The organism is Enterobacter cloacae complex sp. P24RS (assembly GCF_014982165.1).
In the GTDB taxonomy this organism is placed as follows: Bacteria; Pseudomonadota; Gammaproteobacteria; order Enterobacterales; family Enterobacteriaceae; genus Enterobacter; species Enterobacter quasihormaechei.
In genome coordinates this window covers 1-56,006 of sequence record NZ_JADCKU010000013.1, presented here as the reverse complement: position 1 = coordinate 56,006, position 56,006 = coordinate 1, and the positions used below count along the sequence as shown (strand labels likewise).

The window sequence follows — 56,006 nt, the reverse complement described above, 5'->3', positions numbered from 1 at the left end:
GGAGTGGGTGTGAACAACGCCCCCCAGAGACGGATAACGCTGGTACAGCGCCAGATGGGTTGCCGTATCTGAAGAAGGACGCCATTTGCCCTCAACGACGTGTCCTTCGAGGTCAACCACCACCATATCTTCAGCGCGCATGGCGTCATAGGCTACGCCGCTCGGCTTAATCACCACCAGCCCCTGCTCGCGATCGATGGCACTCACGTTGCCCCAGGTGAACGTCACCAGGCCATAGCGCGGCAGATCCATATTGGCCTCAAAGACCTGCTGTTTTAGCTTAAGCATGTTCCGCCTCCAGCAGGCCTGCCCGCGCCATCCGCTCGCGCACCCAGTCCCTGGCTTTCGCCACTTCTGCCGCCGGGTCGTCCACAGTTTCGCTCCACATCTCAATCAGATAAGGCCCGCAATAGCCGGTCTGTTTGAGCGTCTGGAAGCACCGTTCGAAATCCACCACCCCGGTGCCGAACGGCACGTTTTTAAACACGCCGGGACGGGTATCTTTGACGTGCACCGCCACGATATGCCCGATGCCCGCCTGAAGCTCCATCTGTACGTCGTTATCCCATGCCGACAGGTTGCCGATATCCGGATACAGCTGGAACCACGGGTTGTTCAGGTAGTGTGCGTAGCCCAGCGCCTTGCTGATGGAGTTCATCAAGGGATAATCCATGATCTCCATCGCCAGCGTCACCTGCGCGCGGCTTGCCATCTCAACGCTCTCTTTCAGGCCGTCACGGAAACGACGGCGCGTTTCATCGTTGGCGTCCTGATAGTAAACGTCGTAACCCGCCAGCTGGATCACGCGGATGCCGACATCCTGCGCAAAACGAATGGCTTTGCGCATGATCTCCAGCCCCTCAGCGCGCACGGCATCGTCTTCACTGCCAAGCGGAAAACGACGGTGCGCGCTCAGGCACATGGATGGCACCCGCACGCCGGTTTCGGCAATGGCGCTCACTAGCGCCAGACGCTGCTCGCGGGTCCAGTCCAGGCGAGAAAGGCGCTCGTCCGTCTCATCCACCGACATTTCGACAAAATCAAAACCCAGCTGCTTCGCCAGCTGTAACCGCTCCAGCCAGCACTCCCCCGCAGGGAGTGCCTTTTCATAGATGCCAAGCGGGACCTGTTTTGACAACATACCCGCTCCTTAGCCCCAAAGCTGAGCGATGGAGCGTTTGAACTGACGCGCCGCTTCCACCGGAGATGCCGCGTCGCGAATGCTGCGGCCGGCAATAAAGACGTGGATTGGAATACCCTTGAACAGCGGCAGATCTTCCAGCGCCAGGCCACCGGTAACGGTGACTTTGAAGTCCATATCGGCCAGGCGTTTGATCGCGCTGATATCGGCCTCGCCCCACGCCACGCCTGCGGCCTGCGCATCGCGGCTGCGGTGATACACCACCTGCTGAATACCCGCGTCGCGCCACGCCTGCGCCTGCTCCCAGGTCCAGAAACCGGTCAGCTCTATCTGCACGTCGCCGTTAAACTCTTTTGCCACATCCAGGGCACCTTTCGCGGTGTTGATATCCGCACAGCAAATCACGGTGACCCAGTCAGCGTTGGCTTCGAAGCACATGCGAGAGAGAATTTTGCCCGCATCGGCGATTTTGGCATCTGCGAGCACGATTTTATGCGGGTAGAGCGCTTTCAGGTCACGAACGGCGCGTACGCCTTCGCCTACGCACAGAATGGTGCCCACTTCGATGATGTCGACTTCTTCCGCAATCAGGCGGGTGGTTTCGTAGGCGTGAGACAGCGTCTGGTTATCCAGCGCGACCTGTAACATTGGTAAAGACATATTCAATTCCCTCTTAAACTGCCGCCGCAGTGGCGTGATCAATTAAATCCAGTACTTCCTGCGTGGTACGACAGGCGCGTAAACGGTCGAAATTGGCTTCGTCCTCAAACAGATTGACGATTTGCATGATCCCCACCTCCTGGTGGGTGTTGGCATCGACAGCCGCCATGGTGATGAGGATATCGACCGGGTCGTTATCTTCGTGGTTGAACACCAGCGGCGTTTTCAGCGTCACCAGCGCAAAACCGGTTTTCCTGACGCCCTCTTCCGGACGTCCATGCGGCATGGCCAGCCCCGGGGCAATCACAAAATAGGGGCCGTGCTGCGCCACGCCGTCCAGAATGGCCTGGTAATAACGCGGCTCGACAACATCCGCCTTAACCAGCAGATCCACGCTCAGCTTCACCGCGTCCTGCCAGGTGCTGGCGTCGGCCTGTAAAAGGATGGCGTTATTCTCTGCCAGCGAATCACGTAGTTTCATGTGGCGTCCTTACTTCACGTCCTGTGGGAAGTGTTCTTTGATCACTTCCAGCAGTTTTGGTCCAAAATCCGCAGGCGACAGCATGTTGCGCACGCCTACCACGTATTTGTTACCCGAGACGCTAATCTCATCGGCAATGTGCGTTGAGGCGATGATGATGTCCGCGCCGTTCAGTTCACTTTTGTATTCACCCACTGCGCAGCTGTTCACCGTGTGGTCAATGTTTGACTGGGTTAAAAACTGGTCCACTTTCATTTTCATGATCATGGAGCTTCCTTGCCCATTGCCACACACAGCCAGGATACGTACGGTCATAATCGAAACTCCTTAGTGAGCAGAAACTTCTGCTGTTTGTTTTTCCGCATCTTCTTCAGCCCGCAGCGAACGGCCAGCGAAGAACATATAAGTCAATGCAATCAGGATGATGACGGCCATAAAGACCAGCCCGACGGAGGCAAAGCCCTGCATCATCGGCGGTGCCAGAATTGACCAGTCCGCCATGCCCATCCAGGCGCTCATACCGGTGAGCTTGACCGCCCACACGCAGCCGAAGATTTCAACCATGCCCATCACTAGGCAGATCTTGAGCGCGGCGCGCCATCCGCCGAAGTGATTCGCAAACACGCCGATGGTGGCGTTGGAGAAGAACATCGGGATAAAGCCGGGAATAATCAGGATGGAGGAGCCACAGCCCACCAGGATGCCGACCGCAATCAGCTGGCCGATGGTGCCCCACATAAAGCCCCAGACCACGGCGTTAGGCGCAAAGCTATAGATAGCCGCACAGTCAATCGCCAGTACCGCGCCAGGGATCAGGCGCTGGGAGATACCGTTGAACGCCTCAGAGAGTTCGGCAACGAACATGCGCACGCCCTGGGTGATGATGAAAATGGCCACGGCGAAAGAGAAGCCGGTTTGCAGGATATAGACCGTCCAGTGGGTTTTACCCGCCATGGCCTGCACCACGTCAATGCCGAAGGAGAGCAGAATGGCACCGAAGAAAAGGGTCATCACAATCGCCGTTGAGACGATGTTGTCGTGGAAGATATTCAACCAGCCAGGCAGTTTGAGGTCTTCGACACTCTCCTCTTTTTTGCCCAGATAAGGCGCAACTTTGTAGGCAATCCAGGAGGCGAACTGCTGCTGGTGACCGATGGAAAAGCCGCAGCCGTCCGTGACGTCCTGCGTGGGCTTGTACATCATGTTGGAGGTGATGCCCCAGTAAAGCGAGACCAGCACTGCCGTGCAGATGACCGTGGTCCACATTGGGTAGCCGAAGATATAGAGAGAAACGGCAATCAGCCCCGCCTGCTGGAACATGATGTGTCCGGTAAGCATGATGGTACGAATGCCGGTGATGCGACGCAGGAGCACGTAAATGATGTTCAGCGCCAGCGCGAGCAGTACCGCATATCCAACCCAGCTGTACGCATCACCCATACGATCGATAGTGGCCATCATGGACGCGTAAGTGTCAGAGATGGCGCCGTTAATGCCGTACACCTCGGACATTTTGGCAACGACCGGCTTAAACGTGCTGGTCAGAATGCCAGACCCTGCCTGCAACAGCATAAAACCAATGATGGTTTTGATGGTGCCTTTGATAATCACGCTGACGCTTTTGCGCAGCAGGATGTAACCCAGGCACGTCACGATACCCAGCAACAGCGGGGCGTTGGTCATTACCTGATTAAAGAACACGGTAAAGACGTTGTAGAGGATCTCCATAACTCTCTCCAGAAAGTGAGAACACAAGGGGTAATCCTTGTGTGGTTGGTGCCATCACTCTATTAATCACAAATAATCATCACAAGATTGCATTTGATTATTTGTGACGGATCACGCAATTTATTTCCATAACTTTTGTAATGATTTTCACTACCGATGAAGAACAGCAAATTAATTCTTAAAATTCATCATGTTAATGACATATAGCGGTTATCTTAACAACGAACAGAGGGTTTTTCTGTGATGTGGCGAGGGGAATTTTCCGCACACCAGCCATTGCAAATCGATGCAAACAGTGCCAGCATTAATCACAACAAATCACATAATGATTATTTTTGATTAAAAGCAGGAGTCAAACGATGAGTAAAGTGGAAACCATCACCCGTGAATCATGGATCCTGAGCACCTTTCCAGAGTGGGGTAGCTGGCTGAACGAAGAGATCGAGCAGGAACAGGTTGCTCCTGGCACCTTTGCGATGTGGTGGCTGGGCTGCACCGGCATCTGGCTGAAGTCAGAAGGCGGCGCCAACATTTGCGTCGATTTCTGGTGCGGCACCGGCAAGCAGAGCCACGGCAATCCGCTGATGAAAAAAGGCCACCAGATGCAGCGTATGGCCGGGGTGGAAAAACTTCAGCCGAACCTGCGCACCACGCCTTTTGTGCTTGATCCTTTTGCCATTCGCCAGATCGACGCCGTGCTCTCTACCCACGATCACAACGATCACATTGACGTAAACGTGGCGGCCGCGGTGATGCAAAACTGCGCGGACGACGTACCGTTTATCGGGCCGCAGACCTGCGTGGATTTGTGGATCGGCTGGGGCGTACCACAAGAGCGCTGCATCGTGATGAAGCCGGGCGACGTGGTGAAAATCAAAGACATTGAAATTCACGCCCTGGATGCTTTTGACCGCACCGCGCTGATTACCCTGCCTGCCGACCAGAAAGCCGCAGGCGTACTGCCAGACGGGATGGACGAGCGCGCGGTGAACTACCTGTTCAAAACGCCTGGCGGCTCCCTGTATCACAGCGGAGATTCCCACTACTCTAACTACTACGCGAAGCACGGCAACGAGCATCAGATTGACGTGGCGCTTGGCTCCTACGGGGAAAACCCGCGCGGTATTACGGACAAAATGACCAGCGCGGATATGCTGCGCATGGCGGAAGCGCTGAACACCAAAGTGGTGATCCCGTTCCATCACGATATCTGGTCAAACTTCCAGGCCGATCCGCAAGAGATCCGCGTCCTGTGGGAGATGAAAAAAGACCGCCTCAAGTATGGCTTCAAGCCGTTCATCTGGCAGGTTGGCGGCAAATTCACCTGGCCGCTGGATAAAGACAATCTTGAGTACCACTACCCGCGTGGCTTCGATGATTGCTTTACTATTGAGCCAGACCTGCCGTTTAAATCCTTCCTCTGATTGTGAAGCCCAGTCGCCAGACCCTGCGTCTGGCGATGTCATTTTTATTTTAGTAATTTCACGCTATTTCAAATATTATCTTTTCAAATCAATTCTTATCGGAATAGCTCATGACGGAAGCGCAACGGCATCAAATTTTACTGGAACTCCTGGCGCAAACAGGGTTTATCACCGTCGAGAAAGTGATCGAACGTTTAGGGATCTCCCCCGCTACCGCGCGGCGGGATATCAACAAGCTGGATGAGAGCGGCAAGCTGAAAAAAGTCCGCAACGGCGCAGAGGCCATCAGCCAGCAGCGTCCACGCTGGACGCCAATGAACATCCACCAGGCGCAGAATCACGATGAAAAGGTGCGGATTGCCCGAGCGGCGTCACAGCTGGTGAATCCCGGCGAGAGCGTGGTGATCAACTGCGGCTCGACGGCGTTTCTGCTGGGCCGCGAGATGTGCGGCAAGCCGGTGCAAATCATTACCAACTACCTGCCGCTGGCCAACTATCTCATTGACCAGGAACATGAAAGCGTGGTGATCATGGGCGGCCAGTACAACAAGAGCCAGTCCATTACCCTTAGCCCGCAGGACAGTGAAAATAGCCTTTATGCCGGGCACTGGATGTTTACCAGCGGCAAGGGTCTGACGGCGGATGGCCTGTATAAAACCGATATGCTCACCGCAATGGCGGAACAAAACATGCTTAACGTGGTAGGCAAGCTGGTGGTGCTGGTCGACAGCAGCAAGGTCGGTGAACGCGCCGGCATGCTTTTCAGCCGCGCCGAGCAAATCAGCATGGTGATCACCGGCAAAAACGCCAACCCTGAGATCCTCAGCAAGCTTGAGGATCAGGGGGTTAAGGTGCTCCGCGTTTAAAGATGCTGGCGGAAAAACGCCACCGTCGCCTCCAGTGCTGCCGGGGTAATGCGGTGCCGGACACCGGCTCCCCACTGGCAGGTCAGATTGCTGTCCAGCCCTTCGCGCTGTAGCGCCTGTTGCAGACGGAACGTTTCACCGGGCGGTACAACGTCGTCGGCATCTCCATGCCAGAGCAGCAGCGGACGATCGGCCAGCCGCGAAAGCGCGTGGCTGACGTCCCATTCAAACAACAGAGCCTCAATCTCCTGAGGTGCCTGCGGCGGAAACAGCGTCTTTGCCAGTGACGTAAAGTAGCCCGACCCCATCAGGCAAGCCACGGACGTCACCTCAGGATGCCTGGCCATGATCCCCAGCGCCGTCATTCCGCCCATTGATGCGCCTGCGACCGCCAGCCGTTTACCCTCCACCAGCCCCGCCTGTAAGAGCGCGTCACGCAGCCCGGCGAACTCGGTCAGATTGCCGTGCAGCGTTTGCCAGAACAGCCCCAGCCGCGCCTGCTCATCGCCGTTAAAGCGTGCACCATGGTTCGGGGCATCAGGCATGACGACGCGAAAGCCGGCCTGCGCCAGCGCGACGGCAAAATAGCTGTAGACCAGCTTCGAGGAGAGAAAGCCATGATAGAAAACCACCGCCGGCAGCGGTTGTTCACCTTTACCTGCCGGAAAAGCATGGAGGATTTCATGGTCATTCAGGCGGCGCGTTTCAATTTCAATCATTGTCGATCCTGTGCTGATGAATGATTCATAATGTTGAGAGCTGGATTACGGTTTCACGATATTTTCATTCGAAATCTACGTTCCAGATAACACTTCGGGAACATTCCCCCAAAACTAAATTCGCAGACAACTACACTATGGCTATCAGGAAAAGAGACAGGGCTATGCGCAGGCTTACCGCTTTATTGCTGGTCACACTGCTCGGCGGATGTTCCGTATTGCAGGGTACGCCAGAACCGGCACCGCCGGTTACCGATCGTCCCCAGGAAATTCGTCGTAATCAGACGGAAGGATTACAACGCCTGGGAACCGTATCCGCGATGGTTCGCGGTTCACCGGATGATGCAGAAGACGCAATTGAAGCGCAGGCCGTTGCCGCAAAAGCAGATTATTACGTCATCATTATGATTGATGAAACCATTATTACGGGACAGTGGTACGCGCAGGGAATTTTGTACCGTAAGTAGGCATCATCATTTGAACGACCTTTACACTGCTTTTCGTCCGTAGACATTTTCCTGTCCACAATAAACTGCATGCCAGCAACAATGGAAATGCGTTTATTCGCGAAGGATTGCCCGGCGGATACCGGAGACACGTGAAAAGGAGCTGACGATGAAACGAACCCTTGCTTTAACGACGCTATTACTTTCAGCAGGCCTGCTGAGCACCACGGCACAGTCAGCCGAATTTGCCAGCGCGGATTGCGTCACGGGCCTGAACGAGATTGGTCAGATCTCCGTTAACAATATAACGGGGAGTCCGCAAGACGTGGAACGTGTCGTCGCCCTGAAGGCCGATGAACAGGGTGCCTCCTGGTATCGCATCGTCCAGATGCAGGAAGATCACCATGTTAATCTCTGGCGCGTACAGGCCATTCTTTATGCATAATCCCTTCCGATAAAAGCCACTTAATTTTAGTGGCTTTTCACTTTTGCAAATTTTTTATCTCTCCAGAAACGCAATAAAAACAATCTAGTAACATTCAGTTACAGTAAAAAGATAAACGTTCTCTCCGCTCTGCCGTTGAACAGCCATACCTTTTCAATGATGAGCAATTTATGATCACTTTTTTCCGTCGGGCAGGTCTGGGCACGAAGCTATCGCTGCTTACAGGTGCAAGTGTCGCCACGCTTTTTTTGCTGTTCACTTTCCTGTTGAGCCACAACGCCAGCCAGCAGCTTGAAGATCTTGCGGTTGAAGACCTGCATAACCAGTCTACCGGCATGGTGGATATGGTAGAGATGTTCAACACCAGCCTGAGCGAAGAGGTCGAGAGCTATACCCGTCTGTTCACCACCTTTTTGCCACAGCCACTGAACAGCGACAGCAGCCAGAGCCGGACCATTAACGGCCTTACCGTTCCTCTGCTGAAGGGCGGTGAAACGGAGTTGCATGAAAACAATTCGCTTTCTGATGACTTCCTGAGCCGAACGGGGGCTATCTCGACGGTGTTTGTCCGCAGCGGTAACGATTTTATTCGCGTGGCGACGTCGCTGCGAAAAGAGAACGGTGACCGCGCGATCGGAACCGTTCTGGATACCACCAGCCCGGCATTTGCCGCCGTCACGAAAGGGGAAGTCTATCGTGGACTCGCTCTGCTGTTCGGCAAGCGCTACATCACGCAATACCAGCCTGTTAAGAATGCGGAAGGCCAGGTTATCGGGATTATCTTTGTCGGCGTGGACATCACCCATTCGTGGAACGTCATGCGCGAGAAAATCCTTAACCGTCGTCTGGGCGAGAGCGGCCATTTCTACGTGCTGGACCGCAGCAGCGGTAAAACGCGTGGACAGTACCTGTTCCACGCCAGCGAAGAGGGCAAACTGCCCGCCTGGGACGCCGCGACGCAGCAGCAGCTTTTGAGTGACAAACCCGGCACGCTGGAACGCGTGAGCGCGGACGGCCGTACGCTCAAAGTTGCCTACACGCCGCTGGTGGGCTGGAACTGGACCATCGTGGGTGAAGTGGACAAGGCCGTACTGCTTTCAAGCGTCACCACCCTGCGCGATCGCTTCCTGATGGCGGGCGTGGTGTTATCCGCGCTCTTCGCGGGCTTGTTCGTTATCCTCATTCGCCGGATGCTGACCCGCCCGCTGCGCGCGGTAATCGAGCTTGCCCGGCAGTATGCCGCAGGCGATCTGCGTGCCAGCCTGCCGGTCACGCGACAGGATGAAGTCGGCCAGCTGGTTGACGCCATTAACGGCATCGGCGGCGGTCTGCAAAAAATTGTCTTGCAGGTCCGCGAGGCCGCAGGCGAGATCCATCTGGGGACTAACGCGCTGGCTTCAGACACTGGCGAGATCTCTGAGCAGATCAACAAGCAGGCCAGCAGCGTTGAGGAGACCTCCGCCAGCATGGAGCAGTTAGCCGCGACCGTGCAGCAAAACGCCGCTAACATGGAACAAACGCAGCAGTTGGTGGGTGAAACCTCGCGCGCGGTGCATCAGGGTGGAGAGACGGTGACCCACGCGGTCTCCACCATGGATGATATTCGCGACGCATCAAAACGCATTGAAGACATCACCCGCGTGATTGAGTCCATCGCTTTCCAGACCAATATTCTGGCGCTCAATGCGGCGGTAGAAGCGGCGCGGGCGGGCGAACACGGCAAAGGTTTCGCCGTGGTGGCGCAGGAAGTGCGCGCCCTGGCGGCACGCAGCGCTAACGCGGTTAAAGAGATTGAACAGCTGATTGGCGACACGCTGAACAAGGTAAGCGAAGGCCACGCGCTGTCTGAAAAAACGCGCCTGGCGATGGACTCCATCATTGTTCATATCGATAACATCAGCCAGCTTGTCACCGAGATCAACCACGCGTCCCGCGAGCAGTCTGCGGGGATTCGCCAGGTGAATCTGGCCATGACGCACATCGGTGAGGCATCGCATATTAATGCCGATCGTATCTCACGCAGCGAGCAGACGGCACAGACGCTGCGCGAGAAAGGTTCGCACCTCACCCGGCTGGTGAGCCTGTTCCAGCTGAAGGCTTAACCGACCCGGCCCGTGGCGCGCAGCAGCAGGTCGTTTTGCACCTGCTCGCTCATCAGCGTGCCGCCCCGGGCATCCAGCATCATGCGGCACCACGCCTGCGCCACGGGCGGCGATGCGTGCCGCAGCATCTGGCTTCCAGCGCCCAGTAAAAAGAGCTGCTGCGCGATCTCCCTGCCCTGCGCTTCCTGTGGCTTGCGCAGCTTCTGCTGTAGCTGCCGCCAGCTGCGATCGAAGTGCCTGTCCTGGCCTTTTACCTGCGCAAAATCATCGGCGAGCAGGTCGAGAATGCCTGGCTGCTTCGCCAGCACGCGCAGGACATCGAGGCACATAATATTGCCAGAGCCTTCCCAGATGCTGTTAACGGGCATTTCACGGTACAACCGCGGAAGCTCACTCTCTTCGCAATAGCCTGCGCCACCCAGCACCTCCATCGCCTCTGCCACAAACGGTATGCCCGCTTTGCAGACGCTGTATTTTGCCGCCGGCGTGAAAAGCCGCGCCCACGCGGCTTCCTGCGGATCGGTACGGTTGTCCCACGCCCGGGCGAGTCGGAACAGCAGCGCCGTCTGCCCTTCCAGCACCAGCGCCATCCGGCTTAGCACCTCGCGCATTAACGGCTGGTCGATCAGATTTTTGCCGAAGGTCTGCCGCTGATGGGCATGATAAAGCGCCACCGAGAGCGCACGGCGCATCAGCCCGTGGCTGCCAAGCGCGCAGTCGACGCGCGTCAGCCCGCCCATCTTCAGAATTTGCCGGACGCCTTCTCCCTCTTCGCCCAGCAGCCAGCCGGAAGCATCGAGAAACTCAGCCTCACTGCTGGCATTCGAGCGGTTGCCGAGCTTGTCCTTCAGACGCTCCAGACGCACCGCGTTGCGCTGCCCGTCGGGCAGGAAACGCGGGACAAAAAAGCAGGACAATCCGCCTTTCGCCTGCGCCAGCACCAGATGCGCATCGCTCTGCGGTACGGAGAAAAACCATTTGTGCCCCACCAGCCGGTAACTGCCATCGCTGCATTTTTCTGCTCTGGTGGTGCTGCTGAGCACGTCCGAACCGCCCTGCTTTTCCGTCATCCCCATACCGATCAGCAGGCCGCGCTTTTGCGCGCCCGGCGCGAGATGGGGATCGTAACGATCGCTCATCAGCGGGGTTAACCAGTCCTGAAAGGGGTTGGGCAGCAACTGTTGCAGCAGCGGCGTGGCGGCAAAGGTCATGGTTACCGGGCATAGCGTTCCCGCCTCCACCTGAGCATGCAGCACGAAACGCGCGGCCCGGGCGACGAACGATCCTTTTCGCGCCGCCTCTTCCCACGCCAGGTTGTGTACCCGGTTGGCGCAAAGCCCCTGCATCAGAAGATGCCATGCCGGATGAAAGCGGACGTCATCCAGCCGCGCTCCCGTGGCGTCATAACGCAGCAGTTCCGGCGGGTTAACGTTCGCCAGCCTGCCCAGCTCCAGCGACTCCGCCGTGCCCAACTGCTGTCCGATGCTGGCAAGAAGATCCAGATCCCACTCCGCCCCTTCACGCGCTACCGCATCGCGCAGGGCGCAATCAGAGAGGAAAAGGTTGCTGTTCGATAGCGGTGCAGGTTGATTAAAAACGGTATGCGTCTGCCAGTGCATGCTGTCTCCCTCCTTTCATTGGCAATAAAGGTAAGTATGGACAGAGGGCAAACACGCTGCATGGGAGAGGGGTCACACGATGGCGATCGTGTTGATATCATCCGTGAAATAGCTCACAGAACATAAGAATAAACTATTTCATTACTTCGCTAATGCTGAATAATTTATTCTTACCCCGTTTTTGTGAGGATCGTTATGCAACAGGATGCGCACAAGCGTGCATTAATTGCAGGCTCCATCGGCAACTTCATTGAGTGGTATGAATTTGCGGTTTACGGTTTTCTGGCAACCGTCATTGCCAGAAACTTCTTCCAGCTTGAAGGGGAAGCGGAGCTGACCAGCCTGATCCTCACCTGGGCCTCGTTCGCCATCGCCTTTTTCTTCCGCCCGCTGGGTGCGGTGGTCTTTGGCCGCATTGGCGACAGGATTGGCCGCAAGCCGACGCTGATTATTGTGCTGATACTGATGACGCTCGCCACCGCCGCTATTGGCATTGTGCCGGTCTACGCCAGTATCGGCATTGCCGCGCCGCTGATCGTTACGCTCCTGCGTATTCTGCAAGGACTGTTCGCGGGCGGAGAGTACGGCGGTGCGGTTTCGTTGATGACAGAGTTCGCCCCGCGCGGCAAGCGCGGCCTTTACGGGGCATGGCAGTCCTTCACCGTGGCGCTCGGGCTGTTAGCGGGCGCAGGCATTGTAGCGTTGCTCTCCGCTCTTCTCTCTCCTGACGCCCTGCACGACTGGGGCTGGCGCATTCCGTTCTTCCTGGCGTTGCCGATGGGTGCGGTCGCGCTATGGCTGCGGGTGAGCATGGAAGAGACGCCGAGCTTTGTGCAGCAACGGGAAAAACCGGTTATGACTCAGGTCAGCACCGCCGCCACGTTCAAAACCATTCTGATGGGCATTGGCCGGGTGATGGTCTGGTCTGCGGCGGGGTATACCTATCTGGTGATTATGCCGACCTATCTGCAATCTGCGCTGCACACCGGTTTTAACCAGGCGCTGCTGATTGCGGTGATTTCTAACATTGGGTTTGCGCTTACTATCATTCCGTCGGGCATGCTGAGCGACAGGATCGGGCGGCGAACGGTGATGATTATCGCCACCGTGCTTCTGCTGATCCTCGCCCTGCCGCTGCTGAAAATTTTGCAGGCAGAATCGAGTACGCTGGCAGTTAAAGCGATGGTGGTGCTGATTGCGGGCGGTCTGGTGGGGATGCTGGCAGGGCCGGGACCGGCAATGCTGTCTGAGATGTTCCCCACGCGCGTGCGCTATACGGGGCTGGGGCTGGCCTATTCGTTATCGAACGCGATTTTTTCGGGCTGTGCGGGGTTAATCATTACCGGGCTGATTAAGCAGACGGGCAACCTGGACATTCCGGCCTACTACGTGATGGCAACGGCGGTGGTGAGTATTTTCGCGCTGATGACGCTGAGGAAGGATGACCATTTGCGGTTGTTAGAGGAGTGAGGTAAATGCCCGGTGGCGCTGCGCTTACCGGGCCTATGGTACCGTGCCTTTGTAGGCCGGGTAAGGCGAAGCCGCCACCCGGCATAACAGGCTATCCGCGCTGGCGCACCGCTTCAAACAGGCAGATGCCCGTTGCAACGGAAACGTTCAGGGATGACACGCTGCCCGCCATCGGAATGCTGATCAGCTCGTCGCAGTGCTCGCGGGTCAGGCGACGCATGCCTTCACCTTCAGCACCCATCACCAGCGCCATGCGGCCGGTCATTTTGCTCTGATACAGGGTGTGATCCGCTTCACCGGCCGTGCCGACGATCCAGATATTCTCTTCCTGCAACAGACGCATGGTGCGCGCCAGGTTAGTCACACGGATCAGCGGAACGTTTTCCGCCGCGCCGCAGGCCACTTTTTTAGCGGTCGCGTTAAGCTGCGCGGAACGATCTCTTGGCACAATCACCGCATGCACGCCTGCTGCATCGGCGCTACGCAGGCACGCGCCCAGGTTGTGCGGGTCGGTCACGCCATCAAGGATCAGGAAGAACGGGTTATCCAGCTCAGCGATCAGATCCGGCAGATCGTTCTCCTGATACTGACGGCCCGGCTTCACGCGCGCGATGATGCCCTGGTGCACCGCACCTTCGCTTTTCTCATCCAGATACTGGCGGTTCGCCAGCTGGATCACGACGCCCTGCGCTTCCAGCGCGTGGATCAGCGGCATCAGACGTTTGTCTTCGCGCCCTTTCAGAATAAAGACTTCCTGAAAACGCTCCGGTGCGCGCTCCAGCAGGGCCTGCACCGCGTGGATGCCGTAAATCATTTCACTCATTGATGGTTCTCGTAATAAATATTTCCCCTCTCCCGTTGGGGAGAGGGTCAGGGTGAGGGGAAATTACTCCGCCTGCTGTTTCTTCGCCGCGCGCTTCGCTTTGGTCGCGGCCGCTATTTTCTGGGTTTTAGTCGACGGCTTTTTCGCTTTTCGGGCGTCTTTTTTTGCCGCCTTGGGCTTCTGCTTCTTTTCGCCACGGAAGGCGCTGTCTGGCTCAAAGTTTACTCTTTTACCTGCCTGACGTCGCTTGCCGCCCGCTTTACCGTTGCCGCCTTTTTTCGCTTTCTCACGCTCGGTTTTGCCGACGTTACGCGGAGCACGCTCGCTGGAGATGAGGCTGAAGTCGATCTTACGGTCATCCATATTTACGGCTTCAACCTTCACTTCCACCCGATCGCCCAGACGGTAGGTCTGGCCGCCGGATTCGCCGATCAGACGTTGACCGACCTGATCGAAACGGTAGTAATCATTATCGAGGCTGGAAACGTGCACCAGGCCGTCGATAAACAGCTCATCCAGACGCACGAAGAAACCAAAGCCGGTGACGCTGGCAATCACGCCTTTAAAGACGTTACCAACCTGATCCAGCATAAAGTCACACTTCAGCCAGTCCGCCACGTCGCGCGTCGCTTCATCCGCACGGCGCTCGGTCATGGAACAGTGCTGACCCAGTTGCAGCATCTCTTCCATGGAGTAGTGATACCCACCGGTTTCAGTCGTGTTGCCTTTATGGCCCTGCTCATGCGCCAGCAGATACTTGATCGCACGGTGCAGTGACAGATCCGGATAACGGCGGATCGGCGAGGTAAAGTGCGCGTAAGACTGCAACGCCAGGCCAAAGTGGCCCCGATTTTCCGGATCGTAAATCGCCTGCTTCATGGAGCGCAGCAGCATGGTTTGCAGCATTTCCGCGTCAGGACGATCGCTGATGGATTCCAGCAGCTCGGCGTAATCGCGTGGCTCAGGCTTGTTACCGCCAGGCAGCTCCAGGCCGAGCTCAGCCAGCACGGAGCGGAATGAGGTCACGGCTTCCGTGGTTGGCTTGTCGTGGATACGGAACAGCGCAGGCTCTTTGGCTTTCTCAACGAAACGGGCCGCCGAGATGTTCGCCAGGATCATACACTCTTCAATCAGCTTGTGGGCATCGTTACGCTGAGTCTGCTCGATACGCTCGATGCGACGCTCGGCGTTAAAGATGAACTTGGCCTCTTCACTCTCAAACGAGATCCCACCGCGCTCTTCGCGCGCCTGATCCAGCGTTTTGTAGAGGTTGTGCAGTTCTTCAATGTGTTTGACCAGCGGCGCGTACTGTTCGCGCAGATCCTGATCGCCCTGCAACATATGCCAGACCTTGGTGTAGGTCAGGCGCGCATGGGAGCTCATCACCGCTTCGTAGAACTTGTAGCCCGTCAGTCGACCTTTGCTGGAGATGGTCATTTCGCAGACCATACACAGGCGGTCCACCTGCGGGTTGAGGGAACAGAGGCCGTTAGAGAGCACTTCTGGCAGCATCGGTACCACCTGCGACGGGAAGTACACCGACGTACCGCGGCTGCGCGCTTCGTTATCCAGCGGCGTGTGCGGACGCACGTAATAGCTTACGTCAGCAATGGCCACCCACAAACGCCAGCCACCACCGCGTTTTTTCTCACAGTATACGGCGTCATCGAAGTCGCGGGCGTCTTCACCATCAATGGTGACCAGCGGCAGGGAGCGCAGATCGACGCGGCCAGCTTTGGACTCTTCCGGCACTTCTTCACGCAGGTTTTCAATCTGATCTTCAACCGCTTTCGGCCAGACGTACGGAATTTCATGGGTACGCAGCGCCATATCGACGGCCATGCCGGTGCCCATATTATCGCCCAGCACTTCGACGATTTTACCCACCGCTTTGGTGCGACGGGTTGGGCGCTGGGTGAGTTCTACCACCACCACAAAGCCCATGCGCGCGCCCATCACCTCTTCAGGTGGGATCAGAATATCGAAGCTCAGACGGCTGTCGTCCGGCACCACAAAGCCGACGCCCGCATCGGTAAAATAGCGGCCCACAATCTGGCTGGTTTTTGGCACCAGCACGCGCACCACGCGCGCTTCGCGGCGGCCTTTACGGTCAGCGCCCAGCGGCTGCGCCAGGATCTGGTCGCCGTGGATACACATCTTCATCTGTTCAGATGAGAGGTACAGGTCGTCTTTACGGCCTTCCACGCGCAGGAAGCCAAAGCCGTCACGGTGACCAATAACGGTGCCTTTCAGCAGGTCGAGGCGTTCCGGCAGCGCGTAGCACTGGCGGCGGGTAAAGACCAGCTGGCCGTCGCGCTCCATGGCGCGCAGGCGGCGGCGAAGGGCTTCAATTTGCTCTTCACCTTCAATGTTTAATTCAACGGCAAGTTCTTCACGATTGGCGGGTTTTTCGCGTTTTGTTAAGTGTTCAATGATGAACTCGCGGCTGGGGATAGGATTCGCGTATTTTTCGGCTTCGCGTTCCTGGAAAGGATCTTGTGACATGTCGGTTCCTCCGTTGTCAGCTCCGGTGGAAATTTTCTTCATTCCACCAGCAATAATTTATAAAGCGGTTGATTCTCTTCAACCAAATCGGCCAGCGTGTAGTTATCCAGTTCCATGAGAAAACTTTGCACGGCCTTTGAAAGCGCCTGTTTCAGGCGGCAAGCGGGCGTAATGTGGCAGAACGCGCTGCTACAGTTCACCAGAGATAGTGGCTCCAGTTCACGTACCACATCGCCAATACGGATACTCTGTGCCGGTTTACCGAGACGGATCCCTCCATTCTTCCCGCGGACGGCAGCAACGTATCCGGCACGACTAAGTTGATTGATTATTTTGACCATATGATTACGGGACACACCGTATACCTCTGTGACTTCAGAGATACTGGTCATCTTCCCATCGGGTAACGACGCCATATAAATCAGCGCGCGTAAGCCGTAATCGGTGAAACTTGTTAACTGCACATCAACCTCAGGAAAAAGGGAAAACGCGGTCAAACCGCAGAGATATTCATTAATGATGATAAACCAGCCAGATAGTTAGCGGCTAATTTATTTGACAGACGGGGCGAAAAAGCGGAGATCCAGGAGCGGTCGCCGGATGGCGCTGCGCTTATCCGGCCTACGGGTCTCCCCGCAGGCCAGCAGTCACGAAGATTATGCGTCGAACGGGTCGCGCAGGATCATCGTTTCAGTACGATCCGGGCCGGTAGAAATAATATCGATCGGCACTTCGGTCAGTTCTTCAATACGCTTGATGTAGTCCAGCGCAGCTTTTGGCAGGCCGCTACGCTCTTTCACACCGAAGGTGGTCTCAGACCAGCCCGGCATGGTTTCGTAGATTGGCTCAATGCCTTCCCAGTCGTCAGCGGCCAGCGGCGTGGTGGTCACTTCGCGGCCATCCGGCATACGGTAGCCTACGCAGATTTTCACTTCTTTCAGGCCGTCCAGTACGTCCAGCTTGGTCAGGCAGAAGCCAGACAGGGAGTTGATCTGCACGGCGCGACGCACGGCAACCGCGTCCAGCCAGCCGGTACGACGACGACGACCGGTGGTCGCGCCAAACTCGTTACCCTGCTTGCACAGGAACTCGCCGGTTTCATCAAACAGCTCGGTCGGGAATGGACCCGCACCCACGCGAGTGGAGTACGCTTTGATGATGCCCAGAACGTAATCCACATAACGTGGGCCCAGGCCGGAGCCGGTTGCCACGCCACCCGCAGTGGTGTTAGAGGACGTTACGTACGGATAGGTACCGTGGTCGATGTCCAGCAGCGTACCCTGCGCACCTTCAAACATGACGAAATCGCCACGCTTGCGCGCCTGGTCCAGCAGATCGGACACATCAACAACCATACCGGTCAGAATGTCTGCGATCGCCATGACGTCATCCAGCACTTTCTGGTAGTCAACAGCGTCAGCTTTGTAGAAGTTCACCAGCTGGAAGTTGTGATATTCCATCACTTCTTTCAGTTTTTCAGCGAAGGTCGCTTTGTCGAAGAGGTCGCCCACGCGCAGACCGCGACGTGCAACTTTGTCTTCGTAAGCCGGGCCGATACCACGACCGGTGGTGCCGATGGCTTTCGCGCCACGCGCTTTTTCACGCGCCACGTCCAGCGCCACATGATAGTCCAGGATCAGCGGGCAGGCTTCGGAGAGCAGCAGACGCTCACGAACAGGGATACCACGGTCTTCCAGACCTTTCATCTCTTTCATCAGCGCAGCGGGAGACAGCACAACGCCGTTACCGATGATGCTGGTGACGTTTTCGCGAAGAATGCCTGATGGAATAAGATGGAGGACGGTTTTTTCACCGTTGATTACGAGAGTATGGCCTGCGTTGTGACCGCCCTGGTAGCGTACAACATATTTAGCCCGTTCAGTCAGAAGATCGACAATCTTCCCTTTACCTTCGTCACCCCATTGGGTGCCCAGTACGACGACGTTGTTACCCATTTTTTTCAAAATCACCGTTTGCTTAAAAATGGATTCTACCATCGCTTTTTCAGATATACAGCACTTTTTGACCCTAAAATATGCCAATTGCGGTTAGTTTTTGATCAGCCAATCGTTTTCCTCAACATGTAGTAGATAACGATACCGGCAACCACAAGACCGCCGCCGAAACGACGCAAAATAGTGTCCGGCAATTGGCTCATTGTCGCGATCATCCGACGCCAGGCGCGCGGATAGAGCATCGGGCCGAGGCCTTCCAGCACCAAAACCAGAGCCAGCGCGAGCCAGATCGTAGAATTCATTTTTCATCCTCATAAAAGAAAACCACCGCTCCGTGAAGAGCGGTGGTTTGAATACTCAAACGAGCCTGAGTTTATCGCGTTGCGTTGGCCGGCGTCTTCATATAACGGAAGAAATCGCTGTCCGGGCTGAGCACCATCACATCCTGGTTGCTCTTGAAGCTATTCTCGTAAGCACGCAGGCTACGGATAAAGGCGTAGAAGTCTGGATCCTGGCTGAATGCATCGGCAAACAGCTTCGCCGCTTCGGCATCACCTTCACCGCGCAGGATACGACCCTGACGCTCAGATTCCGCCAGCGTCTTGGTGACTTCATAGTCCGCTGCCGCGCGCAGTTTTTCAGCCTCTTCCTGACCCTGTGAACGGTGACGACGGGCTACCGCCTCACGCTCGGCGCGCATACGGTTGTAGATCGCCTCAGACACTTCCGCTGGCAGGTTGATCTGCTTGATACGCACGTCAACCACTTCGATACCCAGTGCCGCCATACTGTTCGGGTTGATCACCGGCACTTTACCGTTGGTTTCAGCCTGAACGCGTTCAGCCGCTTTGGCAATCGCATCATCCGCCGCCGGGGTTTCGACTTCATCTTCAGTGCCCGCAGAACCGGAGTTCAGCGCATCACGCACTTCCAGCGTCAGACGACCGCGAGAGTCTGTCACGATGTCTTTCACATCCAGACGACCAATCTCAGAACGCAGACGGTCAGAGAACTTACGTTTCAGCAGCACTTCTGCCTGAGAAACGTCACCACCGCCCGTTGCCAGGAAGTAGCGGCTGAAATCGCTGATGCGCCATTTGATGTAGGAATCAACGATCAGGTCTTTTTTCTCTTTGGTCACGAAACGGTCGGCCTGGTTATCCATGGTCTGGATACGCGCATCGAGCGTTTTCACTGACTGAATGAACGGGATCTTGAAGTGCAGACCCGGCTCATAAATCACCGGACGCTTGTCACCGTCACGCACGACGCTGCTGAACTGGAACTTGATCCCACGCTCGCCCTCTTTCACCACAAAGATTGAGGTGTAGAGCACGACCAGTGCGATGATGATGATCGCAATAACTGACTTACGCATCCTTATTCCCCCTGACGCTGGTAGTCGTTACGCTGCGCGTTAGCGCGGCGTTGGTCCATAATGTCACCATCGTTCGAAGAAGGCGTTGTGTTCGCGCTGGTGCTGCCAGACGAGGCTGGCGGCAGACGCAGCAGGTTGTTCGCACCGCTGTTGTCTTTCGCTGCCGGTGCAGAACCGCCTTTCAGCATCTGATCCAGCGGCAGAACCATCAGGTTTCCGCCCTTGCTGTCGTTAACCAGCACTTTGCGGGTGTGGCTCAGCACTTTTTCCATGGTCTCGATATAGAGACGCTCACGGGTAATTTCCGGAGCCGCTTTATATTCCGGCAGGATGCGCGCGAAGCGAGCCACTTCACCCTGTGCTTCCAGGATGGTCTGGGTCTTATACGCGCGCGCTTCTTCCAGAATACGCTGCGCCTGACCGTTAGCACGCGGCTGAACTTCGTTGGTGTACGCTTCCGCTTCACGGATGTACTGCTGTTCGTTTTCACGTGCGGCAATCGCATCGTCAAACGCGGCCTTCACCTCTTCCGGCGGACGTGCAGCCTGGAAGTTGACGTCCAGCAGAGTAATACCCATGTTGTACGGACGGATGGTCTCTTCCAGCTCGCGCTGGGTATCGCTACGAATAACGGTACGACCTTCGGTCAGAATACGGTCCATGGTGTATTTACCGATCACACCGCGCAGGGCGCTGTCGGTCGCCTGACGCAGGCTGTCATCCGCGCTGGTCACGCTAAACAGATAACGTTCTGGATCGGTCACGCGGTACTGCACGTTCATTTCAACGCGCACCACGTTCTCGTCAGACGTCAGCATCACGCCGGAGGCGGCCAGTTCACGGACGGACTCCACGTTAACCGCGGTCACGTCATCAATGAAGGTCGGCTTCCAGTTCAGGCCCGGCTCAACCAGATGGCTGAACTTACCGAAACGGGTTACCACGCCGCGTTCTGCTTCTTTAATGGTGTAGAACCCGCTGGCTGCCCAGATGATTACCACCGCAGCGGCGACAATGCCCACCACGCGGCCACCCATCGGCGGGCGCGGACTCTGAGTGGAATTACCACCCGAGCCAGAACCTTTTCCTCCGCCAAGGCCACCAAGCTTTTTGCTCAGTTTGCGGAAGATATCATCCAGATCCGGCGGCCCCTGCTCGCGACCACCTTTGTTGCCATTTCCCCCAGAGTTGCCGCCTTGATTATTGCTGCTTCCCCACGGGTCGCGGTCTTGTCCGTTATTACCGGGCTGATTCCACGCCATGTATATGCTCCATATTTGTTATGCAAGGGCGAATTTTTCAGGCTTCCCCTTTCTGATCAGACGATATAGTCCGCCAGCGCAGGTTCTTGTTTACAGAGGCGACGCCAGTCAACGATCGGCATACGCACCTGCATCCCCACGCTGCCGTCATCCTCCATCCACTCTTTTTCTATCGCCTGAAGCTGATAAAACCGGCTGCGCAGCCTGCCTTCCTGTGGCGGCAGTCGCAGCGTGTGCTGAGCTACCTCACCGGAAAGACGTTCTGTCAAAGCCTGGAAAAGCAGTGGCACACCAATCCCGGCCTGAGCAGACAGCCAGACCCGAATCGGTTTGTTCTCTTCATCTCGGTCGATACGCGGCTCGAAATCGTCCAGTATATCGATCTTGTTCATCACCAACAGGGTGGGAATTTCGTGGGCGTCGATCTCTTCGAGCACCACGTTCACCGCGTCGATGTTCTCCTGCACGCGTACGTCAGCCGCATCAATCACGTGCAGCAGCAGGGTCGCCTGACGCGTCTCCTGCAACGTCGCTTTAAACGCCGCAACCAGATCGTGCGGCAGATGGCGGATAAACCCGACGGTATCTGCCAGCACCGTTTCACCGACGTCTGCAACGTCAATACGGCGCAGCGTTGGGTCCAGGGTCGCAAACAGCTGGTCTGCGGCATACACCTGGGCCTCGGTTATCTGGTTAAACAGGGTGGATTTACCGGCGTTGGTATAGCCCACCAGCGACACCGTTGGAATGTCGGCTTTGGTTCGCGCCCGACGCCCCTGCTCGCGCTGTTTCTCTACACGTTCCAGACGTGAAAGGATCTGGGTAATACGCCCACGCAGTAAACGGCGGTCGGTTTCGAGCTGGGTTTCACCCGGGCCGCGCAAACCAATCCCGCCTTTTTGTCTTTCAAGGTGTGTCCAGCCACGCACCAGACGCGTCGCCAGATGGCGCAACTGCGCCAGTTCAACCTGCAATTTACCCTCGTGGGTACGCGCACGCTGAGCAAAAATATCTAAGATCAACCCCGTGCGATCGATAACACGGCATTCGCAGAGAGCTTCCAGGTTACGTTCCTGAGCCGGAGACAGCGCATGATCAAACAGCACAACAGATGCGCCGGTTGCTTTTACGGCATCCGCAATTTCTACTGCTTTACCTTCACCAACAAAATACTTCGGGTGCGGCGCTTTACGGCTACCGGTAATCACCTGCATTGCTTCGACACCGGCGGAAGAGACCAGAGATTCAAACTCCTGGAGGTCTTCCATATCTTTGTCTTGCGAAAAATAGATGTGTACCAGCACCGCCTGCTCACCGGCGTCATAACGGTCAAACAAGCGTAAACCTCTCTAAAAAGATCAGCGGGGAACGCAGGATCCCTGGCTCCCCGTGTGGAAAACAGCCCAAAACCTTATTCGGTTTCTTCGCTGTCCTGCGCAGGAGCAGATGAACCCTGCGCGTTGCTGCCATGATGGTAGTTACTGCCAGTGCCGCCGCCAGCGTTATTGCTGTGATGAGATACCGGACGAGACGGAACAACAGTAGAAATCGCGTGCTTGTAGACCATCTGGCTGACCGTGTTTTTCAACAGGATCACGAACTGATCGAAAGACTCAATCTGACCTTGCAGCTTAATACCATTCACCAAATAAATAGAAACTGGAACACGTTCCCGACGCAATGCGTTCAGGAACGGATCTTGTAAAGATTGCCCCTTAGCCATTCTATCTTTTCCTTATATGCTTGTTTTGTACTTAGAACCTTGCGATTCTGAAAAATTGCGCACGATACGGCTTAATTGTACACATTCAGTCAGCGATATCACCAATAACCTCAATCACTTCGTTTAACGCCTGTTGTGGTTTTTCACTGTCTAACCAGTGAACGCCCTCCCAACCGCGCAACCAGGTGATCTGGCGCTTCGCTAACTGTCTCGTGGCGCAAACACCTCGATAAACCATTTCATCGTATGAAATCTCACCTTCAAGATAAGACCACATCTGGCGGTATCCCACACAACGAATGGAAGGCATGTCCGTATGCAAATCTCCACGGGCAAAAAGCGCCCGCACTTCTGCTTCAAAATCTGAAGCCAACATCTGATGAAAACGCTGCTCAATTCGTTGATGGAGCAGTTCACGGCTCGCCGGGGCGATGGCGAACTGATGCACCTGATACGGCAGAGCGTCTCCTGACGTTTGCGTCAGTTCCGTTAAAGTTTTACCCGAAATGAAAAAAACTTCCAGTGCCCGGGAAAGCCTTTGCGGATCGTTTGGGTGGATCCGCGCTGCGGCAACCGGGTCAATCTCTTCCAGTTGCTTGTGCAAAACGTCCCACCCCTGCTCAGCCGCCTGCTGCTCAATCTTTGCTCTCACTTCCGGATCGGCCGATGGCAGAGGTGATAACCCCTCCAGCAGCGCCTTGAAGTAGAGCATCGTGCCGCCCACCAGCAGCGGTATGCGTCCCGCAGCGGTAATCTCGGCCATCTCGGCCAGGGCGTCGCGGCGAAAATCTGCTGCGGAATACGCCTGTGCCGGGTCGAGAATATCCAGTAAACGGTGCGGCGCCGCACGCAGTTCTTCTGCGTTGGGCTTCGCCGTGCCGATGTCCATCCCTCGGTAAATGAGGGCTGAATCAACGCTAATCAACTCTACTGGCAAAACTTTACGTAACTCAATGGCTAACGCCGTTTTGCCGGAGGCCGTTGGCCCCATCAAAAAAATCGCCTTTGGCAGGCTCGCCTTACTTACGTCAGTCATGTTTCAGGGCGGTCATCGCCGTTTGTAAATCAACAGGTTGTAACAAACCACCCGGCGGCGCTTTCACCAGCTGCGGGCAGAGGCGTTCTACCTCCGCCAGCACGGTAATCGCCTGCGCCATACTCCACGGTGAATGTTCGCTGGCCAAATGGCGGGCGATCCACTGCGCGGTGTCGGCGGCATCAAACGTCGTTTGCTGCGCCAGGTAGCCTATCAGTTCAGGAATCAAGTTTTGTAAATTTTGTTGGCGTAAGGGTAAAGGCACCGCGCGAATTGTCACATGCTGCGCGTCCAGTACGATTTCTATGCCCATTTCAGCCAGCTGAGACTGTACGCGCCGCAAAACCCCTGTTTCTTCAGGGGATACTTTCAGGCGCACGGGGATCAGCAGCGGCTGCGCGCAGGCGGCATTGACCCCCGGGGTTAGCTGCGCCTGTTTGAGCCAGCGCTCCGCCACGGAAAGCGCCAGCAGCAGCAGTTTGCCCTCGCGTTCAAGCAGCGCCATGTCGGGAGCAACAATGGTCAGAACCCGACCAAAACTCTGGCTATGTCCATCCAGCGAAGGCGTTGAAACTGTAATGTGCTCTTTATGCTCAACGGACGGGGTATCCAGCAGCTTACGGTACAGCGCCCCCTGCTGTTTTTGATAGCCCGGCTGGGCATTGGGATAGTTAGCGCCGGTCGGTCGCGGCGCGTTGCCCGTCGAGGCTAAACGCGGCGCAGCCGGCTCGCGCGCTACCGCCGGTTCGGCAAAATGGTTACGTCCCGCCGCCACGCGGTTTTCCGGCAACGGACGCGGCGCGGGCGCTTCTTCTGCCAGCGGCAACGCCGGCTCGCCCCGCTGCTGCAATACCGCAGCAACGCCCTGATAGATAAAATCGTGCACCAGGCGCGACTGGTGGAAGCGCACCTCATGCTTGGCGGGGTGTACGTTCACGTCGACCTGATGCGGGTCGATCTCCAGATAAAGCACAAAGGCGGGCTGCTGATCGGCGCCGAGCTTGTCTTCGCAGGCCTGGCGAATGGCGTGGTTAATCAGGCGGTCGCGCATCATGCGGCCGTTGACGTAGCAATACTGGATCTCAGCAAAGGCGGCGCTGCTGGCGTTCGGATCGGCAACCCAGCCGCGAAGGGCCAGATCGCCATGCTGCCACTCAATGGCCAGCGCTTTTTCCAGGAACGGTGTGCCGCAGATAGCGCCAAGCCGACGCTCCTTTTGCCCGCCTTCCGCCACAGCGCGATACTGGCGCATCACCTTGCCGTTATGGCTAAGGTTGATCGTGACATCAAAGCGCGCCAGCGCGATGCGGCGGATGATCTCGTCGATATGTCCGAATTCGGTCTTCTCGGTTCGCATAAACTTGCGGCGAGCGGGCGTGTTATAGAAGAGATCCAGCACTTCCAGCGTGGTGCCGACCGGGTGCGCCGCAGGTTTAACCGTGACGTCCATATCGCGCCCTTCGGCGTAGGCCTGCCAGGCTTCCTGCTGGTCGGCCGTGCGGGAGGTCAACGTTAAGCGAGAAACGGAGCTGATACTGGCCAGCGCTTCGCCGCGAAAACCCAGGCTGATAATCGCTTCCAGATCGTCAAGGGAAGCAATTTTGCTGGTGGCATGACGCGCCAGCGCCAGCGCCAGCTCGTCCTTTTTGATGCCACAGCCGTTATCACGAATGCGGATGAGCTTTGCGCCCCCGCGTTCAATATCGATATCAATGCGGGTCGCCCCGGCATCAAGGCTGTTTTCCACCAGCTCTTTCACCACCGATGCAGGGCGTTCCACCACCTCACCGGCGGCGATTTGGTTCGCGAGCTGCGGCGGTAGAACCTGAATCGGCATGAACTCTCCTTAATTAGTCGCGGTCATCTCACCCGGCAGCGCGGCGCTTGCCGTCTGGGCTGCCCCACCCTGCGGCGCAGACTGAAGCGGATGCGCGTCAAAGTATTTACGCAGACCGTTGTAAATCGCTTCGGCAATTTGCTGCTGATAGCTGTCGCTGCCCAGTAAACGCTCTTCACCGTGATTACTGATAAAGCCCGTCTCGACCAGGATCGACGGAATATCCGGGGAGCGCAGCACGCCGAGGCTTGCATGTTCCGGACGACGCTTATGCAGCGATCCGACGCTTTGCAGCTGGTTCAGTACGTTAGTGGCGACATCATACCCGACGCGCTGAGAATGACCGAACTGTAAATCCAGTACCGCCTGGCTGAGATACGGATCGGCCTGGCTGTTTGCCAGCACATCGCCCGCCCCGCCTAACAGTTCTGACTGCTTCTCGTGCTCTTCAAGCCAGTTCGCCATTTCACTGTTGGCGCGGCGGTTGGACAGCACCCAGACCGACGCGCCGGTGGCGTTACGGTTCGGCGCAGCATCCGCATGAATCGAGACCAGGAAGTTGGCGTTTTGCTTACGCGCCACATCCGAGCGTCCCATCACCGAAATGAAGTAATCTCCATCGCGGGTCATCACCCCTTTAAACATCGGATCGTCATTCAGAAGCGCACGCAGCTTACGGGCAATGGCGATAGTGACATTTTTCTCCCGCGTGCCGCCCGGGCCAATCGCGCCAGGATCTTGCCCGCCGTGTCCGGCATCGATGGCGATAATCACCTTATCGCCACTCACCGGCGTACGCCGCGCGCTAACCGCCGGACGCGTCACCGTGTTGCTGCTGGTCACCGCGGTAAGACGGTCATTCTGTGATTTGAACGGATTACGGGCCGGCTCAGACGGCCTTGGGGTATAAACCGGCGCTTCCACGCGTTTTGCCACAACGGGTGCAGGCGGAGGCGGCGGCGGAACGTCAGCATTAATGGTAAAGACCACCGTATAATTCGCGCCGTTTTGCTGCTTAACCGCCTTCGTTTTGCCTTTTTCGGTGAGATCGACCACAAGGCGCAGAGACTGCGCATCTTTCGGCGTTCCCGAACGGATGCTTTTCACCAGATTGTTGCCGCTGAACTGGAGCGGCAGCCCCTGGATCACCCCGGACTGTTTAATATCGAGCGCCACGCTGCGGCTGTCGATTTGTGAGAAAGCATATTCAGGATCGCCCATAAAGCTGAACGTAATGCGGGCCTGGCTATCGCCGTTCGACACCTGAATATCCGAGAGGCTGGCCGCCCCGGCCTGCGCGCACAGCAGGACCGTGGCAGCAAACACCCAACCTTTAACGCGATTAATCATCCCGTTATCCCTACGTTCAACCGGCTAAACGCGCCAGTAAGGAACAGCCTGATGAGGAAACCGCACTGATGCGCGCCTCACGCCCTTGTGCCTGGTAATCTAAGTGAATTTCGACATCCGGGTCAGGCAGCACACCCGCACCTTGTTGCGGCCACTCCACCAGGCAAATGGCGTCGTTGGCAAAGTAATCGCGGATCCCCATAAATTCCAGCTCCTCCGGGTCCGCAAGACGGTATAAATCAAAGTGGTACACCATGATATTTTCAAGCGTGTACGGTTCTACCAGCGTATAGGTCGGGCTTTTTACGTTCCCGTTATGGCCTAACGCCTGCAAAAAGCCACGGCTGAAGGTTGTTTTACCCGCGCCTAAATCTCCATACAGATAAATGACGGTCGCCCCCTGACAGGCCTGCGCCACGCGCGTGCCGAGATCTAAAGTGGCTTGTTCATCAGGTAAAGGAATCGCTCGATTAGTCATTTTCTACGTCAATCACATCCGGGTTAACAACACGCCGCAGCGTGCAAAAAAGATCGGTGGCCAGCATACCGCGCGTGCCATAACGAGCAGCTAGGCCGTCAGCCGCCGCACCGTGGGCCACGCAGCCGGCACAGGCTGCATCATAAAGGGGAAGTTTCTGTCCGAGCAATGCGCCAATGATGCCGGAGAGCACATCGCCCATGCCACCGCTCGCCATGCCTGCATTACCTGCATCAATAATGCCCATGGCATCATCGCTGGCGATAACGGTCCCCGCCCCTTTCAAAACGGCAACACCTCCGTAACGTTTTACCAGACGTTGGGCAGAAAGTAAGCGATCGCTTTCAATTTCTGCCACGCTACAGTTAAGCAGCCGTGCGGCTTCGCCGGGGTGCGGCGTCAGAATGCGATTGTGACGCTTATCCGGATTTATTGCCAGAAGGTTAAGCGCGTCGGCATCCCATAACATCGGTTTACGAAAATTCTCGGCTTTTTGCAGGGCCTGTTTACCCCAGCTCTGTTGCCCAAGCCCCGGACCAATTACTACCACGTCCGCCCACTCCAGACCCTCTTCAATCGCCTGCGGGGTAAGCTCGTGGACCATCAGCTCCGGCCGCGCAGTAATAATGGGGGGAATGTTTTCGCTGTGGGTCAGCACGCGCACTAATCCGGCGCCGCAGCGCAACGCGGCCTCTCCTGTCATACGAATCGCACCCGCCGTGCCATGATCGCCACCAATAATCAGCAGTCGGCCATGGTCACCCTTATGGGAGGTGGGACGACGCCGCGGTAGCCACTGTGCAAGCTGAGACGCATCAAAGCGGGTGATGTGAGTATCCTGTCCCGCCAGCCAGTTTTCAAGCCCCAGGGCGTTGTGGTGTAACGTGCCCACGACATCCCGCGCTTTCCCGGTAAGCAGCCCCGGCTTCAGGGCGATAAAGGTCACGGTGTGCGCAGCCTCAATCGACACGCCCGGCGTCGCGCCGGTTTGCGCCATCAGGCCGGAGGGAATATCCAGCGCCACCACCGGTGCGGGGTGCGCGTTGGCGCGCGTAATCAGCGCGGCGACGTCATCGCGAGGCGCGCGCATCAGTCCTGTCCCCAGCAGACCATCAACAATCACGTCTACGTCTTCGGGCCAGACGATATCAGACGCATGGATAACGCCTCCCGCATTCAGCCAGGCTTCTCTCGCCATGCCTGCTTCTTCCGGTAGCGGCTTGTCGCTCTCCAGCGCCAGCAGGGTGACGCGCAGCCCCGCCGCTACGGCAAGACGCGCCACCACATAGCCGTCGCCACCGTTATTGCCGTGACCGCACAGTATCAGGTAGTGCGAGGCATCCGGGTAAGCCGTGCGCGCCACGTTAAATGCCGCCTCGCCTGCACGCTGCATCAGTTCGTAAAGGGTAATGCCCAGGCTGTCTGCGGCCTCTTTTTCGGCCCGACGAAGGTCATCCGCATGCCAGATGGAGTGTGGTATACTTGCGGGGTTTTTCTTCACAGTATGGTCCGTCATGTCACAGCCCCTCGATCTCAATGAATTAGCGCAAAAAATAAAACAGTGGGGTGCTGAACTGGGCTTCCAGAAGGTCGGTATTACTGACACCGATCTCTCTGCCAGCGAGCCTAAGCTACAGGCATGGCTGGATAAACAATACCACGGCGAGATGGAGTGGATGGCGCGTCACGGTATGATGCGTGCCCGCCCCCACGAGCTGTTGCCGGGTACGTTGCGCGTCATTAGCGTACGCATGAACTATCTGCCCGCTAACGCGGCCTTTGCGCGCACGCTAAAAAATCCCTCACTGGGTTACGTCAGCCGGTACGCTCTGGGACGTGATTACCACAAACTTCTGCGCAACCGTCTAAAAAAGCTCGGGGAAACCATCCAGCAGCACTGTGTTTCGCTGAATTTTAGACCCTTTGTTGATTCTGCGCCTATTCTTGAGCGTCCGATCGCTGAAAAAGCAGGGCTTGGCTGGACAGGTAAGCACTCACTTATCTTAAGCCGCGACGCGGGGTCATTCTTTTTCCTGGGTGAGCTGCTGATTGATTTACCCCTGCCGGTAGACGGTCCGGTGGAGGAAGGCTGTGGCCGCTGCGTGGCCTGTATGACCATCTGCCCTACGGGCGCGATTGTTGAACCCTATACCGTTGATGCGCGCCGCTGTATCTCTTACCTCACTATCGAGTTGGAAGGCGCCATTCCAGAGGAATTTCGCCCGCTTATCGGCAACCGCATCTACGGCTGCGATGACTGCCAGCTGATTTGTCCGTGGAACCGCTATTCACAACTGACGGACGAAGACGACTTCAGCCCGCGTAAAGCGCTGCATGCGCCACAGCTTATTGAACTGTTCGCCTGGACCGAAGCCTGGTTCCTGAAGGTAACGGAAGGGTCCGCCATACGTCGTATCGGCCACCTGCGCTGGCTGCGTAATGTGGCCGTTGCGCTGGGTAATGCCCCGTGGGATGAAGCCAATCTTCAGGCGCTCGAAAGCCGCAGAGGTGAGCACCCACTTCTTGATGAGCACATAGAATGGGCGATTGCGCAGCAAATTGAGAAGCGAAATGCCGGCGTGGTTGAAGTCCAGCTACCGAAGAAACAGCGTCTGGTCAGGGTGATTGAAAAAGGGCTTACGCGGGATGCGTGATATATTCACAGCCTGTGAATAAAAATAAAAAGTGAGGCGCCATAAGGCTTAGCAAACAGGTCAAGTGATCTCAATAACATTTTGAAATCAAAATTTCTTCATATAATACAGACGATTACGAAGATATTATTCACCCTGCTAACATTTTGTACAGACTGGTTTGATCGTGGTTTCTGTGGATAACTCTGTTTACAAGAGTATTTCAGATACAACAGAAAACGTCCCCAACGAAGCATTTCGCTGTGGATAGTTTGAATATGAAGAAGAATTTGGAGCGGGAAACGAGACTCGAACTCGCGACCCCGACCTTGGCAAGGTCGTGCTCTACCAACTGAGCTATTCCCGCTTGGGTGTTCTGGTGCTGGCGTATCTTGCGATACTTTCAAATTTTGGAGCGGGAAACGAGACTCGAACTCGCGACCCCGACCTTGGCAAGGTCGTGCTCTACCAACTGAGCTATTCCCGCTTGGGTGTTCTGGTGCTGGCGTATCTTGCGATACTTTCAAATTTTGGAGCGGGAAACGAGACTCGAACTCGCGACCCCGACCTTGGCAAGGTCGTGCTCTACCAACTGAGCTATTCCCGCTTGGGTGTTCTGGTGCTGGCGTATCTTGCGATACTTTTCAAATTTTGGAGCGGGAAACGAGACTCGAACTCGCGACCCCGACCTTGGCAAGGTCGTGCTCTACCAACTGAGCTATTCCCGCAAATCTGTACTGCTTTTGTTGCTGTCGTAACGTGTAATTCTCTGTCGTTACGGGAGGCGCATTATACGAGAAATCCGTTTAGCTGCAACCCCCCTCAAAGCTATTTTTTTGAAATTCAGTTCAAGTGCTTATTAAATCGGCAAGCTGAACAATTTAACGACAAAATACAGGCCGCGCAACGCGCCGGATCGCAAAATCAGAGCTTAATAAAGTTTTCGCGATAGTACGCCAGCTCCGCAACAGACTCGCGGATGTCATCCATCGCCTGGTGCGTCCCCTGCTTTGTGAAGCCGTCGAGAATTTCCGGTTTCCAGCGACGGGCCAGCTCTTTCAGGGTGCTCACATCCAGATAGCGGTAGTGGAAGTAGGACTCCAGCTCCGGCATGTACTTAAACAGGAAACGACGATCCTGACCAATGCTGTTGCCACAGATAGGCGATTTTCCTGCCGGCACCCACTGCTTCAGAAACTCAAGCGTCGCCAGCTCCGCTTCGCGGTCGCCCAGGGTGCTGGCCTTCACGCGTTCCACCAGCCCGCTGCCGGTATGGGTACGCACGTTCCACTCATCCATCAGCGCAAGCTGATCGTCGGACTGGTGCACGGCAATCGTTGGGCCTTCCGCCAGAATATTGAGGTTGGCATCGGTGACCAGTGTGGCGATCTCAATAATGCGATCGCGCTCGGGATCCAGGCCGGTCATCTCCAGATCGATCCAAATCAGGTTGTTTTCGTCCGCGCTCATGTTATTTTCCACCCTTCTCGCTTAACCGGCAGTAGCAGGTTAACTAGTATTAATTAGAGTGTATCATAGAGGTTTTGCCCGCTATGGGCGACCAGGAGCCAGCGCGATTGAGTAAAAATAAACTCTCCAAAGGGCAGCAGCGCCGCGTGAATGCAAATCACCAGCGCCGTCTTAAAACCACTACGGAGAAGCCCGATTACGACGACAACCTGTTTGGCGAAGCGACAGAAGGCGTTGTGATCAGCCGCTTCGGCATGCACGCCGATGTCGAATCCGCCGACGGGGATATCCACCGTTGCAATATCCGTCGCACCATCCGTTCACTGGTGACCGGGGACCGCGTGGTCTGGCGTCCGGGCAAGGAGGCGGCGGAAGGGGTAACGGTTAAAGGTATCGTTGAAGCCGTGCATGAACGCACGTCGGTCCTTACCCGCCCTGATTTCTATGACGGCGTGAAGCCGATTGCCGCCAACATTAACCAGATCGTGATCGTTTCGGCGATTTTACCCGAGCTTTCTCTTAATATTATCGACCGTTACCTGGTGGCCTGCGAAACGCTACAGGTTGAGCCGCTCATCGTGCTGAATAAAATCGATCTGCTGGATGACGAGGCCATGGCCTTTGTGAATGAGCAGATGGATATCTACCGCAACATTGGTTATCGCGTTTTGATGGTTTCCAGCCGCACCAAAGACGGCCTGAAGCCGCTGGAAGATGCGCTGACCGACCGCATCAGCATCTTTGCTGGGCAGTCCGGCGTGGGTAAATCGAGCCTGCTTAACAATCTGCTCGGCCTTCAGCAGGAGATCCTGACCAACGATGTGTCGGACGTCTCCGGGCTGGGCCAGCACACCACCACCGCCTCACGTCTCTATCACTTCCCGCACGGCGGCGATGTGATTGACTCCCCGGGTGTGCGTGAATTTGGTCTTTGGCACCTTGAGCCGGAACAAATCTTTAACGGATTTGTCGAATTCCATGACTATTTAGGCGCTTGCAAATACCGCGACTGTAAACATGACAACGATCCGGGCTGTGCCATCCGTGAAGCGGTGGAGAACGGTGAAATTGCGGAAACCCGTTTCGAAAATTATCACCGCATTCTCGAAAGCATGGATCAGGTAAAAACGCGTAAAAACTTTTCTGATTCTGATAACTGACAACTAAGCTAAGCGTCGCTAAAATCGTCCCCTTTTTTCAGGTTCCGGCAGCGCGCTGCCGGATCAGGAACGACAAAACAATGGCCTGGAGGCTACCTTGTTAAACTCATTTAAACTTTCGCTTCAATACATTCTGCCTAAACTGTGGCTCACTCGCCTGGCGGGCTGGGGCGCGAGCAAACGAGCGGGCTGGCTGACCAAACTGGTCATCGACCTGTTCGTGAAATACTACAAGGTCGACATGAAAGAAGCGCAGAAGCCGGATACGGCAAGCTACCGCACCTTCAACGAATTTTTTGTGCGTCCCCTGCGCGACGAAGTGCGTCCGCTGAATACCGACCCGAACGTGCTGGTGATGCCTGCTGACGGCGTGATCAGCCAGCTGGGTAAAATTGAAGACGACAAAATTTTGCAGGCGAAAGGCCATAACTACAGCCTGGAAGCGCTGCTGGCCGGTAACTACCTGATGGCGGATCTGTTCCGCAACGGTACGTTCGCCACCACCTATCTCTCCCCGCGCGACTATCACCGCGTTCATATGCCGTGTAACGGTATCCTGCGCGAGATGATCTACGTGCCGGGCGATCTGTTCTCCGTAAACCACCTGACGGCGCAAAACGTCCCGAATCTGTTTGCCCGCAATGAGCGCGTCATCTGCCTGTTTGATACTGAATTTGGCCCAATGGCGCAGATTCTGGTGGGTGCGACCATCGTAGGCAGCATCGAAACCGTCTGGGCGGGCACCATTACGCCGCCGCGCGAAGGCGTGATCAAGCGCTGGACCTGGCCTGCCGGCGAAGAAGAAGGTTCTGTGGCCCTGCTGAAAGGTCAGGAGATGGGCCGCTTCAAGCTGGGCTCAACGGTAATCAACCTGTTCGCACCGGGCAAAGTTAACCTGGTCGAGGAGCTGAAAAGCCTGTCCGTGACCAAACTTGGCCAGCCTCTGGCCGTATCGACTGAAATCTTTGCAACGCCAGACGTTGCGCCAGCCCCGTTGCCGGAAGAAGAGATTAAGGCCGAGCACGACGCCAGCCCGCTGGTTGACGACAAAAAAGACGAAGGCTAACAACAGAAGGATCGCTGACGTGCGCCCGATTATCGTATTACTGATGGCCTGGTGCCTCAGCATGGGGGCGTACGCAGCGACGGCCCCCGACGCCAAACAGATAACCCAGGAGCTGGAACAGGCAAAAGCGGCGAAACCCGCTCAGCCGGAGGCCGTTGAGTCACTCCAGTCTGCACTGAACGCGCTTGAGGAGCGGAAAGGCTCCCTTGAGCGCGCACAGCAGTATCAGCAGGTTATCGACAACTTCCCCAAACTCTCTCAGACCCTGCGCTCGCAGTTAAACAACCTGCGCGATGAACCGCGCCAGGTACCCGCAGGGATGACGTCCGAGGCGCTGAATCAGGAGATCCTGCAAGTCAGCAGCCAGCTTCTGGAAAAGAGCCGCCTGGCTCAGCAGGAGCAGGAGCGGGCGCGTGAAATTGCCGACTCCCTCAGCCAGCTTCCACAGCAGCAAACCGACGCCCGCCGTCAGTTAAATGAGGTGGAACGCCGCATCGGGACGCAGGCGGGCAACACACCGCAGAATCAGGCGCAAAATCTTGGGCTACAGGCTGAATCCGCCAGACTGAAAGCGCTGGTCGATGAACTGGAGCTGGCACAGCTTTCTGCCAACAACCGCCAGGAGCTGTCGCGGATGCGTTCCGAGCTGGCGCAGAAGCAGAGCGAACAGCTTGATGCGTATCTCCAGGCGCTGAGAAATCAGCTCAACAGCCAGCGTCAGCGTGAAGCTGAACGTGCCCTGGAAAGCACCGAGTTATTGGCCGAAAACAGCGATAACCTGCCTGAAGGCATTGTCGCCCAGTTTAAAGTTAACCGCGAACTTTCTGCGGCGCTGAATCAGCAGGCGCAGCGTATGGATTTGGTCGCGTCGCAGCAGCGTCAGGCCACCAATCAAACCCTTCAGGTGCGTCAGGCGCTCAACACGCTGCGTGAACAGTCCCAGTGGCTTGGCTCGTCTAACCTGTTGGGCGAAGCGTTACGCGCGCAGGTCGCGCGTCTGCCGGAGATGCCAAAACCGCAGCAGCTTGATACAGAGATGGCGCAGCTGCGCGTTCAGCGTCTTCACTATGAAGACCTCCTCAACAAGCAGCCGCAAATCCGCCAGATCCGTCAGGCTGACGGACAGCCGCTTACCGGCGAGCAGAGTCGTATTCTGGAAGCGCAGCTGCGCACCCAGCGCGAGCTGCTGAACTCCCTGTTACAGGGTGGCGATACGCTGATCCTTGAGCTGACCAAGCTGAAAGTGTCGAACAGCCAGCTGGAGGATGCGCTGAAGGAGGTCAACGAGGCCACGCACCGTTATCTCTTCTGGACGTCCGACGTGCGGCCGATGACCTTCGCCTGGCCGATTGAAATTGTGCAGGATCTGCGACGCCTTATTTCGCTGGATACCTTCAGCCAGCTGGGCCTTGCCAGCGTGATGATGATAACCAGTAAGGAGACCATCTTCCCGCTGCTGGGAGCGCTGATTCTGGTCGGCTTCAGTATTTATTCCCGTCGCCACTTCACCCGTTTCCTCGAGCGCTCCAGCGCCCGTGTGGGAAAAGTGACCCAGGATCACTTCTGGCTGACGCTGCGCACGGTGTTCTGGTCAATTCTGGTCGCGTCCCCGCTGCCGGTGCTGTGGATGACGCTCGGATACGGCCTGCGTGAAGCCTGGCCTTATCCGCTTGCCGTCGCGATTGGAGACGGCGTAACCGCCACCGTCCCGCTGCTGTGGGTAGTGATGATTTGCGCCACGTTCGCGCGGCCAAACGGTCTGTTCATCGCTCACTTTGGCTGGCCGCGTAATCGCGTTGCGCGGGCGATGCGTTATTACCTGATGAGTATCGGGCTGATTGTGCCGCTGATTATGGCGTTGATCATGTTCGATAATCTCAATGACCGGGAGTTCTCCGGCTCGCTGGGACGTCTGTGCTTTATGCTGATCTGCGGGGCACTGGCGGTGGTAACGCTCAGCCTGAAGCGCGCCGGGATCCCGCTCTATCTCGATAAGAGCGGCAGTGGCGATAACATGTTTAACCGTCTGCTGTGGAACCTGCTGCTCAGCGCGCCGCTGGCGGCAATGCTGGCGGCAGCTGTCGGCTACCTCGCTACGTCGCAGGCGCTGCTGGCGCGACTGGAAACGTCGGTGGCTATCTGGTTCCTGCTGCTGGTGGTTTACCACGTTATTCGCCGCGGCATGCTGATCCAGCGTCGTCGTCTGGCGTTTGACCGCGCCAAACATCGTCGCGCAGAAATTCTGGCCCAGCGTGCGCGCGGCGAAGAAGAACCGAATCACGTCAACAGCACGGAAGGAGCAGCGGAAGCAGACGACGTTGAACTGGATCTGGATGCTATCAGTACCCAGTCCTTGCGGCTGGTGCGCTCAATTCTGATGCTGGTTGCCCTGCTGTCGGTGATTTTCCTGTGGTCGGAAATTCACTCCGCGTTTGGCTTCCTGGAGAATATCTCGTTGTGGGACGTGACGTCCACGGTACAGGGAGTCGAAAGCCTGGAGCCCATCACCTTAGGGGCCGTGCTGATTGCGATTCTGGTGCTGATCATCACCACGCAGCTGATACGTAACTTCCCTGCTCTGCTGGAGCTGGCGCTGTTGCAGCATCTGGATTTAACCCCCGGCACGGGCTATGCGATCACCACTATCACCAAGTATTTAATCATGCTGTTTGGTGGGCTGGTGGGCTTCTCGATGATTGGTATCGAATGGTCAAAACTGCAATGGCTGGTTGCTGCCCTTACCGTAGGCCTGGGCTTTGGTTTACAGGAGATCTTCGCCAACTTCGTGTCTGGTCTGATCATTCTGTTTGAAAAACCGATTCGAATTGGCGATACGGTGACCATCCGCGATCTGACCGGCAGCGTCACCCGAATCAACACCCGCGCTACCACCATCAGCGACTGGGACCGTAAAGAGATCATCGTCCCGAACAAAGCGTTTATCACCGAGCAGTTTATCAACTGGTCGCTGTCTGACTCCGTCACGCGTGTGGTGCTGACCGTACCGGCCCCGTCGGATGCCAACAGCGAAGAGGTGACGCAAATCCTGTATACGGCTGCGGAACGCTGTTCGCTGGTAATCGATAACCCACCGCCGGAAGTCTTCTTAGTGGATTTGCAGCAGGGGATCCAGATTTTCGAGCTGCGTATTTACGCCGCCGAGATGGGCCACCGTATGCCGCTTCGCCATGAGATCCACCAGCTGATTCTGGCTGGCTTCCGCGAGCACGGGATCGATATGCCGTTCCCACCGTTCCAGATGCGTCTGGAAACGCTGGACGGACGTAAGACGGGAAGAACCTTGACGTCAGCGGCGCGTTCGCGCCCGGCGGGAAGCTTGTAATCTCTTTTCCCCTCCCTGTCGGGAGGGGTTTTTCATCCGCTATGCCACTTCCGCCACGCAGATCGTCATGCGACGGCGGTAGTTTTCATAAATTCCCATTGCCAGCATTGAGAAGAAAATCGGTCCGCCAACCATCCACAGCGTGCTGTTCCAGTCATTTGCCTCAACCACGGGCTGAATGACGGTAAAAATGTTGGCGAACGCGACGACCAGCACCACAACGGTGGTCGCCACCAGCGTCGCCGCGCGGGTTTTGAAGATCACAAACGGACGCTCCAGATCCTGCTTCGCCTTAAAGAACGGAAACGCCAAGGCCAGGAAAAGGTACGGAAGCGTCATTGACACGTTCGCCATCAGGGTCAGCTTGTTATAGAAGGCCGACGCGGTATCGCCGCCAAAGGACACCAGCAGAATGAATACGCACACCAGGAGGCACTGCATCCACATGGCGTTAGCAGGCATACCGGCAGCATTAAGCTGGGTCATCCGTGCGGGCCACAGCGCCTTTGGCGTGCCCTGAATAATCGCTTTCAGCGGCGAGTAGATCAGCGTGAAGAACGCGCCGGTATAGGCGAGGAACATCGACAGGCCGGTAATGCGCGCAAACCAGATCCCCAGGGTAGCCGATGTTTCCGGCGTCAGGTGCATGGCGTTACCGAGCGTCATCCCCAGGCTTTTCATCAGCACGTAGGTGATGTTCCCGAGGTTGGTGGTGTTATTGCTCAACACCTGCTGCCAGTTGGTGCTGACGCCCCAGAGGAAAATCGCCAGCGAGTAGCCAATGGAAATGACGATGGCGGCAAAAATAATGCCTTTGGCGAAGTTCTTTTCCGGGTTTTCGGTTTTGTCGACCAGCCCGCCTACGGCTTCAATACCGCCGTAAGCAAAGATGGCAAACACCACGAACGAGAGCATGGCCAGCCCGGACTGATACCCCGGATTAGGCGATGAAACAAAGTTGACTTCCTGGGCGAAATGCCCGCCGTTCAGGCACAGAATGGCGATACTGGCCAGCAGCAGCACCAGATTCAGACACATCACGGAAATCCCGCCAACCGCGGTGATACGGGCTATTTTGTTGATGCCTTTGGAGGCCACCAGCGTGACCACCACCATCCAGCACACCGCCAGAATACCCACCACCTGCGTGGAGCTCAGCCCCGCCAGGGACCAGACCTGCGTTTTGTCCGCACCGAAGAGAAACGTCGAGAACGGCACCCAGACCTTGGCTGCCGTGCTGACCATCCAGACGACGTAGGATGAAAACCACATGAATGTACCGATAAATGCATAGCGTGGACCGACGCTGTTGTTCATCCACGAATAGATGCCGCCCTCTTCTTTCCGGTAAGCCGAGCCCATCTCCGCCATCATCAGCGCAAACGGGATAAAGAAGAACAGAGCGGAAACGATATAAAACGGCGTCGCGCTGTAGCCCATCAGATAAAAAGCGGACGGGCTATTGGCAAAGCCAAAGACTGACGTAAAAATCATCAGGATGAGCCCGGTAAGGGTCATTTTTTTGAGTGAGTGGGACATATAACCATCCGAAACGGAATTAAACTGCGCGGATGGTAGCAGATGACCAGACAAATATTGTGGCTATACGAGTCAAATTAAGAAAAAGACCCGTGCAGAGAGAAAATAGCAGTTTTTAATATGGCAAGTTAAATGACCGGGTAAGCGACAGCGCCACCCGGCAACTCTTTAAGCGCGATCGACCGTAAAGGCGATCACGTCGCCCAGCTGTTCCGCGCCCAGCGCCAGCATCACCAGACGATCCACGCCCAGCGCCACGCCGGAGCAGTCCGGCAAACCGGCCTTAAGCGCTTCCAGCAGGTTGGTGTCAATCGGCTGCTGCGGCAGACCGCGCGCGTTGCGCTTGCGGTTATCCTGCTCGAAACGCTGCTGCTGTTCGCGCGCGTCGGTCAGCTCGTGGAAACCGTTCGCCAGCTCAATGCCTTTGAAATACACCTCAAAACGCTCCGCCACGCGGTGATCTTCGGTGCTGATCTGCGCCAGCGAGGCCTGGCTGGCCGGGAAGTGGTAGACAAACGTCGGGCGATCTTTACCAATTTGCGGTTCAACGCCAAAGGTGAACAGCAGTTGCAGCAGCGTGTCGCGGTCCTCTTCGGTATCCGCCACGTTGCTCAGATCCAGTTTTGCCGCCACCTCACGCAACTGGGTTTTATCAGCCGACAGCGGATCGATTTCCAGATGGCGCTGGAAGGCCTGCTGATAGGAGAGCGTTTCAGCTTCCGCGCAATCCAGCACCTGTTGCAGCAGATCGTCGACTTCGTTCATCAGGCGATACATGTCGTAGTGCGGGCGGTACCACTCCAGCATGGTGAATTCCGGATTATGGTGCCGGCCCATCTCTTCATTACGGAAGCTACGGCACAGCTGATAAACCGGGCCACATCCGGCCGCCAGCAGACGCTTCATATGGTATTCCGGGCTGGTCATCAGATACAGATTCATGCCCTGAGAGTGGCCAGGGCCAACAAAACGGGTTTCAAACGGGACCAGATGAATATCCGTGACCGTCGCCTGACTCATGCACGGCGTTTCCACCTCCAGGACGCCGCGATCTGCAAAGAAGCGGCGGATCTCCGCCATAATTGCTGCGCGCTTCAACAGGTTTGGAATGGATGCGCTCGGCTGCCAGGTGGCCGTTTCGCTCATGAGTTTTTCTCCGTTTTCAGACAAGGGCACGAAGTCTACTCGTAAGCCGGGGCAGAGACAAATTTTGCACAGTAAAAGTCCTTTTTCATTACACAGAAAAATACTGTGACGCCATTCATCAATCACGATGATAAATCACCGCACAGAACAGCAAAAAAATCGAACGCGTCAAATTTCCCTCACATCTACGCGGTTATACTGTTATACCCATAAAGGAGCAGTGGAATCGCTTCCGCAATCGCCCGTTCGGGCAGGTGAACGTCCTTTAGTCCATCGCGTTGCGGGAAAACAAAAATCTGGAGGAATGTCGTGCAAACTTTTCAAGCCGATCTTGCCGTAATAGGCGCTGGCGGGGCTGGATTACGCGCTGCAATTGCTGCGGCACAAGCCAATCCGAACGCTAAAATCGCATTGATTTCAAAAGTCTATCCGATGCGCAGCCACACGGTAGCCGCAGAAGGAGGATCCGCCGCCGTCGCGCAGGATCATGACAGCTTCGAATACCATTTCCACGACACGGTTGCAGGGGGCGACTGGCTTTGCGAACAGGATGTCGTTGATTATTTCGTTCACCATTGCCCAACGGAAATGACCCAGCTGGAACAATGGGGATGCCCGTGGAGCCGCCGTCCGGACGGGAGCGTCAACGTTCGCCGCTTCGGTGGCATGAAGATCGAACGCACCTGGTTTGCCGCCGATAAGACCGGCTTCCACATGCTGCACACCCTGTTTCAGACCTCCCTCCAGTTCCCACAAATCCAGCGCTTTGACGAACATTTCGTTCTCGACATTCTGGTCGACGACGGTCATGCGCGCGGGCTGGTGGCGATGAACATGATGGAAGGCACGCTTGTCCAGATCCGCGCGAATGCAGTGGTCATGGCGACCGGCGGTGCGGGCCGCGTGTACCGCTATAACACCAACGGCGGCATCGTCACCGGTGACGGTATGGGCATGGCGCTCAGCCACGGCGTGCCGCTGCGCGATATGGAGTTCGTCCAGTATCACCCAACCGGCCTGCCCGGCTCCGGTATTCTGATGACGGAAGGCTGCCGCGGTGAAGGCGGTATTCTGGTCAACAAAAACGGTTACCGTTATCTACAGGATTACGGTATGGGCCCGGAAACCCCGCTCGGCGAGCCGAAAAACAAATACATGGAACTTGGCCCACGCGACAAAGTTTCTCAGGCTTTCTGGCACGAGTGGCGCAAAGGCAACACCATCTCAACGCCGCGCGGCGACGTGGTGCATCTCGACCTGCGCCACCTCGGCGAGAAAAAACTGCTGGAGCGTCTGCCGTTTATCTGTGAGCTGGCGAAAGCCTATGTGGGCGTCGACCCGGTGAAAGAGCCGATCCCGGTGCGTCCAACCGCGCACTATACGATGGGCGGAATCGAAACCGATCAGCAGTGCGAAACCCGCATCAAAGGGCTGTTTGCGGTGGGCGAGTGTTCCTCCGTGGGTCTACATGGCGCAAACCGTCTGGGCTCAAACTCGCTGGCTGAGCTGGTGGTCTTTGGCCGCATGGCGGGCGAACGCGCGATGGAGCGTGCCGCAACCGCAGGCGACGCCAACAGCGCGGCGCTGGATGCGCAGGTTGCAGACGTCGAAAAACGGCTGAAAGACCTGGTGAATCAGGAAGGTAACGAAAACTGGTCGAAGATCCGCGACGAAATGGGCCTGTCGATGGAAGAAGGCTGCGGGATCTACCGTACGCCAGAGCTGATGCAGAAAACCGTCGACAAGCTGGCGGAGTTGCAGGAGCGCTTCAGGCGCGTGCGCATCACCGATACCTCCAGCGTCTTTAATACCGACCTGCTCTATACCATTGAACTGGGCCACGGCCTGAACGTCGCGGAATGTATGGCACACTCTGCCCTGGCGCGTAAAGAGTCGCGCGGCGCGCACCAGCGTCTGGATGAGGGCTGCACCGAACGTGACGACGTCAATTTCCTTAAACACACTCTCGCCTGGCGCGATGCGGATGGCACCACCCGCCTGGACTACAGCGACGTGAAAATCACCACGCTGCCACCAGCGAAACGCGTTTACGGTGCAGAAGCAGAAGCCGCCGATAAGAAGGAGAAGGCGAATGGCTGAGATGCAAAAACTGAAAGTTGAAGTGGTGCGCTACAATCCGGAAGTGGACGCCGCGCCGCACAGCGCTTTCTACGAAGTCCCTTACGACGAGCAAACCTCCCTGCTGGATGCGCTCGGCTATATCAAAGACAACCTGGCGCCAGACCTGAGCTACCGCTGGTCCTGCCGCATGGCAATCTGCGGCTCCTGCGGCATGATGGTCAATAAAGTGCCGAAGCTGGCGTGTAAAACCTTCCTGCGCGATTACACCAAAGGCATCAGGGTTGAAGCGCTGGGCAACTTCCCGATTGAGCGCGATCTGGTGGTCGACATGACCCACTTTATCGAAAGCCTCGAAGCGATAAAGCCGTACATCATAGGCAACTCGCGTACGCCGGATCAGGGGCCAAACACCCAGACGCCCGCGCTGATGGCGAAATACCATCAGTTTTCCGGCTGCATCAACTGCGGCCTGTGCTACGCCGCCTGTCCGCAGTTTGGCCTGAACCCTGAGTTTATCGGCCCGGCCGCCATTACCCTGGCGCACCGCTATAACGAGGACAGCCGCGACCACGGCAAAAAAGAACGTATGGCGCAGCTTAACGGCCAGAACGGGGTCTGGACCTGCACGTTTGTGGGTTACTGCTCTGAAGTCTGTCCGAAGCATGTCGACCCGGCCGCCGCCATTCAGCAGGGAAAAGTGGAAAGCTCGAAAGACTTTCTTATCGCTACCCTGAAACCACGCTAAGGAGTGCATGATGACGACTAAACGCAAAGCCTACGTGCGGCCAATGCCGTCCACCTGGTGGAAAAAACTGCCGTTTTATCGCTTCTATATGCTGCGTGAAGGCACGGCAGTTCCCGCGGTCTGGTTCAGCCTCGAACTGATGTACGGGCTTTATGCTCTCAAGCACGGCCCGGAAGCCTGGGCCAGTTTTGTGGGCTTCCTGCAAAACCCAATCATCGTGGTTCTGAATCTGATTGTGCTCGCAGCCGCGCTGCTGCATACCAAAACCTGGTTTGAACTGGCGCCAAAAGCGGCAAACATCATTGTTAAAGGCGAGAAAATGGGGCCAGAGCCGGTTATCAAAGGACTCTGGGCAGTGACCGCAGTTGTCTCTGTGGTCATTCTGTTTGTCGCGCTGTTCTGGTAAGGAGACTATCGTGATCAATCCAAATCCAAAACGTTCAGACGAGCCGGTCTTCTGGGGGCTGTTTGGCGCAGGCGGCATGTGGAGCGCCATTGTTGCCCCGGTCATCATCCTGCTGGTCGGGATCATGCTGCCGCTGGGGCTGTTCCCGGGCGATGCGCTGAGCTACGAGCGCGTGCTGGCCTTTGCGAGCAGCTTTATTGGCCGCGTATTCATCTTCCTGATGATCGTCCTGCCGCTGTGGTGCGGCCTGCACCGTATCCACCATGCGATGCACGATCTGAAAATCCATGTGCCAAGCGGTAAATGGGTCTTCTACGGTCTGGCGACCATTCTGACGGTGGTCACGCTGATTGCCGTGGTCACCATCTGACTGAACTGGCCCGCCGTCCGGCGGGCTTTTTACTTTTTCATCTTTCCTGCCAGCCACACGGAAAATTCCCGCATTGCGGGCGTTTCAGCCCGGGACTGCAATCGGGTCAGCCAGTAACTGCCGAGCTCAATTTGCGTTGCAAAGGGCTGCACAATGCGCTCGCTGGCTAACAGATGGGTAAACATATCGACAGGCGCGATGGCAATGCCCACTCCCGCCTGAGCGGCCTCCAGCATGGTCACGGACGAATCAAACACCATCACACGGTGCGTTGGCGAAGGGGGATGCTCGCCGGCCGCCTGCATCCACGCGGACCACTCGTCGCGCCGGTAGGAGCGCAGCAGCGTAAACCTGAGGATATCGGCCGGACTGTGCAGACGAGCGGCAATATCCGGCGTACACAGCGGCGCGAGCGGCGCATGACAAAGAAATTCAGCCTCGGTGCCGTGCCACGCCCCGCCGCCGTAGCGGATCGTGTAGTCAAGCCCTTCGGCGGCCGGATCGACGCGGTTATTATGGGTAGAAAGCTGAAGATCGATATGCGGATAGCCACGGCGAAAATCGTCCAGCAGTGAGAATAACACCCCGGTCGCGAACGTGCCCACCACGCCGATTTTTAGCTTCTCCTGCGCACGATGGTTAGCGAAGCGATCCAGCATGCCGGCTATACGATCGAACGAATCATTCAGCACCGGCAGTAAATTTTCGCCCTCAGTAGTCAACATCAGCCCGCGCGAAACGCGAACGAACAGCTGACAGTTCAGGTGCTGCTCCAGCGTCTTCACATGCTGGCTAATGGCGGAATGGGTCACGTTCAGCTCAATGGCCGCATGCGTAAAGCTGAGATGTCTTGCGGCGGCTTCAAAGGCTCGAAGCGAATTGAGAGGGAGATAGCTTCGCGTCATGGTCTCTTCCGTTAGAAAAATTAACAGCTAATGCTAAATTTAACCGTTTGTCAGGTGCAGTCAAATCCAACAGACTACGCCTGTCTGACGGGCCCGGACATCCCCTTGACTCGCTATTACGGAAGATTACTGATGATGAAAAAAACCCTTTGCTGCGCCGTGCTGCTCGGCATCTCTTTCTCTGCCCTCGCCGCGCCAGTGTCCGAACAAAAGCTGGCGGAGGTGGTCGCGAAGACGGTTACGCCGCTGATGAAAGCCCAGTCTATTCCCGGTATGGCGGTGGCCGTTATTTATCAGGGTAAACCGCACTATTACACGTTTGGCAAGGCCGATATCGCAGCCAACAAACCGGTTACCCCTCAGACCCTGTTCGAGCTGGGCTCTATAAGTAAAACCTTCACCGGCGTTTTAGGTGGGGATGCCCTTGCTCGCGGTGAAATTTCGCTGGACGATCCGGTGACCAAATACTGGCCTGAGCTAACGGGCAAGCAGTGGCAAGGGATTCGCATGCTGGATCTCGCGACCTACACCGCTGGCGGTCTGCCGCTACAGGTGCCCGATGAGGTGACGGATGACGCCTCCCTGCTGCGCTTCTATCAACACTGGCAGCCACAGTGGAAGCCAGGCACAACGCGCCTTTATGCCAACGCCAGCATCGGCCTGTTTGGTGCGCTGGCGGTTAAGCCTTCCGGCATGCGCTACGAGCAGGCGATGACCGAGCGAGTGTTCAAACCGCTGGCGCTGCATCACACCTGGATTAACGTGCCGAAAGCGGAAGAGGCGCATTACGCCTGGGGCTATCGTAACGGCAAAGCGGTACACGTTTCGCCGGGTATGCTGGATGCACAAGCCTATGGCGTGAAAACCAACGTGCAGGATATGGCGAACTGGGTCATGGCAAACATGGCGCCAGAGAACGTTGCAGATGCCTCACTTAAGCAGGGCATCGCGCTGGCGCAGTCGCGCTACTGGCGTATCGGTTCAATGTACCAGGGCCTTGGCTGGGAGATGCTCAACTGGCCCGTGGAGGCAAAAACGGTGGTTGATGGCAGCGACAGTAAGGTGGCGCTGGCCGCCTTGCCTGCGGTCGAAATAGATCCTCCGGCTCCGCCTGTAAAAGCCTCCTGGGTGCACAAAACCGGGTCGACGGGCGGGTTCGGCAGCTACGTGGCCTTTATTCCTGAAAAGCAGATCGGCATCGTAATGCTCGCGAATAAAAGCTATCCGAACCCGGCACGCGTGGAGGCGGCATACCATATCCTCGACGCGCTACAGTAAAACATTGCCGGGTGGCGGCTTCGCCTCACCCGGCAAAACCCGCTGCACAATCTTCCGCATTTTTCCTGCTGTCATCTACACTTAACAAAAAAACGGTAAGGAAACTCCTATGCGCATTCTGCCTGTTATTGCCGCAGTAACAGCCGCGTTTTTAGTGGTTGCTTGCAGTTCCCCAACTCCTCCGCCTGGCGTCACGGTAGTCAGTAATTTTGACGCACAGCGCTTCCTCGGCACATGGTATGAAATCGCCCGCATGGATCATAAATTCGAAAGGGGCTTAGAAAAAGTTACGGCCACCTACAGCGCGATGGATGACGGCGGGATCCAGGTCGTCAACCGCGGCTATAATCCGAACCGGCAGATGTGGCAGCAGACGGTGGGTCAGGCCTATTTCACCGGCGCGCCTAACCGCGCGGCAATGAAAATCTCTTTCTTCGGCCCATTCTATGGCGGATATAACGTTATTGCGCTGGACAGAGAGTACCGCCACGCGCTGGTGTGTGGGCCGGATCGCAACTATCTTTGGATACTTTCCCGCACGCCAACAATCACGGCGGAAATGAAGCAGCAGATGCTGGACGTTGCGACCCGGCAAGGGTTTGACGTGACGAAATTAATCTGGGTAAAACAGCCGCATTAGTGCGTACTCAGTTTTAACCCAATGATGCCCGCGACGATTAATGCGAGGCTGGCGATGCGCGCCAGGCTCGCAGATTCCCCCAGCAGCAGAATGCCGGTAATAGCAGCCCCTACCGCGCCAATTCCCGTCCAGACAGCGTAAGCCGTTCCCACTGGCAAGGTCCGCATTGACCATGACAGCATAACGATACTGACAATCATCGCGGCGATGGTAATGACGCTGGGCGTCAGGCGGGTAAAACCGTGGGTGTATTTCAGACCAATTGCCCATACCACTTCGAGCAAACCGGCGATAACAAGAACGATCCAGGACATTTCAGGCTCCTTAACTTTTAGACAAGTTGGGGCCGTCCCCGATGAGTGACGCGCTTACGGGTCGTCCCGCAAGGCAGAAGTTGCACCTTATATTTTGGTTAGCGCGGTATTTTTTTTCAAACTTTTTTTGCTGAACGCGTTAAGGCAAGAAATAGCCTCAGTAAGGCGCGCAGTTCAGGCATTTATAACTCATCCGACTTCTCTATGATGTTATGCTTTCTGATGGCAGGAAGCCAAACCACTAGCCGACTGCGAATATTGTATGTACAAAATTCTTTTGATTGACCGCTGTCACTTCACCCGCGCGGGATTTGAAGCATGGGCCAATCATTCAGACCTGCTGTCAGGTCATTTCGTCGTAACCGGGGTGAATAACCTTTTCCTCGCCAGAGAGCATATTCTGCAATGGAAACCTGCACTGGTCATCGCTGATTTATCTGGCTTCCGGCAGGATTTACACCATTTTCAGCAACTGTCCTCCCTGCTGATTGCCAGCGAAACGCTGCCTTTTATTTTGCTGCAATCTGGGCAGGAACAGGCGATGACGGATTATCTGGCGCAATACCCGATATGGTCTTCACTCTCTAAAAATACCGATCTGGAAGGACTGGCAGCGGTGATTAACGACGCGCTAACGTCATGCGCAACCCCGGAGCTTCCGGAAATGGCAGCACCGTTACTGACGCGTCAGGAAGAGAGAGTTCTGACATTATGGATGGAGGGCGCAAGCAACCAGAAGATTGCCAGTCATCTGCGCATTAACGGCAAAACGGTGTACACATACAAACGCAATATCCGCATGAAGCTTCATATGGATACGCGCTACTCCCCGTTTTTAACGCTACAGGAAGTGGAGAATTGACGGTACGGTGAATTCACTGCCGTACCGTCGTTGTCATTAGTTCTGAGCTTTAGTTGCTGCGCCAGAAATAGCGTTACCACCGTCGGAGATATCTTCCCCTACGCCACGGGTGGTGTTACATGCAGTCAGTACCGAAGAAAGCACCAGAACAGAAAAGATCGCTGCAATTGTTTTCTTAACCATAATATCTTCCTTTTATAGCCAAAGTTATTTTGTGTATAGCAACTTAAGAATAGACAAGATCTTGTCGTTTGACGGAAAAGGAAGAATTTTTAGGAAAATTAGACGGAATTAGCTGGCCGCATGGGAAATGATATGGCCGAGATCCTGGATATCTTCACCCACGCCACGCGCGGTGTTGCAACCGGAGAGCATTGCGCTGGAGAGCGCGAACAGAAGCAGAATTTTAACGGTACGTTTCATCTTCCCTGCCTGCAAAATCAGGCGCAGCGGGCGCTGCGCCTTACATCATGACGTAAATTACTTCACGCGGGATACGTATTCGCCGGAGCGGGTATCCACTTTGATCACTTCACCGATCTGTACGAACAGCGGTACTTTCACCACTGCGCCGGTAGACAGGGTAGCTGGCTTGCCGCCGGTACCTGCGGTATCACCTTTCAGACCTGGATCGGTTTCAACAATTTCCAGCTCAACGAAGTTCGGCGGGGTAACGGCGATAGGCTGACCGTTCCACAGGGTCACGATGCACTCAGCCTGATCCAGCAGCCACTTAGCGTTATCGCCAATGGCTTTCGCGTCAGCAGACAACTGCTCGAAGGTTTCGTTGTTCATGAAGTGCCAGAACTCACCGTCGTTGTACAGGTAAGTCAGGTTCATATCGACAACATCAGCGCCTTCAGCGGAGTCAGTAGATTTGAAGGTTTTCTCAACACGGGTACCGGTCAGCAGGCGACGCAGCTTAACGCGCGCAAATGCCTGGCCTTTACCTGGTTTAACGAATTCGCTGGCTTCAACCGCGTACGGTTCGCCGTCCATCATGATTTTAAGACCAGCACGAAAATCGTTGCTATAGTACGTTGCCATAAGGCCCTCTAAATTTGTTAACTGGTAGCTAAGCCACAAAATGGCGCATATTGTAACCCTAAACACCCCGTCCAGAGAAGATTGGTTATCGCAACTTGCCGATGTAATCACCAGTCCTGATGAATTGCTGCGTCTTTTAGACCTCGATCAGCACCCGGAGTTGCTTGCTGGCCGTGAGGCAAAGCGACTTTTCGCCCTGCGCGTTCCCCGCGCGTTTGTCGCCCGAATGGAAAAAGGCAACCCTGACGATCCATTGCTAAAACAAACGCTGACCTCTCAGGATGAGTTTATCACTGCGCCGGGTTACAGCACCGATCCGCTGGAAGAGCAGAACAGTGTGGTACCGGGTTTGCTGCATAAATACCGCAACCGTGCGCTGCTGCTGGTTAAGGGCGGCTGTGCGGTAAATTGCCGCTACTGCTTCCGCCGTCACTTCCCGTACGCTGAGAATCAGGGTAATAAGCGCAACTGGCAGGTGGCGCTGGACTATATCGCGGCGCACCCGGAACTGGATGAAATCATCTTCTCCGGCGGCGACCCGCTGATGGCAAAAGATCATGAGCTGGACTGGCTGCTGACTCAGCTTGAGACCATTCCGCACATTAAGCGTCTGCGCATTCACAGCCGTTTACCGATCGTCATCCCGGCGCGTATCACCTACGCCCTGGTCACGCGCCTGGAGCAGTCCCGTTTGCAGGTGCTGCTGGTGAACCATATCAACCACGCGAATGAAATTGACGCGGACTTTCGCGCGGCGATGGCGCGGCTGCGAAAAGCGGGCGTGACGCTGCTGAACCAGAGCGTATTACTGCGCGGCGTGAACGACAGCGCCCGGGTGCTGGCCGATCTCAGCAATGCCTTATTTGATGCGGGCGTCATGCCCTATTATCTGCACGTTCTTGATCGCGTTCAGGGCGCGGCGCACTTCATGGTGACGGATGAAGAGGCCCGCCAGATTATGCGCGAACTGTTAACGCTGGTTTCAGGTTATATGGTGCCGAAGCTGGCACGCGAGATTGGCGGAGAGCCGAGTAAGACGCCGCTGGATTTGCAGCTGCGACAGCAGTAAAAGGCAGGTGGCGCTACGCTTACCTGGCTACAGATTAAGCGGCAGCGCCATCAAAAGTTTAGATCAGTTCGGGCACTTATAGACCTGGCCGTTCATCTGGCTGGCGGTTGGCACAAAGCTGGACAGCATACCCTGCGTCGGGCTGCTTACCCCGTAAATCACGTTGCCGCCCATAGCCGCCGCCTGATTACGCAGGGCATTGGCCGCACCGCGCATAGAGCCGCCCTCTTCGCCGTGCTGCCCCGACATCCAGTTGCTCTGCTCGCCAGTGGCGGTGCCTAACAGCTGGCATTCGCTGCCCGGCTTATCTTCCACAAAGCGAACGCTCTGGCCCGCTGCCGTCAGTTCATTGCTGGTGCTACACCCCGCCAGCAGCAATGCTGCACCTACAATCCCTGCACAGACTTTAATGCGCATGTTATTCCTCGTTTTCAATAAGCTGGACAGTAGTTGTCCGCGTGTAAACCTTATACTAAAAAGATGACCAAAAGAAAAATGCTGAGCATTTCTGCGAGCCAGATTCCGCTGGCACTCCTCCGACATCTTAAATGAATTCTGATAATAACCTTTGGGATATCGTGTTTTAGCCCCCGATCGTTTTTAGTGATGCGACGTACAACTTTTGTACGCATCTCAAAAAAGGGGGTTTCATGAGTGCATCATCCTCAGGAGAGGAAAAAGTGACCTGGGTGGGCTATCTGGCGTTCGCGCTCACCATTGTATTTTTCTCAGGCTTTTTCGCCAAAAGTACCGAATGGTGGCGCGTGCTGGATTTTACCGTCTTAAACGGCAGTTTTGGACCGGTGAACGGCGCGCTGACGTTTCGCGGCGAGGGCGGGACGGGAGCGAAAGACGGTTTTTTGTTTGCCCTTGAGCTGGCCCCCTCGGTCATTCTGTCGCTCGGGATCATTGCCGTCACCGAGGGGCTGGGTGGGCTGCGCGCCGCACAACAGCTCATGACGCCCATTTTACGCCCGCTGCTCGGCGTGCCGGGTATCTGCTCTCTGGCGCTTATCGCCAACCTGCAAAACACCGATGCCGCCGCCGGAATGACCAAAGAGTTGACCGACGAAGGGGCGATTACCGACCGTGAACGCGCCATTTTCGCCACCTTCCAGACCAGCGGTAGCGCCATCATTACCAACTATTTTTCGTCCGGTGCCGCACTTTTTGCCTTCATTACCGTTCCGGTGATCGCGCCGCTTGCCGTCATTCTGGTGTTTAAATTTGTTGGCGCGAACTTTTTGCGTCTGTGGATCGCGCACAGGGAAGTTCACCGCGTTCAGGAGGAAAAATGATCGCCCAGCCGCGTAAAAATATCATGGACCTGTTTATCGATGGCGCCCGTCGCGGCTTTACCATCGCCACCACCAGCCTGCTGCCGAACGTGGTTATGGCGTTTGTTATCATTCAGGCGCTCAAGGTCACCGGCCTGCTGGATATCGTCGGCAGCGTCTGTGAACCGATCATGTCGTTGTGGGGGCTTCCGGGTGCGGCGGCAACCGTCCTGCTGGCCTCGGTGATGAGCATGGGCGGCGGTGTGGGGGTTTGCGCCAGTCTGGTCGCTGCCGGCACGCTCAACGGGCACGATGCCACCATCCTGCTGCCCGCCATCTATCTGATGGGCAATCCGGTGCAAAACACTGGCCGTTGCCTGGGCACCGCAGGCGTTAACCCGAAGTATTATCCGCACATCATTACCGTCTGCGTTATTAACGCCCTGCTCTCAATGTGGGTGATGCAGCTACTCTTCTGAGGAGATAAAAATGGATTTTTCAGTGCTGGAACCGCATCTTTTCCGCAATGCGCATCTTTACGCGCCGGAGGATCGAGGGCGTTGCGATCTGCTGATCGCAGGGGGAAAAATCGTCGCGATTGAAAAAACGGATCGCGCAACAATGCGGCTTGACTGTCCAAAACGCGATCTCGCCGGAGCAGTGGTTTGCCCGGGGTTTATCGATCAGCACGTACACCTGATCGGCGGCGGCGGTGAAGCTGGCCCGCACACCCGGACGCCGGAGGTACGGTTGTCCGCGCTGGTGGTGGCGGGCATCACCTCCGTTGTTGGCCTGCTGGGCACCGACGGCGTGACCCGCCATCCCGAGTCGCTGCTGGCAAAAACGCGGGCGCTTGAGCATGAAGGGATCAGCGCGTGGATGCTGACAGGCGCGTACGGGCTGCCTTCTGCGACGATTACCGGCAGTGTCGAAAAGGATGTGGCGCTGATTGATAAAATCATCGGCGTGAAATGCGCGATTTCCGACCATCGCTCTTCCGCACCAACGGATGATCGGCTCGCGAATATGGCCGCCCAGTCGCGCGTCGGTGGGCTGCTGGGCGCCAGGGCGGGGATATCCGTGTTTCATCTCGGCAACAGCCCGAAACTACTCGAGCCGCTGCTTAACATCCTGAATAACGCCGACGTGCCCCGCACGAAGCTGCTGCCAACCCACGTCAACCGCGCCCGGCCACTGTTCCTCGCCGCGCTGGATTATGCCCGCGACGGGGGCTATATCGACATCACCACCAGCATCAGTGAGCCCATTGATGCCGCCACCGCCATCGTCACGGCCCGCGAAGCGCAGGTGCCATTTAACCGGCTTACGCTCAGCTCGGACGGTAACGGCAGCCAGCCGATTTTTGACGCAAACGGCAACCTGGTGGGCATGGGCGTGGCGGGATTCGAGTCTCTGCCGGAAACATTACAAAAGCTGGTCAGTCAATATCACCTGCCGCTGGAGGAGGCGCTTCTGCCGTTTACGCGTAACGTGGCGGAGTTTCTCGGCCTGGAGCATAAGGGGCGGCTCGCGCCCGGATGCGATGCCGATTTGCTGGTGCTGACGAATGACCTGAAGATCCGCGAGGTCTGGGCGAAAGGCCGCCAGATGGTGCGCGAAGGCGTTGCATGCGTGAAGGGAACATTTGAGTAATGGCAATAAAAAACCCCGGGCATTGCTGCCCGGGGTTCGTTCTGAGAGGTTCAGAACAACATGATTACATCATGCCGCCCATTCCACCCATGCCGCCCATACCACCAGCAGCACCTAAGTCAGGCGCATCGCCTTTAGGCAGGTCGGTCACCATGCACTCGGTCGTGATCATCAGGCCAGCTACAGATGCCGCGTATTGCAGAGCAGAACGGGTCACTTTAGTTGGATCCAGGATACCGAAGTCGATCATGTTGCCGTATTCTTCAGTTGCCGCGTTGTAACCGTAGTTACCTTCACCTGCTTTCACGTTGTTCGCAACCACAGACGGCTCTTCACCGGCATTGGACACGATCTGACGCAGCGGAGCTTCCATCGCGCGCAGCGCAACTTTGATACCCACGTTCTGGTCTTCGTTCTGAGCAGTCAGGCCAGCCAGCTTAGCGGCTACACGCACCAGCGCGACACCACCACCAGCAACCACGCCTTCTTCTACCGCAGCACGGGTCGCGTGCAGGGCGTCGTCAACGCGTGCTTTTTTCTCTTTCATTTCAACTTCGGTCGCAGCACCAACTTTGATTACCGCAACGCCGCCTGCCAGTTTCGCTACGCGCTCCTGGAGTTTTTCACGGTCGTAATCGGAAGTGGCTTCTTCGATCTGCTTACGGATCTGACCAACACGGCCCTGAATAGCGGCTTCTTCACCCACACCGTCGATGATGGTGGTGGTGTCTTTGTTGATCACAACGCGTTTCGCCTGGCCCAGGTCTTCCAGGGTCGCTTTTTCCAGCTCCATACCGATCTCTTCGGAGATCACGGTACCACCGGTCAGGGTAGCGATATCCTGGAGCATCGCCTTACGACGATCGCCGAAGCCAGGCGCTTTAACCGCAGCCACTTTCACGATGCCGCGCATGGTGTTAACCACCAGGGTCGCCAGCGCTTCGCCTTCAACGTCTTCAGCAATGATAACCAGCGGCTTGCCTGCTTTCGCAACAGCTTCCAGCACTGGCAGCATTTCGCGGATGTTGGAGATTTTCTTGTCAGCCAGCAGGATGAACGGGCTTTCCAGCTCAACAGCGCCAGTTTCTGGCTTGTTGATGAAGTATGGGGACAGGTAACCACGGTCGAACTGCATACCTTCAACCACGTCCAGTTCGTCTTCCAGACCGGTACCGTCTTCAACGGTGATCACGCCTTCTTTACCGACTTTATCCATCGCTTCAGCGATCAGTTTACCTACGGTTTCGTCGGAGTTAGCGGAGATAGTACCAACCTGAGCAATAGCTTTAGAGTCAGAGCACGGTACGGACAGCGCTTTCAGTTCTTCAACAGCAGAGGCGACAGCTTTGTCGATACCACGTTTCAGATCCATCGGGTTCATGCCCGCAGCAACGGCTTTCAGACCTTCGGTGATGATGGCCTGCGCCAGTACGGTTGCGGTGGTGGTACCGTCACCGGCAGCGTCGTTCGCTTTAGAGGCAACTTCTTTCACCATCTGTGCACCCATGTTTTCGAACTTGTCTTCCAGCTCGATTTCACGTGCAACAGAAACACCATCTTTAGTGATGGTTGGCGCGCCGAAGGATTTGTCCAGCACTACGTTACGGCCTTTCGGGCCCAGAGTGACTTTCACTGCGTCTGCCAGTACGTTTACGCCGCGGAGCATTTTTACACGAGCGTCGTTACCGAATTTTACGTCTTTAGCTGCCATGTTCTTATTTCCTCAAATTCGTACAGTTTCGTGCGTTAATTACGCTTCAACAATTGCCAGAATGTCGCTCTCGGACATGATCAACACTTCTTCATTGTCGATCTTCTCGGATTTCACGCCGTAGCCATCGTTGAAAATGACGATGTCACCAACTTTAACGTCCAGTGGCTGCACAGTTCCGTTTTCCAGGATGCGGCCCTTACCGACAGCGATGATTTCGCCACGCGTTGATTTTGCTGCTGCTGAACCGGTCAGAACGATGCCGCCAGCAGACTTGGTTTCAACTTCTTTACGTTTGACGATCACACGATCATGTAACGGACGAATACTCATTGATAGCTCTCCTTTGAGAAAGTCATTATCAGTTATGGATGACGCCGGTCCGCATGCGGTTTTCCGGCTAGTGCCCTGAGAGATGGGGATAGCTTTTTACCCCTTCAAGGGGTAACCGAAAAAAAATTTGCGAAAGTGTTACCATCCACTCTCTTTTGATGGTGGCGGGACGAGGCAAATGAGTGGACTCAGGCAGGAGTTGGGGCTGGCACAGGGTATCGGCTTACTCTCAACGTCCTTGTTAGGCACGGGAGTATTTGCGGTTCCCGCACTGGCGGCGCTGGTTGCCGGCAATAACAGCCTTTGGGCATGGCCGGTACTGATCGTGCTGGTGTTCCCGGTGGCGATTGTGTTTGCCATACTCGGGCGGCACTTCCCCAGCGCGGGCGGCGTAGCGCATTTTGTCGGCATGGCATTTGGCCCACGGATGGAACGCGTCACCGGCTGGCTGTTTTTATCGGTGATCCCGGTCGGCCTTCCGGCAGCCCTGCATATCGCTACCGGCTTCGGACAGGCGCTGTTTGGCTGGCACGACGAACAGCTGTTGCTGGCTGAACTCGGTACGCTGGCGATTGTCTGGTGGGTGGGCTCACGCGGGGCCAGTTCCAGCGCCAATCTGCAAACGCTGGTCGCAGCGTTAATCGTCGCGCTGATCGTCGCCATCTGGTTTGCGGGTGACATTACCGTGGCGGATATTCCTTTCCCCGCGATTAACGACGTCGACCATGCACAACTTTTCTCGGCATTATCCTTCATGTTCTGGTGTTTCGTCGGTCTGGAGGCGTTTGCTCACCTGGCATCGGAGTTTAAACAGCCCGAGCGTGACTTCCCCCGCGCCCTGATGATTGGCCTGCTGCTGGCGGGCACCGTGTATTGGGCCTGTACGGTACTGGTGCTGCACTTTAACGCCTTCGGCGAAGAGAAAGCCGCTGCCGCGTCGCTGCCGGGCATCGTGGTGCAGCTGTTCGGCGTTAAAGCCCTGTGGGTGGCCTGCGTGATTGGCTATCTCGCCTGCTTTGCCAGCCTCAATATCTATATTCAGAGCTTCGCCCGGCTGGTGTGGTCTCAGGCACTTTATAAACCGGATAGCCGACTCGCACGCCTGTCTAAACGTCAGCTTCCGGCGAATGCGCTGAATACCGTACTGGGCTGCTGCGTGGTGAGTTCCCTGGGCATTTATCTGCTCGACATCAACCTTGACGCGCTGATTGTCTACGCCAACGGTATCTTCATCATGATCTACCTGCTGTGCATGCTGGCGGGCTGTCGGCTGCTGAAAGGACGCTTTAAGGCGCTGGCGGCGGTCGGGTGTGTGCTGTGCCTGCTGCTGCTGGCGATGGTGGGTTGGAAGAGCGTGTACGCCATCATCATGCTGGCGGGGCTGTGGTTGTTTTTACCGAAGCGGCAAAATTCGCAGGCCCGGTAAGCGAAGTGTATGACCGGATACATAGGTGACAGATCAGACCGGGAACATAGGTAACACTTTTAGTCTATCCGGAGCACACTCTG

At 56.3% G+C, this 56,006-nt stretch carries 55 protein-coding genes and 4 tRNA genes (1 of these 59 running past the window's edge); 22 read left to right on the top strand and 37 right to left on the bottom strand.

Annotated features, from left to right (window positions below; all coding sequences use genetic code 11):
• The 6 genes in view from INF58_RS14670 to ulaA are tightly spaced (at most 13 nt apart) and all read right to left on the bottom strand, a layout consistent with a single transcriptional unit that may run on beyond the window.
• On the bottom strand, positions 1-288 hold the 5' end (the start) of the coding sequence (locus INF58_RS14670; RefSeq protein ID WP_193527961.1) for an L-ribulose-5-phosphate 4-epimerase. It extends 399 nt beyond the left edge of the window; only the first 288 of its 687 coding nucleotides appear in the window; its start codon is at positions 286-288; its stop codon lies beyond the left edge, outside the window.
• Positions 281-1,141: an L-ribulose-5-phosphate 3-epimerase gene (locus tag INF58_RS14665; RefSeq protein ID WP_193527960.1), complete on the bottom strand. Its 861-nt coding sequence runs from the start codon at positions 1,139-1,141 to the stop codon at positions 281-283. Before INF58_RS14665 ends, INF58_RS14670 begins: the two co-directional genes overlap by 8 nt.
• A gap of 9 nt (positions 1,142-1,150) precedes the next feature.
• Complete coding sequence (ulaD, locus tag INF58_RS14660) at positions 1,151-1,801, bottom strand: 3-keto-L-gulonate-6-phosphate decarboxylase UlaD (protein WP_193527959.1); 651 nt, start codon at positions 1,799-1,801, stop codon at positions 1,151-1,153.
• Between the two features lie 13 nt (positions 1,802-1,814).
• Positions 1,815-2,282, bottom strand: a complete 468-nt coding sequence (gene ulaC, locus INF58_RS14655) for a PTS ascorbate transporter subunit IIA (RefSeq protein ID WP_193527958.1) — start codon at positions 2,280-2,282, stop codon at positions 1,815-1,817.
• A gap of 9 nt (positions 2,283-2,291) precedes the next feature.
• Positions 2,292-2,597: a PTS ascorbate transporter subunit IIB gene (gene ulaB / locus INF58_RS14650; RefSeq protein ID WP_193527957.1), complete on the bottom strand. Its 306-nt coding sequence runs from the start codon at positions 2,595-2,597 to the stop codon at positions 2,292-2,294.
• Between the two features lie 12 nt (positions 2,598-2,609).
• Complete coding sequence (gene ulaA / locus INF58_RS14645) at positions 2,610-4,010, bottom strand: PTS ascorbate transporter subunit IIC (RefSeq protein ID WP_022646831.1); 1,401 nt, start codon at positions 4,008-4,010, stop codon at positions 2,610-2,612.
• 359 nt (positions 4,011-4,369) lie between these two features.
• On the opposite strand from ulaA, the gene ulaG reads away from it, so the two are divergent.
• On the top strand, positions 4,370-5,434 hold the full coding sequence (gene ulaG / locus INF58_RS14640) for an L-ascorbate 6-phosphate lactonase (protein WP_063867151.1): 1,065 nt from the start codon (positions 4,370-4,372) through the stop codon (positions 5,432-5,434).
• A gap of 110 nt (positions 5,435-5,544) precedes the next feature.
• Positions 5,545-6,300, top strand: a complete 756-nt coding sequence (gene ulaR / locus INF58_RS14635; protein WP_063867148.1) for an HTH-type transcriptional regulator UlaR — start codon at positions 5,545-5,547, stop codon at positions 6,298-6,300.
• Here ulaR and yjfP read toward each other — a convergent pair.
• Entirely contained in the window at positions 6,297-7,019 is a 723-nt protein-coding gene (gene yjfP, locus INF58_RS14630; protein WP_193527956.1) for an esterase, read from the bottom strand. The two genes, ulaR and yjfP, sit on opposite strands and share 4 nt — an antisense overlap.
• 137 nt (positions 7,020-7,156) lie before the next feature.
• Here yjfP and bsmA point away from each other — a divergent pair, with 137 nt between their 5' ends.
• The 3 genes from bsmA to INF58_RS14615 all read left to right on the top strand — a co-directional run bounded on the left by bsmA (position 7,157) and on the right by INF58_RS14615 (position 10,012).
• Positions 7,157-7,486: a biofilm peroxide resistance protein BsmA gene (bsmA, locus tag INF58_RS14625; RefSeq protein ID WP_063867144.1), complete on the top strand. Its 330-nt coding sequence runs from the start codon at positions 7,157-7,159 to the stop codon at positions 7,484-7,486.
• Between the two features lie 148 nt (positions 7,487-7,634).
• A complete protein-coding gene (gene yjfN / locus INF58_RS14620; protein WP_063450923.1) occupies positions 7,635-7,910 on the top strand; it encodes a DUF1471 family protease activator YjfN in 276 nt (91 codons plus the stop codon).
• Between the two features lie 170 nt (positions 7,911-8,080).
• Complete coding sequence (locus tag INF58_RS14615; protein ID WP_193527955.1) at positions 8,081-10,012, top strand: methyl-accepting chemotaxis protein; 1,932 nt, start codon at positions 8,081-8,083, stop codon at positions 10,010-10,012.
• On the opposite strand, the gene INF58_RS14610 is transcribed toward INF58_RS14615, so the two are convergent.
• Positions 10,009-11,631, bottom strand: a complete 1,623-nt coding sequence (locus INF58_RS14610) for an isovaleryl-CoA dehydrogenase (RefSeq protein ID WP_193527954.1) — start codon at positions 11,629-11,631, stop codon at positions 10,009-10,011. The two genes, INF58_RS14615 and INF58_RS14610, sit on opposite strands and share 4 nt — an antisense overlap.
• A gap of 195 nt (positions 11,632-11,826) precedes the next feature.
• Between INF58_RS14610 and INF58_RS14605 the strand changes: the two genes are divergently transcribed.
• Positions 11,827-13,101, top strand: coding sequence for an MFS transporter (locus INF58_RS14605; RefSeq protein WP_193527953.1), 1,275 nt, complete (start codon positions 11,827-11,829; stop codon positions 13,099-13,101).
• 91 nt (positions 13,102-13,192) lie between these two features.
• On the opposite strand, the gene rlmB is transcribed toward INF58_RS14605, so the two are convergent.
• The 14 genes from rlmB to nnr form a co-directional block, all read right to left on the bottom strand.
• Complete coding sequence (rlmB, locus tag INF58_RS14600) at positions 13,193-13,924, bottom strand: 23S rRNA (guanosine(2251)-2'-O)-methyltransferase RlmB (protein WP_003856001.1); 732 nt, start codon at positions 13,922-13,924, stop codon at positions 13,193-13,195.
• Between the two features lie 63 nt (positions 13,925-13,987).
• Positions 13,988-16,429 carry a ribonuclease R gene (gene rnr / locus INF58_RS14595; RefSeq protein ID WP_064910249.1) on the bottom strand — a complete coding sequence of 814 codons (2,442 nt, stop codon included), beginning with the start codon at positions 16,427-16,429 and terminating at the stop codon, positions 13,988-13,990.
• A 38-nt stretch (positions 16,430-16,467) separates the two neighbouring features.
• The gene (gene nsrR, locus INF58_RS14590; RefSeq protein ID WP_063450982.1) at positions 16,468-16,893 is read right to left on the bottom strand and encodes a nitric oxide-sensing transcriptional repressor NsrR; all 426 of its coding nucleotides are present in this window, start codon (positions 16,891-16,893) and stop codon (positions 16,468-16,470) included.
• Between the two features lie 192 nt (positions 16,894-17,085).
• Positions 17,086-18,384 (bottom strand): adenylosuccinate synthase, encoded by a 1,299-nt coding sequence (locus INF58_RS14585; protein WP_032628076.1) that lies wholly within the window; start codon positions 18,382-18,384, stop codon positions 17,086-17,088.
• 104 nt (positions 18,385-18,488) lie between these two features.
• On the bottom strand, positions 18,489-18,686 hold the full coding sequence (locus INF58_RS14580) for a DUF2065 domain-containing protein (protein ID WP_063450929.1): 198 nt from the start codon (positions 18,684-18,686) through the stop codon (positions 18,489-18,491).
• Between the two features lie 71 nt (positions 18,687-18,757).
• Positions 18,758-19,762: a protease modulator HflC gene (gene hflC / locus INF58_RS14575; protein WP_063450930.1), complete on the bottom strand. Its 1,005-nt coding sequence runs from the start codon at positions 19,760-19,762 to the stop codon at positions 18,758-18,760.
• Between the two features lie 2 nt (positions 19,763-19,764).
• Positions 19,765-21,024 (bottom strand): FtsH protease activity modulator HflK, encoded by a 1,260-nt coding sequence (gene hflK / locus INF58_RS14570; RefSeq protein WP_063450931.1) that lies wholly within the window; start codon positions 21,022-21,024, stop codon positions 19,765-19,767.
• A 56-nt stretch (positions 21,025-21,080) separates the two neighbouring features.
• Positions 21,081-22,361: a ribosome rescue GTPase HflX gene (gene hflX / locus INF58_RS14565; RefSeq protein WP_193527952.1), complete on the bottom strand. Its 1,281-nt coding sequence runs from the start codon at positions 22,359-22,361 to the stop codon at positions 21,081-21,083.
• 74 nt (positions 22,362-22,435) lie between these two features.
• Positions 22,436-22,747 carry an RNA chaperone Hfq gene (gene hfq, locus INF58_RS14560; protein ID WP_006810391.1) on the bottom strand — a complete coding sequence of 104 codons (312 nt, stop codon included), beginning with the start codon at positions 22,745-22,747 and terminating at the stop codon, positions 22,436-22,438.
• 85 nt (positions 22,748-22,832) lie between these two features.
• A complete protein-coding gene (gene miaA / locus INF58_RS14555; protein WP_193527951.1) occupies positions 22,833-23,783 on the bottom strand; it encodes a tRNA (adenosine(37)-N6)-dimethylallyltransferase MiaA in 951 nt (316 codons plus the stop codon).
• Entirely contained in the window at positions 23,776-25,620 is a 1,845-nt protein-coding gene (mutL, locus tag INF58_RS14550) for a DNA mismatch repair endonuclease MutL (RefSeq protein ID WP_193527950.1), read from the bottom strand. Before mutL ends, miaA begins: the two co-directional genes overlap by 8 nt.
• A 9-nt stretch (positions 25,621-25,629) precedes the next feature.
• Positions 25,630-26,970, bottom strand: coding sequence for an N-acetylmuramoyl-L-alanine amidase AmiB (amiB, locus tag INF58_RS14545; protein WP_112792416.1), 1,341 nt, complete (start codon positions 26,968-26,970; stop codon positions 25,630-25,632).
• Between the two features lie 16 nt (positions 26,971-26,986).
• The gene (gene tsaE, locus INF58_RS14540) at positions 26,987-27,448 is read right to left on the bottom strand and encodes a tRNA (adenosine(37)-N6)-threonylcarbamoyltransferase complex ATPase subunit type 1 TsaE (RefSeq protein WP_063450935.1); all 462 of its coding nucleotides are present in this window, start codon (positions 27,446-27,448) and stop codon (positions 26,987-26,989) included.
• Positions 27,441-28,964, bottom strand: coding sequence for a bifunctional ADP-dependent NAD(P)H-hydrate dehydratase/NAD(P)H-hydrate epimerase (gene nnr / locus INF58_RS14535; protein WP_193527949.1), 1,524 nt, complete (start codon positions 28,962-28,964; stop codon positions 27,441-27,443). The genes tsaE and nnr overlap by 8 nt, the downstream gene beginning before the upstream one ends.
• Between nnr and queG the strand changes: the two genes are divergently transcribed.
• Complete coding sequence (gene queG / locus INF58_RS14530; protein WP_193527948.1) at positions 28,963-30,102, top strand: tRNA epoxyqueuosine(34) reductase QueG; 1,140 nt, start codon at positions 28,963-28,965, stop codon at positions 30,100-30,102. The genes nnr and queG overlap by 2 nt on opposite strands.
• 270 nt (positions 30,103-30,372) lie before the next feature.
• Here queG and INF58_RS14525 read toward each other — a convergent pair.
• From INF58_RS14525 to orn, 5 genes are all read right to left on the bottom strand, one after another.
• Positions 30,373-30,448: transfer RNA gene (locus INF58_RS14525), tRNA-Gly, on the bottom strand.
• Between the two features lie 44 nt (positions 30,449-30,492).
• Positions 30,493-30,568 (bottom strand) — tRNA-Gly (locus INF58_RS14520).
• A gap of 44 nt (positions 30,569-30,612) precedes the next feature.
• Positions 30,613-30,688: transfer RNA gene (locus INF58_RS14515), tRNA-Gly, on the bottom strand.
• A gap of 45 nt (positions 30,689-30,733) precedes the next feature.
• Positions 30,734-30,809 (bottom strand) — tRNA-Gly (locus INF58_RS14510).
• Between the two features lie 196 nt (positions 30,810-31,005).
• Positions 31,006-31,551, bottom strand: a complete 546-nt coding sequence (orn, locus tag INF58_RS14505; RefSeq protein ID WP_003855965.1) for an oligoribonuclease — start codon at positions 31,549-31,551, stop codon at positions 31,006-31,008.
• Between the two features lie 107 nt (positions 31,552-31,658).
• Here orn and rsgA point away from each other — a divergent pair, with 107 nt between their 5' ends.
• From rsgA to mscM, 3 genes are all read left to right on the top strand, one after another.
• A complete protein-coding gene (rsgA, locus tag INF58_RS14500) occupies positions 31,659-32,711 on the top strand; it encodes a small ribosomal subunit biogenesis GTPase RsgA (RefSeq protein ID WP_003855964.1) in 1,053 nt (350 codons plus the stop codon).
• A gap of 97 nt (positions 32,712-32,808) precedes the next feature.
• Positions 32,809-33,777 carry an archaetidylserine decarboxylase gene (gene asd, locus INF58_RS14495; RefSeq protein WP_063450940.1) on the top strand — a complete coding sequence of 323 codons (969 nt, stop codon included), beginning with the start codon at positions 32,809-32,811 and terminating at the stop codon, positions 33,775-33,777.
• 19 nt (positions 33,778-33,796) lie between these two features.
• On the top strand, positions 33,797-37,120 hold the full coding sequence (mscM, locus tag INF58_RS14490) for a miniconductance mechanosensitive channel MscM (protein WP_193527947.1): 3,324 nt from the start codon (positions 33,797-33,799) through the stop codon (positions 37,118-37,120).
• Between the two features lie 39 nt (positions 37,121-37,159).
• On the opposite strand, the gene yjeM is transcribed toward mscM, so the two are convergent.
• The gene (gene yjeM / locus INF58_RS14485; RefSeq protein WP_193527946.1) at positions 37,160-38,659 is read right to left on the bottom strand and encodes a glutamate/gamma-aminobutyrate family transporter YjeM; all 1,500 of its coding nucleotides are present in this window, start codon (positions 38,657-38,659) and stop codon (positions 37,160-37,162) included.
• A 168-nt stretch (positions 38,660-38,827) separates the two neighbouring features.
• A complete protein-coding gene (gene epmA / locus INF58_RS14480; RefSeq protein WP_063450943.1) occupies positions 38,828-39,805 on the bottom strand; it encodes an elongation factor P--(R)-beta-lysine ligase in 978 nt (325 codons plus the stop codon).
• Positions 39,806-40,114: 309 nt separating this feature from the next.
• Here epmA and frdA point away from each other — a divergent pair, with 309 nt between their 5' ends.
• From frdA to frdD, 4 genes are read left to right on the top strand one after another with little or no spacing between them, the layout of a single operon-like run.
• Positions 40,115-41,905, top strand: coding sequence for a fumarate reductase (quinol) flavoprotein subunit (frdA, locus tag INF58_RS14475; protein WP_193036991.1), 1,791 nt, complete (start codon positions 40,115-40,117; stop codon positions 41,903-41,905).
• Positions 41,898-42,632, top strand: coding sequence for a succinate dehydrogenase/fumarate reductase iron-sulfur subunit (locus tag INF58_RS14470; RefSeq protein WP_193527945.1), 735 nt, complete (start codon positions 41,898-41,900; stop codon positions 42,630-42,632). The genes frdA and INF58_RS14470 overlap by 8 nt, the downstream gene beginning before the upstream one ends.
• Positions 42,633-42,642: 10 nt before the next feature.
• Entirely contained in the window at positions 42,643-43,038 is a 396-nt protein-coding gene (gene frdC / locus INF58_RS14465; RefSeq protein ID WP_193033329.1) for a fumarate reductase subunit FrdC, read from the top strand.
• Positions 43,039-43,048: 10 nt separating this feature from the next.
• Positions 43,049-43,408 carry a fumarate reductase subunit FrdD gene (frdD, locus tag INF58_RS14460; RefSeq protein ID WP_193527944.1) on the top strand — a complete coding sequence of 120 codons (360 nt, stop codon included), beginning with the start codon at positions 43,049-43,051 and terminating at the stop codon, positions 43,406-43,408.
• Between the two features lie 29 nt (positions 43,409-43,437).
• Here frdD and ampR read toward each other — a convergent pair whose 3' ends face one another.
• Entirely contained in the window at positions 43,438-44,313 is an 876-nt protein-coding gene (gene ampR, locus INF58_RS14455) for a LysR family transcriptional regulator AmpR (RefSeq protein WP_193036995.1), read from the bottom strand.
• A 132-nt stretch (positions 44,314-44,445) separates the two neighbouring features.
• Here ampR and blaACT point away from each other — a divergent pair, with 132 nt between their 5' ends.
• Positions 44,446-45,591, top strand: a complete 1,146-nt coding sequence (blaACT, locus tag INF58_RS14450) for an ACT family cephalosporin-hydrolyzing class C beta-lactamase (RefSeq protein ID WP_193527943.1) — start codon at positions 44,446-44,448, stop codon at positions 45,589-45,591.
• 109 nt (positions 45,592-45,700) lie between these two features.
• Positions 45,701-46,231: a lipocalin family protein gene (locus tag INF58_RS14445; protein WP_193527942.1), complete on the top strand. Its 531-nt coding sequence runs from the start codon at positions 45,701-45,703 to the stop codon at positions 46,229-46,231.
• On the opposite strand, the gene sugE is transcribed toward INF58_RS14445, so the two are convergent.
• On the bottom strand, positions 46,228-46,545 hold the full coding sequence (gene sugE / locus INF58_RS14440) for a quaternary ammonium compound efflux SMR transporter SugE (protein WP_063450951.1): 318 nt from the start codon (positions 46,543-46,545) through the stop codon (positions 46,228-46,230). The genes INF58_RS14445 and sugE overlap by 4 nt on opposite strands.
• A 262-nt stretch (positions 46,546-46,807) precedes the next feature.
• On the opposite strand from sugE, the gene INF58_RS14435 reads away from it, so the two are divergent.
• Positions 46,808-47,407, top strand: a complete 600-nt coding sequence (locus INF58_RS14435; protein ID WP_193527941.1) for a LuxR C-terminal-related transcriptional regulator — start codon at positions 46,808-46,810, stop codon at positions 47,405-47,407.
• Positions 47,408-47,443: 36 nt separating this feature from the next.
• On the opposite strand, the gene ecnB is transcribed toward INF58_RS14435, so the two are convergent.
• The 3 genes from ecnB to efp form a co-directional block, all read right to left on the bottom strand.
• Positions 47,444-47,590 carry a lipoprotein toxin entericidin B gene (gene ecnB, locus INF58_RS14430; protein ID WP_003855942.1) on the bottom strand — a complete coding sequence of 49 codons (147 nt, stop codon included), beginning with the start codon at positions 47,588-47,590 and terminating at the stop codon, positions 47,444-47,446.
• A 108-nt stretch (positions 47,591-47,698) separates the two neighbouring features.
• A complete protein-coding gene (locus tag INF58_RS14425; RefSeq protein WP_063450953.1) occupies positions 47,699-47,830 on the bottom strand; it encodes an entericidin A/B family lipoprotein in 132 nt (43 codons plus the stop codon).
• A gap of 57 nt (positions 47,831-47,887) precedes the next feature.
• On the bottom strand, positions 47,888-48,454 hold the full coding sequence (gene efp / locus INF58_RS14420) for an elongation factor P (protein WP_003855940.1): 567 nt from the start codon (positions 48,452-48,454) through the stop codon (positions 47,888-47,890).
• Between the two features lie 40 nt (positions 48,455-48,494).
• Here efp and epmB point away from each other — a divergent pair, with 40 nt between their 5' ends.
• Positions 48,495-49,523, top strand: a complete 1,029-nt coding sequence (gene epmB / locus INF58_RS14415; protein ID WP_193527940.1) for an EF-P beta-lysylation protein EpmB — start codon at positions 48,495-48,497, stop codon at positions 49,521-49,523.
• Positions 49,524-49,586: 63 nt separating this feature from the next.
• Here the strand turns inward: epmB and INF58_RS14410 are convergent, their stop codons facing one another.
• Positions 49,587-49,940 carry a DUF4156 domain-containing protein gene (locus INF58_RS14410; RefSeq protein ID WP_003855938.1) on the bottom strand — a complete coding sequence of 118 codons (354 nt, stop codon included), beginning with the start codon at positions 49,938-49,940 and terminating at the stop codon, positions 49,587-49,589.
• A gap of 233 nt (positions 49,941-50,173) precedes the next feature.
• Here INF58_RS14410 and INF58_RS14405 point away from each other — a divergent pair, with 233 nt between their 5' ends.
• From INF58_RS14405 to iadA, 3 genes are read left to right on the top strand one after another with little or no spacing between them, the layout of a single operon-like run.
• Positions 50,174-50,821, top strand: a complete 648-nt coding sequence (locus INF58_RS14405) for a nucleoside recognition domain-containing protein (protein ID WP_193527939.1) — start codon at positions 50,174-50,176, stop codon at positions 50,819-50,821.
• On the top strand, positions 50,818-51,279 hold the full coding sequence (locus INF58_RS14400) for a YjiG family protein (protein WP_107534496.1): 462 nt from the start codon (positions 50,818-50,820) through the stop codon (positions 51,277-51,279). Before INF58_RS14405 ends, INF58_RS14400 begins: the two co-directional genes overlap by 4 nt.
• A 10-nt stretch (positions 51,280-51,289) precedes the next feature.
• Positions 51,290-52,453: a beta-aspartyl-peptidase gene (iadA, locus tag INF58_RS14395; RefSeq protein ID WP_193527938.1), complete on the top strand. Its 1,164-nt coding sequence runs from the start codon at positions 51,290-51,292 to the stop codon at positions 52,451-52,453.
• Positions 52,454-52,517: 64 nt separating this feature from the next.
• On the opposite strand, the gene groL is transcribed toward iadA, so the two are convergent.
• Complete coding sequence (groL, locus tag INF58_RS14390) at positions 52,518-54,164, bottom strand: chaperonin GroEL (RefSeq protein WP_015572446.1); 1,647 nt, start codon at positions 54,162-54,164, stop codon at positions 52,518-52,520.
• A 39-nt stretch (positions 54,165-54,203) separates the two neighbouring features.
• Entirely contained in the window at positions 54,204-54,497 is a 294-nt protein-coding gene (locus INF58_RS14385) for a co-chaperone GroES (RefSeq protein ID WP_003855929.1), read from the bottom strand.
• A gap of 178 nt (positions 54,498-54,675) precedes the next feature.
• Here INF58_RS14385 and yjeH point away from each other — a divergent pair, with 178 nt between their 5' ends.
• A complete protein-coding gene (yjeH, locus tag INF58_RS14380) occupies positions 54,676-55,923 on the top strand; it encodes an L-methionine/branched-chain amino acid transporter (protein WP_193527937.1) in 1,248 nt (415 codons plus the stop codon).
• Positions 55,924-56,006 lie beyond the last annotated feature (83 nt).

Excerpts from the sequence above, each read along its gene's own strand:
- INF58_RS14665 (WP_193527960.1), bottom strand. The coding sequence starts at position 1,141 with ATGTTGTCAAAACAGGTCCCGCTTGGCATCTATGAAAAGGCACTCCCT.
- ulaD (WP_193527959.1), bottom strand. The coding sequence starts at position 1,801 with ATGTCTTTACCAATGTTACAGGTCGCGCTGGATAACCAGACGCTGTCT.
- ulaC (WP_193527958.1), bottom strand. The coding sequence starts at position 2,282 with ATGAAACTACGTGATTCGCTGGCAGAGAATAACGCCATCCTTTTACAG.
- ulaB (WP_193527957.1), bottom strand. The coding sequence starts at position 2,597 with ATGACCGTACGTATCCTGGCTGTGTGTGGCAATGGGCAAGGAAGCTCC.
- ulaA (WP_022646831.1), bottom strand. The coding sequence starts at position 4,010 with ATGGAGATCCTCTACAACGTCTTTACCGTGTTCTTTAATCAGGTAATG.
- ulaG (WP_063867151.1), top strand. The coding sequence starts at position 4,370 with ATGAGTAAAGTGGAAACCATCACCCGTGAATCATGGATCCTGAGCACC.
- ulaR (WP_063867148.1), top strand. The coding sequence starts at position 5,545 with ATGACGGAAGCGCAACGGCATCAAATTTTACTGGAACTCCTGGCGCAA.
- yjfP (WP_193527956.1), bottom strand. The coding sequence starts at position 7,019 with ATGATTGAAATTGAAACGCGCCGCCTGAATGACCATGAAATCCTCCAT.
- bsmA (WP_063867144.1), top strand. The coding sequence starts at position 7,157 with ATGGCTATCAGGAAAAGAGACAGGGCTATGCGCAGGCTTACCGCTTTA.
- yjfN (WP_063450923.1), top strand. The coding sequence starts at position 7,635 with ATGAAACGAACCCTTGCTTTAACGACGCTATTACTTTCAGCAGGCCTG.
- INF58_RS14615 (WP_193527955.1), top strand. The coding sequence starts at position 8,081 with ATGATCACTTTTTTCCGTCGGGCAGGTCTGGGCACGAAGCTATCGCTG.
- INF58_RS14610 (WP_193527954.1), bottom strand. The coding sequence starts at position 11,631 with ATGCACTGGCAGACGCATACCGTTTTTAATCAACCTGCACCGCTATCG.
- INF58_RS14605 (WP_193527953.1), top strand. The coding sequence starts at position 11,827 with ATGCAACAGGATGCGCACAAGCGTGCATTAATTGCAGGCTCCATCGGC.
- rlmB (WP_003856001.1), bottom strand. The coding sequence starts at position 13,924 with ATGAGTGAAATGATTTACGGCATCCACGCGGTGCAGGCCCTGCTGGAG.
- rnr (WP_064910249.1), bottom strand. The coding sequence starts at position 16,429 with ATGTCACAAGATCCTTTCCAGGAACGCGAAGCCGAAAAATACGCGAAT.
- INF58_RS14585 (WP_032628076.1), bottom strand. The coding sequence starts at position 18,384 with ATGGGTAACAACGTCGTCGTACTGGGCACCCAATGGGGTGACGAAGGT.
- INF58_RS14580 (WP_063450929.1), bottom strand. The coding sequence starts at position 18,686 with ATGAATTCTACGATCTGGCTCGCGCTGGCTCTGGTTTTGGTGCTGGAA.
- hflC (WP_063450930.1), bottom strand. The coding sequence starts at position 19,762 with ATGCGTAAGTCAGTTATTGCGATCATCATCATCGCACTGGTCGTGCTC.
- hflK (WP_063450931.1), bottom strand. The coding sequence starts at position 21,024 with ATGGCGTGGAATCAGCCCGGTAATAACGGACAAGACCGCGACCCGTGG.
- hfq (WP_006810391.1), bottom strand. The coding sequence starts at position 22,747 with ATGGCTAAGGGGCAATCTTTACAAGATCCGTTCCTGAACGCATTGCGT.
- miaA (WP_193527951.1), bottom strand. The coding sequence starts at position 23,783 with ATGACTGACGTAAGTAAGGCGAGCCTGCCAAAGGCGATTTTTTTGATG.
- mutL (WP_193527950.1), bottom strand. The coding sequence starts at position 25,620 with ATGCCGATTCAGGTTCTACCGCCGCAGCTCGCGAACCAAATCGCCGCC.
- amiB (WP_112792416.1), bottom strand. The coding sequence starts at position 26,970 with ATGATTAATCGCGTTAAAGGTTGGGTGTTTGCTGCCACGGTCCTGCTG.
- tsaE (WP_063450935.1), bottom strand. The coding sequence starts at position 27,448 with ATGACTAATCGAGCGATTCCTTTACCTGATGAACAAGCCACTTTAGAT.
- queG (WP_193527948.1), top strand. The coding sequence starts at position 28,963 with ATGTCACAGCCCCTCGATCTCAATGAATTAGCGCAAAAAATAAAACAG.
- nnr (WP_193527949.1), bottom strand. The coding sequence starts at position 28,964 with ATGACGGACCATACTGTGAAGAAAAACCCCGCAAGTATACCACACTCC.
- orn (WP_003855965.1), bottom strand. The coding sequence starts at position 31,551 with ATGAGCGCGGACGAAAACAACCTGATTTGGATCGATCTGGAGATGACC.
- yjeM (WP_193527946.1), bottom strand. The coding sequence starts at position 38,659 with ATGTCCCACTCACTCAAAAAAATGACCCTTACCGGGCTCATCCTGATG.
- epmA (WP_063450943.1), bottom strand. The coding sequence starts at position 39,805 with ATGAGCGAAACGGCCACCTGGCAGCCGAGCGCATCCATTCCAAACCTG.
- INF58_RS14470 (WP_193527945.1), top strand. The coding sequence starts at position 41,898 with ATGGCTGAGATGCAAAAACTGAAAGTTGAAGTGGTGCGCTACAATCCG.
- frdC (WP_193033329.1), top strand. The coding sequence starts at position 42,643 with ATGACGACTAAACGCAAAGCCTACGTGCGGCCAATGCCGTCCACCTGG.
- ampR (WP_193036995.1), bottom strand. The coding sequence starts at position 44,313 with ATGACGCGAAGCTATCTCCCTCTCAATTCGCTTCGAGCCTTTGAAGCC.
- blaACT (WP_193527943.1), top strand. The coding sequence starts at position 44,446 with ATGATGAAAAAAACCCTTTGCTGCGCCGTGCTGCTCGGCATCTCTTTC.
- INF58_RS14445 (WP_193527942.1), top strand. The coding sequence starts at position 45,701 with ATGCGCATTCTGCCTGTTATTGCCGCAGTAACAGCCGCGTTTTTAGTG.
- sugE (WP_063450951.1), bottom strand. The coding sequence starts at position 46,545 with ATGTCCTGGATCGTTCTTGTTATCGCCGGTTTGCTCGAAGTGGTATGG.
- INF58_RS14435 (WP_193527941.1), top strand. The coding sequence starts at position 46,808 with ATGTACAAAATTCTTTTGATTGACCGCTGTCACTTCACCCGCGCGGGA.
- ecnB (WP_003855942.1), bottom strand. The coding sequence starts at position 47,590 with ATGGTTAAGAAAACAATTGCAGCGATCTTTTCTGTTCTGGTGCTTTCT.
- INF58_RS14425 (WP_063450953.1), bottom strand. The coding sequence starts at position 47,830 with ATGAAACGTACCGTTAAAATTCTGCTTCTGTTCGCGCTCTCCAGCGCA.
- efp (WP_003855940.1), bottom strand. The coding sequence starts at position 48,454 with ATGGCAACGTACTATAGCAACGATTTTCGTGCTGGTCTTAAAATCATG.
- epmB (WP_193527940.1), top strand. The coding sequence starts at position 48,495 with ATGGCGCATATTGTAACCCTAAACACCCCGTCCAGAGAAGATTGGTTA.
- INF58_RS14410 (WP_003855938.1), bottom strand. The coding sequence starts at position 49,940 with ATGCGCATTAAAGTCTGTGCAGGGATTGTAGGTGCAGCATTGCTGCTG.
- INF58_RS14405 (WP_193527939.1), top strand. The coding sequence starts at position 50,174 with ATGAGTGCATCATCCTCAGGAGAGGAAAAAGTGACCTGGGTGGGCTAT.
- INF58_RS14400 (WP_107534496.1), top strand. The coding sequence starts at position 50,818 with ATGATCGCCCAGCCGCGTAAAAATATCATGGACCTGTTTATCGATGGC.
- iadA (WP_193527938.1), top strand. The coding sequence starts at position 51,290 with ATGGATTTTTCAGTGCTGGAACCGCATCTTTTCCGCAATGCGCATCTT.
- groL (WP_015572446.1), bottom strand. The coding sequence starts at position 54,164 with ATGGCAGCTAAAGACGTAAAATTCGGTAACGACGCTCGTGTAAAAATG.
- INF58_RS14385 (WP_003855929.1), bottom strand. The coding sequence starts at position 54,497 with ATGAGTATTCGTCCGTTACATGATCGTGTGATCGTCAAACGTAAAGAA.
- yjeH (WP_193527937.1), top strand. The coding sequence starts at position 54,676 with ATGAGTGGACTCAGGCAGGAGTTGGGGCTGGCACAGGGTATCGGCTTA.